The 57,671-nt window shown below is 70.0% G+C and carries 51 protein-coding genes (2 of these 51 running past the window's edge); 31 read left to right on the top strand and 20 right to left on the bottom strand.

Annotated features, from left to right (window positions below):
- The 3 genes from PSU4_RS01020 to PSU4_RS01010 all read left to right on the top strand — a co-directional run.
- Positions 1 to 322 carry the 3' portion of an SRPBCC family protein gene (locus PSU4_RS01020; protein WP_147101735.1) on the top strand. The gene continues 119 nt to the left of window position 1, outside the view, so 322 of the gene's 441 nt are visible here — the last part of the coding sequence; its start codon lies off the left edge, out of view; its stop codon occupies positions 320 to 322.
- A 32-nt stretch (positions 323 to 354) separates the two neighbouring features.
- A complete protein-coding gene (locus PSU4_RS01015; RefSeq protein WP_147101732.1) occupies positions 355 to 789 on the top strand; it encodes a DUF5709 domain-containing protein in 435 nt (144 codons plus the stop codon).
- 73 nt (positions 790 to 862) lie between these two features.
- Positions 863 to 1,552, top strand: coding sequence for an alpha/beta hydrolase (locus PSU4_RS01010; RefSeq protein ID WP_147101730.1), 690 nt, complete (start codon positions 863 to 865; stop codon positions 1,550 to 1,552).
- A gap of 20 nt (positions 1,553 to 1,572) precedes the next feature.
- On the opposite strand, the gene PSU4_RS01005 is transcribed toward PSU4_RS01010, so the two are convergent.
- Entirely contained in the window at positions 1,573 to 2,391 is an 819-nt protein-coding gene (locus PSU4_RS01005) for an IclR family transcriptional regulator domain-containing protein (RefSeq protein ID WP_186816679.1), read from the bottom strand.
- Between the two features lie 87 nt (positions 2,392 to 2,478).
- On the opposite strand from PSU4_RS01005, the gene PSU4_RS01000 reads away from it, so the two are divergent.
- Genes PSU4_RS01000 through PSU4_RS00990 form a run of 3 tightly spaced genes read left to right on the top strand, consistent with a single transcriptional unit; the run spans position 2,479 to position 6,141 of the window.
- Positions 2,479 to 3,804: an MFS transporter gene (locus PSU4_RS01000; protein WP_186816678.1), complete on the top strand. Its 1,326-nt coding sequence runs from the start codon at positions 2,479 to 2,481 to the stop codon at positions 3,802 to 3,804.
- Entirely contained in the window at positions 3,801 to 5,351 is a 1,551-nt protein-coding gene (locus PSU4_RS00995) for a class I adenylate-forming enzyme family protein (protein ID WP_186816677.1), read from the top strand. Before PSU4_RS01000 ends, PSU4_RS00995 begins: the two co-directional genes overlap by 4 nt.
- A complete protein-coding gene (locus tag PSU4_RS00990) occupies positions 5,344 to 6,141 on the top strand; it encodes a citryl-CoA lyase (RefSeq protein ID WP_147101723.1) in 798 nt (265 codons plus the stop codon). Before PSU4_RS00995 ends, PSU4_RS00990 begins: the two co-directional genes overlap by 8 nt.
- Before the next feature lie 10 nt (positions 6,142 to 6,151).
- Here the strand turns inward: PSU4_RS00990 and PSU4_RS00985 are convergent, their stop codons facing one another.
- Genes PSU4_RS00985 through PSU4_RS00965 form a run of 5 tightly spaced genes read right to left on the bottom strand, consistent with a single transcriptional unit; the run spans position 6,152 to position 11,710 of the window.
- Positions 6,152 to 6,916, bottom strand: a complete 765-nt coding sequence (locus PSU4_RS00985; RefSeq protein ID WP_147101720.1) for an alpha/beta fold hydrolase — start codon at positions 6,914 to 6,916, stop codon at positions 6,152 to 6,154.
- A gap of 20 nt (positions 6,917 to 6,936) precedes the next feature.
- Positions 6,937 to 8,166, bottom strand: coding sequence for an acyl-CoA dehydrogenase family protein (locus tag PSU4_RS00980; protein ID WP_147101718.1), 1,230 nt, complete (start codon positions 8,164 to 8,166; stop codon positions 6,937 to 6,939).
- 37 nt (positions 8,167 to 8,203) lie between these two features.
- The gene (locus tag PSU4_RS00975; protein ID WP_147101715.1) at positions 8,204 to 9,376 is read right to left on the bottom strand and encodes an alpha/beta fold hydrolase; all 1,173 of its coding nucleotides are present in this window, start codon (positions 9,374 to 9,376) and stop codon (positions 8,204 to 8,206) included.
- Positions 9,373 to 10,641, bottom strand: coding sequence for a homogentisate 1,2-dioxygenase (locus PSU4_RS00970; RefSeq protein WP_147101711.1), 1,269 nt, complete (start codon positions 10,639 to 10,641; stop codon positions 9,373 to 9,375). Before PSU4_RS00970 ends, PSU4_RS00975 begins: the two co-directional genes overlap by 4 nt.
- Before the next feature lie 10 nt (positions 10,642 to 10,651).
- Positions 10,652 to 11,710 carry a Rieske 2Fe-2S domain-containing protein gene (locus PSU4_RS00965; RefSeq protein WP_147101710.1) on the bottom strand — a complete coding sequence of 353 codons (1,059 nt, stop codon included), beginning with the start codon at positions 11,708 to 11,710 and terminating at the stop codon, positions 10,652 to 10,654.
- A gap of 233 nt (positions 11,711 to 11,943) precedes the next feature.
- Between PSU4_RS00965 and PSU4_RS00960 the strand changes: the two genes are divergently transcribed.
- Entirely contained in the window at positions 11,944 to 12,642 is a 699-nt protein-coding gene (locus PSU4_RS00960; protein ID WP_186816676.1) for an IclR family transcriptional regulator, read from the top strand.
- 74 nt (positions 12,643 to 12,716) lie between these two features.
- Here PSU4_RS00960 and PSU4_RS00955 read toward each other — a convergent pair whose 3' ends face one another.
- Positions 12,717 to 13,217: an enoyl-CoA hydratase/isomerase family protein gene (locus tag PSU4_RS00955; RefSeq protein ID WP_147101706.1), complete on the bottom strand. Its 501-nt coding sequence runs from the start codon at positions 13,215 to 13,217 to the stop codon at positions 12,717 to 12,719.
- A gap of 201 nt (positions 13,218 to 13,418) precedes the next feature.
- Between PSU4_RS00955 and PSU4_RS00950 the strand changes: the two genes are divergently transcribed.
- Positions 13,419 to 14,531 carry a PucR family transcriptional regulator gene (locus PSU4_RS00950; RefSeq protein ID WP_186816675.1) on the top strand — a complete coding sequence of 371 codons (1,113 nt, stop codon included), beginning with the start codon at positions 13,419 to 13,421 and terminating at the stop codon, positions 14,529 to 14,531.
- Positions 14,532 to 14,550: 19 nt separating this feature from the next.
- Here PSU4_RS00950 and PSU4_RS00945 read toward each other — a convergent pair whose 3' ends face one another.
- The 3 genes from PSU4_RS00945 to PSU4_RS00935 all read right to left on the bottom strand — a co-directional run bounded on the left by PSU4_RS00945 (position 14,551) and on the right by PSU4_RS00935 (position 21,070).
- A complete protein-coding gene (locus PSU4_RS00945; protein ID WP_147101700.1) occupies positions 14,551 to 16,887 on the bottom strand; it encodes a penicillin acylase family protein in 2,337 nt (778 codons plus the stop codon).
- 87 nt (positions 16,888 to 16,974) lie between these two features.
- The gene (locus tag PSU4_RS00940; protein WP_147101698.1) at positions 16,975 to 18,954 is read right to left on the bottom strand and encodes a hydantoinase B/oxoprolinase family protein; all 1,980 of its coding nucleotides are present in this window, start codon (positions 18,952 to 18,954) and stop codon (positions 16,975 to 16,977) included.
- Positions 18,955 to 18,979: 25 nt separating this feature from the next.
- A complete protein-coding gene (locus PSU4_RS00935) occupies positions 18,980 to 21,070 on the bottom strand; it encodes a hydantoinase/oxoprolinase family protein (protein WP_147101696.1) in 2,091 nt (696 codons plus the stop codon).
- A 355-nt stretch (positions 21,071 to 21,425) separates the two neighbouring features.
- On the opposite strand from PSU4_RS00935, the gene PSU4_RS00930 reads away from it, so the two are divergent.
- A complete protein-coding gene (locus tag PSU4_RS00930) occupies positions 21,426 to 22,904 on the top strand; it encodes an amidase (protein WP_147101694.1) in 1,479 nt (492 codons plus the stop codon).
- A 180-nt stretch (positions 22,905 to 23,084) separates the two neighbouring features.
- Positions 23,085 to 24,446, top strand: a complete 1,362-nt coding sequence (locus PSU4_RS00925; RefSeq protein ID WP_246114877.1) for an MBL fold metallo-hydrolase — start codon at positions 23,085 to 23,087, stop codon at positions 24,444 to 24,446.
- Between the two features lie 333 nt (positions 24,447 to 24,779).
- Here PSU4_RS00925 and PSU4_RS00915 read toward each other — a convergent pair whose 3' ends face one another.
- Complete coding sequence (locus tag PSU4_RS00915) at positions 24,780 to 25,991, bottom strand: cytochrome P450 (protein WP_147101690.1); 1,212 nt, start codon at positions 25,989 to 25,991, stop codon at positions 24,780 to 24,782.
- A gap of 176 nt (positions 25,992 to 26,167) precedes the next feature.
- Entirely contained in the window at positions 26,168 to 26,938 is a 771-nt protein-coding gene (locus PSU4_RS00910; protein WP_147101688.1) for a FadR/GntR family transcriptional regulator, read from the bottom strand.
- Between the two features lie 266 nt (positions 26,939 to 27,204).
- Between PSU4_RS00910 and PSU4_RS00905 the strand changes: the two genes are divergently transcribed.
- Genes PSU4_RS00905 through PSU4_RS00890 form a run of 4 tightly spaced genes read left to right on the top strand, consistent with a single transcriptional unit; the run spans position 27,205 to position 30,563 of the window.
- Complete coding sequence (locus PSU4_RS00905; protein ID WP_147101686.1) at positions 27,205 to 28,080, top strand: branched-chain amino acid ABC transporter permease; 876 nt, start codon at positions 27,205 to 27,207, stop codon at positions 28,078 to 28,080.
- Positions 28,077 to 29,030, top strand: coding sequence for a branched-chain amino acid ABC transporter permease (locus PSU4_RS00900; protein WP_147101684.1), 954 nt, complete (start codon positions 28,077 to 28,079; stop codon positions 29,028 to 29,030). Before PSU4_RS00905 ends, PSU4_RS00900 begins: the two co-directional genes overlap by 4 nt.
- Positions 29,027 to 29,833: an ABC transporter ATP-binding protein gene (locus PSU4_RS00895; RefSeq protein WP_222596123.1), complete on the top strand. Its 807-nt coding sequence runs from the start codon at positions 29,027 to 29,029 to the stop codon at positions 29,831 to 29,833. The genes PSU4_RS00900 and PSU4_RS00895 overlap by 4 nt, the downstream gene beginning before the upstream one ends.
- Positions 29,817 to 30,563, top strand: a complete 747-nt coding sequence (locus PSU4_RS00890; RefSeq protein ID WP_147101681.1) for an ABC transporter ATP-binding protein — start codon at positions 29,817 to 29,819, stop codon at positions 30,561 to 30,563. Before PSU4_RS00895 ends, PSU4_RS00890 begins: the two co-directional genes overlap by 17 nt.
- A gap of 11 nt (positions 30,564 to 30,574) precedes the next feature.
- Here PSU4_RS00890 and PSU4_RS00885 read toward each other — a convergent pair whose 3' ends face one another.
- Entirely contained in the window at positions 30,575 to 31,525 is a 951-nt protein-coding gene (locus PSU4_RS00885) for a D-2-hydroxyacid dehydrogenase family protein (RefSeq protein ID WP_147101679.1), read from the bottom strand.
- An 84-nt stretch (positions 31,526 to 31,609) separates the two neighbouring features.
- Here PSU4_RS00885 and PSU4_RS00880 point away from each other — a divergent pair, with 84 nt between their 5' ends.
- The 14 genes from PSU4_RS00880 (at position 31,610) to PSU4_RS00815 (ending at position 46,566) form a co-directional block, all read left to right on the top strand.
- Complete coding sequence (locus PSU4_RS00880; RefSeq protein ID WP_147101677.1) at positions 31,610 to 32,905, top strand: ABC transporter substrate-binding protein; 1,296 nt, start codon at positions 31,610 to 31,612, stop codon at positions 32,903 to 32,905.
- 118 nt (positions 32,906 to 33,023) lie between these two features.
- Entirely contained in the window at positions 33,024 to 34,031 is a 1,008-nt protein-coding gene (locus tag PSU4_RS00875; protein WP_186816674.1) for an amidohydrolase family protein, read from the top strand.
- Positions 34,032 to 34,181: 150 nt separating this feature from the next.
- Positions 34,182 to 35,744 (top strand): class I adenylate-forming enzyme family protein, encoded by a 1,563-nt coding sequence (locus PSU4_RS00870; RefSeq protein ID WP_147101673.1) that lies wholly within the window; start codon positions 34,182 to 34,184, stop codon positions 35,742 to 35,744.
- Positions 35,741 to 36,052: a hypothetical protein gene (locus PSU4_RS00865; RefSeq protein ID WP_147101670.1), complete on the top strand. Its 312-nt coding sequence runs from the start codon at positions 35,741 to 35,743 to the stop codon at positions 36,050 to 36,052. The genes PSU4_RS00870 and PSU4_RS00865 overlap by 4 nt, the downstream gene beginning before the upstream one ends.
- A gap of 64 nt (positions 36,053 to 36,116) precedes the next feature.
- Positions 36,117 to 37,250, top strand: coding sequence for an acyl-CoA dehydrogenase family protein (locus tag PSU4_RS00860; protein ID WP_147101668.1), 1,134 nt, complete (start codon positions 36,117 to 36,119; stop codon positions 37,248 to 37,250).
- 1 nt (position 37,251) lies between these two features.
- Complete coding sequence (locus PSU4_RS00855) at positions 37,252 to 38,526, top strand: acyl-CoA dehydrogenase family protein (protein ID WP_147101666.1); 1,275 nt, start codon at positions 37,252 to 37,254, stop codon at positions 38,524 to 38,526.
- Positions 38,523 to 39,299, top strand: a complete 777-nt coding sequence (locus PSU4_RS00850) for an enoyl-CoA hydratase/isomerase family protein (RefSeq protein WP_147101664.1) — start codon at positions 38,523 to 38,525, stop codon at positions 39,297 to 39,299. The genes PSU4_RS00855 and PSU4_RS00850 overlap by 4 nt, the downstream gene beginning before the upstream one ends.
- Before the next feature lie 53 nt (positions 39,300 to 39,352).
- On the top strand, positions 39,353 to 40,546 hold the full coding sequence (locus tag PSU4_RS00845) for a CaiB/BaiF CoA transferase family protein (protein ID WP_186816673.1): 1,194 nt from the start codon (positions 39,353 to 39,355) through the stop codon (positions 40,544 to 40,546).
- Positions 40,547 to 40,554: 8 nt separating this feature from the next.
- Positions 40,555 to 41,817, top strand: coding sequence for a CoA transferase (locus PSU4_RS00840; RefSeq protein ID WP_147101659.1), 1,263 nt, complete (start codon positions 40,555 to 40,557; stop codon positions 41,815 to 41,817).
- Between the two features lie 20 nt (positions 41,818 to 41,837).
- Positions 41,838 to 42,914, top strand: a complete 1,077-nt coding sequence (locus tag PSU4_RS00835) for an LLM class flavin-dependent oxidoreductase (RefSeq protein ID WP_147101657.1) — start codon at positions 41,838 to 41,840, stop codon at positions 42,912 to 42,914.
- Between the two features lie 18 nt (positions 42,915 to 42,932).
- Entirely contained in the window at positions 42,933 to 44,087 is a 1,155-nt protein-coding gene (locus PSU4_RS00830; protein WP_147101656.1) for an acyl-CoA dehydrogenase family protein, read from the top strand.
- 2 nt (positions 44,088 to 44,089) lie between these two features.
- A complete protein-coding gene (locus tag PSU4_RS00825; RefSeq protein ID WP_186816672.1) occupies positions 44,090 to 45,040 on the top strand; it encodes an acyl-CoA dehydrogenase family protein in 951 nt (316 codons plus the stop codon).
- Positions 45,040 to 45,840 (top strand): enoyl-CoA hydratase/isomerase family protein, encoded by an 801-nt coding sequence (locus PSU4_RS00820; protein ID WP_147101651.1) that lies wholly within the window; start codon positions 45,040 to 45,042, stop codon positions 45,838 to 45,840. The genes PSU4_RS00825 and PSU4_RS00820 overlap by 1 nt, the downstream gene beginning before the upstream one ends.
- Positions 45,841 to 45,942: 102 nt before the next feature.
- Positions 45,943 to 46,566 (top strand): TetR/AcrR family transcriptional regulator, encoded by a 624-nt coding sequence (locus tag PSU4_RS00815; protein WP_186816671.1) that lies wholly within the window; start codon positions 45,943 to 45,945, stop codon positions 46,564 to 46,566.
- A 122-nt stretch (positions 46,567 to 46,688) separates the two neighbouring features.
- Here the strand turns inward: PSU4_RS00815 and PSU4_RS32125 are convergent, their stop codons facing one another.
- From PSU4_RS32125 to PSU4_RS00785, 6 genes are all read right to left on the bottom strand, one after another.
- Positions 46,689 to 47,720 carry an ABC transporter ATP-binding protein gene (locus PSU4_RS32125; protein ID WP_147101648.1) on the bottom strand — a complete coding sequence of 344 codons (1,032 nt, stop codon included), beginning with the start codon at positions 47,718 to 47,720 and terminating at the stop codon, positions 46,689 to 46,691.
- Positions 47,717 to 48,772, bottom strand: a complete 1,056-nt coding sequence (locus PSU4_RS32120) for an ABC transporter ATP-binding protein (RefSeq protein WP_246114876.1) — start codon at positions 48,770 to 48,772, stop codon at positions 47,717 to 47,719. Before PSU4_RS32120 ends, PSU4_RS32125 begins: the two co-directional genes overlap by 4 nt.
- Positions 48,769 to 49,656: an ABC transporter permease gene (locus tag PSU4_RS00800; RefSeq protein WP_222596122.1), complete on the bottom strand. Its 888-nt coding sequence runs from the start codon at positions 49,654 to 49,656 to the stop codon at positions 48,769 to 48,771. The genes PSU4_RS32120 and PSU4_RS00800 overlap by 4 nt, the downstream gene beginning before the upstream one ends.
- Positions 49,653 to 50,600 carry an ABC transporter permease gene (locus PSU4_RS00795; RefSeq protein WP_186816670.1) on the bottom strand — a complete coding sequence of 316 codons (948 nt, stop codon included), beginning with the start codon at positions 50,598 to 50,600 and terminating at the stop codon, positions 49,653 to 49,655. The genes PSU4_RS00800 and PSU4_RS00795 overlap by 4 nt, the downstream gene beginning before the upstream one ends.
- Before the next feature lie 80 nt (positions 50,601 to 50,680).
- Complete coding sequence (locus PSU4_RS00790) at positions 50,681 to 52,252, bottom strand: ABC transporter substrate-binding protein (RefSeq protein WP_186816669.1); 1,572 nt, start codon at positions 52,250 to 52,252, stop codon at positions 50,681 to 50,683.
- A gap of 266 nt (positions 52,253 to 52,518) precedes the next feature.
- A complete protein-coding gene (locus PSU4_RS00785; RefSeq protein ID WP_186816668.1) occupies positions 52,519 to 53,388 on the bottom strand; it encodes a LysR family transcriptional regulator in 870 nt (289 codons plus the stop codon).
- A gap of 86 nt (positions 53,389 to 53,474) precedes the next feature.
- On the opposite strand from PSU4_RS00785, the gene PSU4_RS00780 reads away from it, so the two are divergent.
- A complete protein-coding gene (locus PSU4_RS00780; protein ID WP_147101640.1) occupies positions 53,475 to 54,368 on the top strand; it encodes a TIGR03564 family F420-dependent LLM class oxidoreductase in 894 nt (297 codons plus the stop codon).
- 73 nt (positions 54,369 to 54,441) lie between these two features.
- On the opposite strand, the gene PSU4_RS00775 is transcribed toward PSU4_RS00780, so the two are convergent.
- Positions 54,442 to 55,545 (bottom strand): LLM class flavin-dependent oxidoreductase, encoded by a 1,104-nt coding sequence (locus PSU4_RS00775; RefSeq protein ID WP_147101637.1) that lies wholly within the window; start codon positions 55,543 to 55,545, stop codon positions 54,442 to 54,444.
- Positions 55,546 to 56,516: 971 nt separating this feature from the next.
- Here PSU4_RS00775 and PSU4_RS00770 point away from each other — a divergent pair.
- On the top strand, positions 56,517 to 57,518 hold the full coding sequence (locus PSU4_RS00770; RefSeq protein WP_147101633.1) for an ABC transporter permease: 1,002 nt from the start codon (positions 56,517 to 56,519) through the stop codon (positions 57,516 to 57,518).
- Positions 57,515 to 57,671, top strand: the start of a protein-coding gene (locus PSU4_RS00765; RefSeq protein WP_186816667.1) for an ABC transporter permease. The gene runs 764 nt beyond the window's last position; only the first 157 of its 921 coding nucleotides appear in the window; it begins with the start codon at positions 57,515 to 57,517; its stop codon lies beyond the right edge, outside the window. The genes PSU4_RS00770 and PSU4_RS00765 overlap by 4 nt, the downstream gene beginning before the upstream one ends.

Genomic DNA, 57,671 nt, shown 5'->3' with positions numbered 1-57,671 from the left:
CACCGGCGACTCCGGCGCCGAGGTCGGGGCCGTCCGCAAACTCGGCCTCGGCGGCGACGCGGTCGTGTCGGAGCGGCTCGTCGCGCTCGACGACGACGCCCGCACCTACACCTACACGTTCACCGACTCGGGCCCGTTCCCCGTGCGCCGCTACGTCTCCACCATCCGCGTCGCCCCCGTCACCGACACCGGGCACGCCTTCGTCGAGTGGTGGGCGGAGTTCGACGCCGACGCCGGCGACGAGGCCGAGCTGACCAAGACCTACGCCCGCGGCGTGTACGGCGGTGGAATCTCGGCCCTGCAGCAGCACTTCGGCGGCTGACTTCTGCCAGGGTGTCCGCATGGGTGTCTCGCATGGGTGACGAGGACGACGACCTCGACCAGTACGCGCAGCTCGAACCGGAGGACACGCTCGAGGACCGCGGTGTCGTCGACGTGCTCGACGAGGGCTACTCGCCCCCGGAGCGGCCGTGGGCGGCGGGTGACTACGGCGAGACGGCACGCGAGGCCGCCGAGCACGAGGACCTCGACCACCGCCTCGCCCGGGAGCTGCCCGACCCCGCCTTCTCCGACGCCGACGAGGGCGACGGCCTCGGCGACGCCTCCGACACCGACGGCGAGCTGCTCGCCACCGACGAGGTGGGCGGCCGTCGCGCCGGTCGGCTCGTGCAACGCGACGAGGACCCCCTCGTGACCGACGACGAGAACTGGGCCGTCGACGCCGGCATCGACGGTGCCGGCGCGTCGGCGGAGGAGGCGGCCGTGCACGTCATCGACGACGACCGCTGATGGCCTCCCGGGACGACGTCCGCCGGTTCGTCCGCGCCCCGAAACGCCTCGCCGCCACCTACCTGGAGACTCGATGACCGCCGCCCTCGTCCTCGTCCACGGCGCCTGGCACGGCGCGTGGGCGTGGGACTCGTTGCGCACCGAGCTGCCCGACGTCGAGACGATCGCCGTCGACCTGCCCTCCTCGGGCCCCGACCCGGCGTCCCTGGGGACTCTCGACGACGACGTCGCCGTGGTCCGCGCGGCCGTCGCCGCGGCGGGCCGGCCCGTCGTGGTGGTCGGGCACTCCTACGGTGGCGTCCCGATCACCGAAGGCCTGGACGGGGCCGACGGCGTCGCCCGCCTCGTGTACCTCACCGCGATGATGATGGACGTCGGGCACACGGTCGCCGGGAGCGTGCGCGGGCAGTGGCCGTCGTGGTGGGACGTCCACGAGGACCGGGGATATCTCGACGCCCGCCACCCGGAGCAGTTCCTCTTCGGCGACGTCGCCCCCGCCGTCTGCGAGGCCGCGGTCGCCCGGCTGCAGCACCAGTCGCTCGCGGCCTATACCGTCCCGCTCACCGCGGCGGCCTGGAAGAACGTCCCCAGCACCTACATCGTGTGCGAGAACGACGCCGCTCTCGCCCCGCGGGCCCAGGAACGGCTGGCGGAGCGCGCCGACCGGGTGGTGCGGATGGCGTCGGCGCACTCGCCGTTCCTGTCCCACCCGGAGGACCTCGCAGCGCTGCTGCGCGAGGAGCTGGCGTCGGTCGCGGGGTGACCGGGTCGACGCGCGACCCGTCAGCGGACGGGCTCGAGAGAGTGGACCAGCGCGGGGGAGCGTTCGATCTGCTTCTTCAGCAGGCCCGCCGCGTACTGGAGCAGCGGCAGTCGGGTGGCGGCGAACTCCTCGGGTGAGCGCGTGCCCGACGCCGCGGCGCAGCTGACCCCGGCGAGCGGCAGCCCGGCGATCAGGATCGGCACGCCGATGACGGTGATCCCCATGTCGAGCTCGTCGACGACCAGCGCGTAGCCCTTCCGGCGCACGTCGGCGAGCCGTTCGCGCAGCTCGTCCTTCGTCGTGACGGTGTAGGGCGTGCGCTGCTCGACGGCGAGCCCGGCGAGGTACTCGTCGAGCTGGTCCTGGGGCAGGAACGCGAGCATCGCCCGGCCACTGGCGGAGACGTAGGCGGAGACGTGCGTGCCCGGGGTGACGGCGAAGCGCAGCAACCGCTCCGTCTGCACGTGGGCGAGATGGATGATGTCGTCGCCGGACAGGGTCGTGAGCGAGACGCTGTCGCCCGTCTCGTCGCGCACCGACTGCAGGTACGGCTGCGCGACCTCTGCCAGGTTCATCGAGTCGGGGTAGCTCGCGCCGATCTCCATGACCTTCGGGGTGAGGACGAACTTCCGGTCGATCTGGCGGAGGTACCCGAGCTGCACCAGCGTGAGCAGGAACCGTCTGGCGACGGCGGGGCTCAGTTCGGTCGACGCCGCGACCTGGCTCAACGTCAGCTCCGGGGTGCCGGGCCCGAAGGCGCGGAGCACGGCGATCCCCCGCGCGAGCGCGCTGACGAACTGCTCCTTGTCGGGTGGCACGGCAGGACTCGGGGTTGACACTCGCGCCTCCTCGTCGCACGCTGCTGTTCGGCCAGCGAAATCTTCTTCGCTCAGCGAAACATTGTCAAGTCTCGACGAGGAGGCGCCGTGCAGGAGCATTCGAGCAGACCACCCGTCACCACACGCCGGATCACCATCGCCGTCTCGATCGGCACGGTGATCGAGTGGTACGACTTCTTCCTCTACGGCACCGCCGCAGCACTGATCTTCCCCACGCTGTTCTTCCCCGCGGACGATCCCGCCACCGCCACGTTGCTGTCGTTCGCGACGTTCGCGACCGGGTTCGCCGCCCGCCCCCTCGGGGGGTTCCTCTTCGGACACCTCGGTGACCGGTTCGGTCGCAAGACCGTCCTGATCTCGACGCTGGTCCTGATGGCCGTCGCGACCGTCGGTGTCGGCCTGCTGCCGACCTACTCCCAGATCGGCGTCGCCGCCCCCATCCTGCTGGTGGTCCTGCGGGTCCTGCAGGGCCTCGGCACCGGCGGCGAATGGGGCGGCGCGGCCCTGATGACCAAGGAGAACGGCAGCAGGCGCCCCGGCTTCTTCGGCGCGTTCCTGTCCAGCGCGGTGTTCGCGGGCCTCATCCTCGGCTCGTTCGTCTACACCGGACTCTCCGCCGTGCTGACCGACGACGCCCTGCTCGGCTGGGGCTGGCGTGTCCCGTTCCTCATCAGCATCGTGCTCATCGGCGTCGCACTCTGGATCCGGCGGGGCCTGACCGAGACCACGGAGTTCTCGCAGCTCACCGAGCGCGAGGGCCGGGAGAAAGCGCCCATCGTCGAGGCCCTGCGCCGCCCGCGCAACGTCGTCGCGATCTTCTTGATGCGCGTCGGCCAGAACGCGACGTTCAACATCGTCTCGGTCTTCGTCCTCACCTACGCGACGACGACCCTCGACCTGCCGCGCTCGTCCGTGCTGGCCGCGACCGTCGTCGGCGCCGCCGTCGCCTGCGTGCTCGCCCCGCTCTACGGCCACCTCGGCGACCGGCTCGGGTTCCGCCGGGTCATGATCGCGGCGTTGGTCGTGCAGGCCGTCTTCGCGTTCCCGTTCTTCCTGCTCGTCGACTCGCGCAGCATGGCGCTCGTCGTGATCGCCGTGACGGTCGGCATCGCCGGTGGCTCCGCGGCCTCCGACGCGATCCAGCCCGCCTACTTCACCGCCATGTTCGGCACGAAGAGCCGGATGAGTGCCGTGTCCATCGGACGCGAGGGTGGCACCGCGATCGGCGGCGGTCTCGCCCCGCTCATCGCCGCCGCGCTGCTGGGCTGGGCCGGGGGAGCGCCGTGGGGCATCGCGGGCTGGATGGTGTTCACCAGCCTGATCGGCCTCGTCGGGGTGTTCATGGCGCGCCCGCCCGCTGCCGGTTCCGGGAGCGTCGTGCACCCCGACGACGCCGCGGAGGTGGCCCGGTGACCGACGCGCAGTCGCTCGTCCGGGCCGCCGCGGGCAGTTCCGTGGTCGACCTCGTCGACGCCCGCGCCCGGACGCATCCCGACCGCGTCGCGCTGCAGTCCGGCTCCCGGCAGGTCACCTACCGGGCGCTGGGGGAGCGGACCCGCAGGCTCGCAACGGTTCTCGACCGCGCCGGGGTGCGCCACGGCGACCGGATCGGCCTGGTCTCGGAGAACCGCCCCGAGTACCTGGAGATCATCCTGGCCGCATCCCGCCTCGGCGCCGTCGTCGCCACCGCGAGCACCCGCGCCACGGCCGCGGAGATCGACGCCTGCCTGGACCTGGTCGCCCCCAGGGTGACGATCCGGTCGTCGCGGCACACGGTCGAGGGTCGTCCCGAACCGGTGCTCGTCCTGGGCCCGGCCTTCGAGGCTGACCTCACGGCTGCCACTGAACGGGAGGAGCCGAACGCGGCAGGGGCCGAGGACCTCGTCGTCATCCTCTACACGAGCGGCACCACGGGGACGCCCAAGGGCGCGTGCATCAGCCACCGCGCGGAGATCGCCCGCTCCATGGCCACCCGCGCCGAGCTGGGCATCGCCGCCGGCGACGCGTTCGTCGCCTGGTCGCCCCTGCACCACATGGGTGCGCTGGACAACTCGCTGTCCACGCTGATGTCTGGCGGGAAGGTCGTCGTCGTCGACGGGTTCGACGTCGACACCCTCCTCGACGTCATCGCCCACGAGCGCATCGGCTGGCTCCTCGTCATGCCCGGGACCGTCGGCCGGCTCGCCGACGCTCTGCGCGACAACGGGATCCGCCCCGCTGGTGTGACGGTGTGCGGCGTGATGCCCGACCTGGTGCGGCCCGTCGAGATCGCCGCGCTCACGACGCTGCTCGACGCCCCCTACGCCAACACCTTCGGCGCCACCGAGACCGGCTGCCCGCCCTGCTCGGCCGGCGTCATCCCGGTCGGGGTCGAACCGACCGGGTTCGCCAAGGAGCAGAGCGCCTACTGCGAGGTCCGGCTGGTCGCCCCCGACGGCCGCGACGTCCCCGACGGCGAACCGGGGGAGGTCGCGATGCGCGGCCCCACCCTGTTCAGCGGGTACTGGGACAACGAGGCGACCAACCTCGCCGACTTCCGCGACGGCTGGTTCCACCTGGGCGACGTCCTGCTGCGGCACCCCGATGGCACCCTCTCGTTCGTCGACCGCGTCAAGTACATGATCAAGAGTGGCGGCGAGAACGTCTACCCCGCCGAGATCGAACGTGTCCTGCTGCAGACGCCGGGCGTGCTCGAGGCCGGTGTCGTCCGCCGCCCCGACGACCGCTGGGGCGAGGTCCCCGTCGCCTTCGTCGTCCACACCGCCGGATCCGTGCCGCAGGCCGAGCTGATCGCGGCCTGCCGCGCGCAGCTCCCCGGCTTCAAGACCCCCAAGGAGATCCACTTCGTCACGACGGAGTCCATGCCCCGCAACGCCTTCGGCAAGATCCTGCGCCACGAGCTGGAGAAGCTCCTCACCGACGAGAAGCCCTCTCACGTAAAGGACAGCACCGATGACTGACGCCCCCGCCCCCGCCCTCGACGTCCGCAGCGACATCTGCTGGAGCGACGAGACCTCCGTGACCGTCCTCGGCCGCGACCTCTGCACCGACCTCATCGGCAAGGTCGACCTCGGCGCCTTCGCGTTCCTGCTGCTCACCGAGCGGATGCCGGCCGACGCCGAGGCGGCCCTGTTCAACGCCGCGCTCGTCAGCCTCGTCGAGCACGGCATCACCCCCAACGCCCTGGCGACGCGGCTCACCTACCTCGGCGCGCCCGAGTCCCTGCAGAGCGCCGTCGCCGCCGGGCTGCTCGGCCTGGGCAGCCGGTTCGTCGGCACCATCGAGGGTTCCGCGCAGTACCTAGCCGCCGGTGCGTCGTCGTTGGGCGCGGACGCCGACGACGACGCGATCGCCGCCGAGGCGGCACGAATCGTCGACGGCTTCCGGTCGCGCCGCGAACACGTCCCCGGCGTCGGGCACCCGATCCACAAGCCCGTCGACCCCCGCGCCGAGGCCCTCCTCGACCTCGCGACGTCCCTGGGCTTCCCGAGCGTCCCCGGTCGCCTCCTGCGTGCCGTGTCCGCCGCCGCCTCCGAGGCCTCGGGCCGGTCGCTGCCCCCCAACATCACCGGCGCGATCGGGGCGAGCGTCGTGCTGCTGGGGGTCGACTGGCGCATCGCCCGTGGCCTCGGCGTCATCGCCCGGACCGTCGGCCTCGTCGGGCACCTGCGCGAGGAGCTCGCCGAGCCGATGGCCAACACCATCTGGCGCACCACCGACGACTCCGCCACCCGCCACCTCCGCCCGTGACGGCCCGGTGTCAGACGCGCCGCAGGAAGAACTCCTCCACCGACGCGGCGAGCCAGGCCGGCGCCTCGTACATCGCGTAGTGACCGGTGTTCGGGATCGTCCCGATCTCGCAGTCGGGGAAGAACTCCAGCCAGGTCGCCCGCGAGACCTCCTCGGTGAGCGCCGGGTCGTACTCGCCGACGAGGGCCTTCACCGGGTGCTTCAGCCCGCGCACCTGCTCGGAGATGTCCGTGCCCCGGGCCCACGGCAGCAGGTGCCCGGCGAAGGCCTCGACGGTCGAGTTCGCCTGCGACTCGGTGGCGATGCGGGCGGCGAAGGAGTCGGGCAGCCGGGAGCCGGTGGCGAAGTGTGTCAGCCCGATGCGGGCCTCGAGGCTCTGCGGCGCCGCGCTGAACATGCCCAGTACCTGGTCGTCGAGCTGCCCGCCGGTGGCGGGGACGCCGCTGAGCGAGTACAGCTTCTGCACCCGTTCCGGGGCGGCGACGAGCAGGTGCTGCATCGCGAACGCGCCCATCGAGTGCCCGAGCAGGTGGAACGTGTCCCAGCCGAGCGCGTCGGCCGCGGCGAGGGCGTCGGCGCTGATCTCCTCCATCGTGTACTCGCCGGTGACGTCCTTGCGACGGCCGTACCCGCGGCAGTCCAGGAACGCGTAGCTGAACTGTTCCTGGTCCACGTACTCGGGAAAGTGCCCCCAGCCGGCCGACGACCCGAACCATCCGTGGAAGGCGAGCACCCGGTTCGGGCCGGTTCCGACAACGCGCGGTCCTGTACTCATCTGTGCATCTCCTGTCGGGGTCATCGGATCGGCGTCATCTGCTGCTCGTCGGCGCCCAGGAGAGCCCGACCGTAGAGCTCCTCCTTCACACCCGGGACGGACAGCCCGTGGCGCGACGCCACCGACATGTCACGCCACATGCGCTGCACCGGGTTGCCGGACGCGAACGAACCCGCGCCACCGACGTCGAGGACCAGGTCCATCGCGGTGCGGCACGAGCGGTGCGCCTTCGCGATCTGCATGATGTGCCGGGCCCGCTCGACCGGCTCGACCGGCACGCCGGCCTCCGCCCGGGCGTCGAGGTCGTCGGCGATCGCGCGTGTCTGTTCGAGCGCGGTGTCGATCAACCAACCCGCTTCGGCCATGGCAGCCTGGATGTTCGGTGCCTTCGTCGCGTCGGTGTACATCGTGTAGGTCAGCGGCCGGTTCTTCGTGGTGATCTTCTCGCGCGTGAGGTCGAACGCGGCCTTCGCGAGACCGAGCACGGGCGGAAGGGTCGCGACGTGGAACACCGTCGCCACGTCCTGACGGTAGAGCGGCTCCTCGGTGAACGGGGTCCGGAACTGTCCCGTGATCATCTCCGGCATCGTGATCAGGTGCTCGTCGGGAATGAACGTCTCCGGGACGACGATGGTGTTGCTGTTGGTCCCGGCCATGCCCGCGACGAACCAGGTGTCCTTGATCTCGGACACGACGTCCAGGGAGATCAGGCCGCACTCCATGTACGGGATCCCCTCGGGGGTGACCACGGGGTAGCCGATCAGGGCGAACTTCGCCCGCTCGCTGCCCGAGGAGTAGGGCCACTCGCCGCTGACGACGGTGCCGCCGTCGACCCGCCGCGCCTGCACGCCGGGGGCGGGTGAGAGCGGACCGAGGATCTTCGCGTCGAGCCCGTTGCCCCACACCGCTTCCTGGGCGGCGAGGCTCATCCCACCGAGCTGCCAGTCGGTGTGGTTGAGGATGAAGCACAGCCATCCCGACGACCCGCAGGCGCCGGCGACCTTGACGGTGACGTCGACGTAGGTCCGGTAGTTGGCCTCCTGGCCGCCGAACCGGCGGGGCTGCCAGATCCGCAGGGCGTCGGACTCGATCAGTGCGTTCCAGCTCTCGTCGGGGAGCTTGCGCTCGGTCTCCGTCCGGTCGGCGTTGCGGGCCAGGACCGGAAGGATCTTCTCGACGTTGTCGAGGATGTCCTGCCGGACGCCTCGGTGGGGGTGCGTGGTGGTCGGCTGCGAGTCGATGGTGGTCATTGCCCCTCGGTTCCTTTCCTCGGGCGGCGTCGCTCGGTCACTGGTCGGCAAGGTCGTGCCGGGTGCACCAGTCGGTGATCAGGTCCAGGCACCGGGTCAGGTGCTCGGGCTGGCCCTTGTAGTAGTGCGTCGCGCCCGCGATCTGCTCGTACTCCTTGTCGGGGGTCGCGAGCGCCGTCTGGACGATCCGGCCGTGGGTGGCGGGGACGGCGTCGTCGGCGGTGTTCTCGATCTGCAACACCGGGGTCCGGGCGACGCGGGACGCGTTCTCCGCGCCCTTCGCCCGTGACGCCTCCAGGCTCCACTGGCTCAGCCACGACCGCAGGGTGCTGAAGCGGGCCAGACCCAGCGGCCCGACGTTGGCCGCGCGCGGGTCGCCCAGGTAGCACCAGTCCGGTCTGCGGTCGTTGGGGTCGACGGCGGGGTCGAGCCAGCGCACGTCGCACATGGTGCGGTGCACCAGGAACGGCCGCTCGGCCTCGGGCCCGCCCGCGGCCTGCAGCGTCGCGAGCTGCTCGCGCACCCAGGCGGTGATGCGGTGGTTGCGATCCTGCTGCGCCGCGCGGAACTCCGCGACGAAACCCGCGTCGTAGGGCGGACGGTGGACGGGATCGGCGGCATAGATGTCGAGGTCGGGCCGACGGTTCCCGGGCTGCGCCTCGTCGAGTACCGAGGGGTCCATCCACTCGGTGAGCGTCTCGGCACGCGACAGGTGCGCCGCGACGAGGACGAGGCCGTCGGCGGGGACCAGGCCGGCATCGACGGTGCTGACGGGGTCGCCGGCGGGTGTCGACGTGACGGACGGTCGTTCGGCCTCGGCCTGGTAGAACAGTGCGAGGGAACCGCCGCCGGACCAGCCCATCAGCACGACTCTGCGGTAGCCGGCCTCCTCGCGTGCCCACCGTACCCAGCGCCCGAGGTCGAGGACGGCCTTCTCCATGATCAGCGTGGAGTCGTTCTTGGGGTATCGGCTGGCGGCGCAGAGCACGTGCCGTCCGGCAGCGGCCATGGCCTCCGGCAGCGGCAGCAGGTGCAGTGTCGTCGTGGGGTGCATGAAGACGTACACGGTGTCCGACGCGGTCTCGCCCCGCAGCAGCTGCCCCTCGATGACGACGCCCGCCGACCCGGCGAACCCGTAGGTCTCGGCAGGCCCGGTGTCGGTGCGTTCGGACCAGACGATCACCGGCGTGCGGGTGAACGCCCCACTCACCGCAGGCTCCCGTCGGTGGCCGGCGCCGCGGCGTGGTCCGCCGCCGCACCCCGCGGGCCGCGTCCGGCCCACGTCCACGCGTACTCGGGGGCGACGCACGCGCGGGCGCCCTCGCCCAGGCGCAGGGACCGGAAGGTGTCGACCATGAAGGCGACCTCGGTGTGCTCGCGCGCTCCGACCGAGTTCAGGTAGGCGTCCCGCATCGGTCCGTGGGTGTAGGCCGCGGGATGCAGCGACATGGAGGCGTTCCCGATCCCCGACCCCTTCCGGGCGGCGGTCTCGCCGGCGAAGTAGAACATCACCTCGTCCGAGTCCACATTGGAGTGGTAGTACGGCACGGTGATCGCGCCCGGGTGGTACTCGAGCATCCGCGGCACGAAGAGGCAGACGACGAAGTTGGCGCCCTCGAGCAGCTGGTAGGTGGGCGGGGGCTGCGCGACCTTGCCGGTCACGGGCATGAAGCTCCGGTAGTTCACCGCGTGCGGGTAGAGGCAGCCGTCCCAGCCGACGACGTCGAAGGGGTGGTGGTCGTAGACGACCACCGAGCCGAGCACCCGCGCGCCGTCCCCGTGCTTGACGTAGACCTCGGTGTCGCGGTCCGCGTCCTGCGGGGGAGCCAGGTGCGGGCCCTCGGGCCCACGGATGTCGCGCTCGGTGAGCGGCGAGCCCTCCAGGAACTGCCCGTGCCTGCTCAGGTACTTCCCGGGGAAGGACACGTGGCCGTTCGCCTCGACGACGTAGGCGCGCAGCGGTCCCGTCGTCGCGACGTCGGTCGGGACCCATCGGTGGAGCGTGACCCGCGGCACCACGACGACGTCGCCCTGACCGACGCGCAGGCGCCCGAAGACCGACTCCAGGACGGCCGAACCGCCCTCGATGTAGACGACCTCGTCGCCCATGCCGTTGCTGTAGATCGGGGACGCGACGTCGGCGACGACGTAGCTGATGCGGACGTCGTCGTTGCCGAGCACCAGGCGCCGGTCCCGCACCGCGTCGCGACCGGCGGGCGCGTCGGGCGGGAACAGCTCGGGCAACCGGAAGTGGCGCGGCAGCAGCGGATGGTTGACCTCGGTGCTCAGGTCACCGAGGTCCCACGACCGGGAGTCGACCAGGTTCGCGGGAACGCCGAGGTGGTAGAGCAGGGAACCCGAGCCGGAGAACCCTTCCTCGCCGATGAACTCCTCGAAACAGTCCGCACCCGTGGAGGTGCGGAAGAGTGTGTGACGGGTCGGGGGCAGCTCGCCCACGGAGCGATAGTGCGGCACGCGGCGGTTCCTAACGTTCCTCGGCGGATTCCTCGGCGACCATCCGGGCGATGATGCGGCGGGCGGCCAGTGGTCCTGCGTCGACCTTGATGTTGATCTCCGGCGGGTACTCGGGTTCGTAGGCCGCGAGAACCTCCTCGATCGCCTCCGACGCGACGATGTCCTGCTCCAGGACGCGCGGGATCGCCTGCAGCCACAGGTGGTCGATCTCGTCGTCGTCGATCCGGTACTGGCGGGTGAGCAGCCAGAAGTAGTGGGCGCTCTTGCCGCGCTCGGGCGTGATGCAGTGGATGGCCTTGTGGCGGAACGTCGCCGACTCGTCGGTGGCGCCGGCGGGCTTCACGTCGAGGTGGGAGACGTGGAACCCGGGCGGGAAGTACTCCGCGACCTGTTTGCGGTCGACGCGGCCCGACAGGCCCAGGACCTTCTCGAAGGCGGGCGGCGCCATGACGTCGTGCATGTCGCGGGTGACCCGGACGCGACGGTCCTCGATCTCGGTCTCGACGTCCGCCTCGGCGACGTCATCCGTGCCGATGCTGTCGGGATGCAGGTAGGAGACGTGCGAGAGGTCGAGCAGGTTCTCGTTCAACAGCTGCGCCCGGCAGTTCATGTGCAGCGTCCCACCCACCACTCGCCACTGCGGGCTGTCCAGCCACGGATGGCCGGGGATCGACGCCGCGTCGGCGCGGTCGGCGTCGCCCATCCAGATCCAGAGCAGCCCACCGCTCTCGACGACCGGGTACGCGCGCACGCGGCACCGGTCCGGGACGTGCTTCTGCGAGGGCACCTTCCGCGCGCGGCCGTCCGCGGCGAAGAGGATGCCGTGGTAGCCGCACTCGACGTCGTCGCCCTTGAGCCGGCCGAGCGTCAGCGGCATCTGGCGGTGGATGCAGCGGTCGGCCAGCGCGACGGGCGTGCCGTCCTCACGTCGGTAGAAGCACACCGGCTCGTCGAGCAGCCAGCGCTGCTGCAGCACCCGCCCGAAGTCGCGGGCGAGGCCGGCGACGTACCACTGGTTCCGCGGGAATTGCGTCGGATATCGGGACGCCGCGACTCCGTACTTCTCCATCGGCTCCGCTCCCGCCTGGACGATGTCCGCTCGGGCGACCTATTATCGGACGCCATAACCGTTTTTTGAGTGACGTGGGTCAAGGTAGAGGCATCCCTCCGGGGGCGTCAACACACCCTGCCGACGGCCATGGCGACCCCTCGTGGCGTTCCGGGATCGACGCTCACGATCACTACACTCGGTTCGACGACAGGAACCCGGACGACATGGGCGGCACAGGGGAGGTGAGGTCCGTGGCGGCGGACGACCCCGACCACCGTCCCGGCCAGATCGCCCAGACCCTCGAACGCGGGCTGAAGATCCTGGAGACCATGCAGTCGGCGCCGGACGGCATGACGATCAGCCAGATCGCCGGGGCGCAGGGGCTACCACGCACCGTCGCCACCCGACTGGTGGCGACGTTGGCCCGCAACGGCTTCGTCATCCGGGCCACCGACGGCCGCTACCACCTCGGCTACAAGCTGCTGACCCTGGCGCGCGCCGTCGCGCAGAGCTCGGGCCTGAGCACCGCGCCCCTGCTGGCCGAGGCGGCGCGCGACCTCGACGCCACGATCGTCGTGATGGTCGCCAACGGCGACGAGGCAGTGGTCATCAGCTCGGTCGAGCCCCCGTCCGGTGCGTTCCGCGTCGGCATGCGTCCGGGCTCGCGGCTGCCGATCCAGCAGGCCGCGCACGGCTGGGCGATCCTCGCCGGCCGAGACGCCGTGCCCGGTGAGCTCGCCGAGGTCACCGAGGCACGCAGGCGTGGCTACGCCGTCAGCGTGGGAGAGGTGCTGCCGCACTTCGCAGGCATCTGCGCGCCGATCACGGTTGCGGGCCACACCGACGGCAGCGTCGGCTTCATCATCCCGCGCGAGCGCAGCGACGAGTTCGAGAAGCTCGGGGCCGCCGTGATCGACCTCGCCGGCCACATCGCGCTGACCTCCTTCTGACCGCTCGCCGCGCGACCAGGGGCGATCCGTGTGGCGATCGGGTGGAACCTCACGGCCGAGTGCGCTGACCGAGGTCAACCGAGGGCTGGGGGCGACTCCTGGACAGGCGCATGCCGCTCCCGGGCACGCCGTGCGGACGTGCGCGGGTCCCGGTCGGGCGAGATCAGCGACGCGTAGTCGGCCGCGTCGGCGACCAGGTGCTCCTCCGAGTAGGCGGCTCCGGAGAGGCGGAACTGACGTTTCGTCACTGCGACCACTTCTGGTCTGAGCGCTGCAACGTGGGCGACCCGGTGTGCAACCTCGGCATCGAGGGCGTCGAGCCCGTCCGTGACGGCGTGCACGAGGCCGACGCTCGCGGCCGTGTCACCTCGGAGCTCGGTGCCGAAGAGGATCATTTCCCGCGCGGCGCTCGCGCCCACCTCCTCGACGAGCAGGGGAGTGCTGCCCCAGGTCAGCGGGATGCCGGACGCGACCTCGGGGACGCGGAACCGTGTGTCTCGTTCGGCGACCCTGATGTCGTTGGCAACTGCCAGGAGCAGACCCCCACCGATGGCGTGGCCGTGTATTCGGGCCACGGTGACGGACCTGGGGGGTCACGCGAATCGAACGGTGCGTCACGACCTGATCCTGTATGACCGCGGGGTCTCGGGGCACTCGACGATCAGCGCCGGTTGAGCATGTCGACGTGGGGTCTGCTCGCTTATCGTGACGATGTGGGTCACGCCGACGTGGACGAGTCCTCGAGACAGGTGCTCGCGGCTGTCGCCGTTCGCTGTTTGCCCCGGGTCGAGGACCAGTACCGTGCGTGGCTGTTGCTGCTCAAGCAGTCGGGCCTCTACGGCGACTCGTGGGTCGACCACGACGAGGTCCGGGCGAAGGCGCTCGAGGTGTTCGAGCTCATCTGGCGTCGGATCGCGGGGTTCGAGGTCGCCGACGACCTCGCCGAGGTGTCGCACCGGGTGGGTGTGCGCCGTGCCGAGCAGGGTGTGCCCATCAACGAGGTGCAGGCCGCGGCGAACCGCGACTTCCAGATCGTCTGGGAGGCGATGCTGGCGGCGGCCGACGAACATGAAGCCACGGTGCTGCTGCATCAGGCTCCGGCGGTCTGGGCGGTCGTCGACGACCACACCCAGCGCATCACGGAGGCGTACCGTCGCCGCTCGAACGAGCTCGACGACTTGTCCGACGACCGGCGACGAGAGTGGTTCCGTCGCCTCCTGAAGTGCAACGGCGAACGAGCCGACGTCGTCCAGAATGCCGCGGACGTGCTCGATCTTCCGGTTGACGGCCGGTTCCGGGTCGTGATCGCGACGCGTGAGCACGCAGGGCGGCTCCGCGACGCGCGCGACGCGCTGACAGCGTTGAGGTGGTCCTTCCACTACCAGGAGGTCGAAGGCGGTGACCTGCTCGTCATCCGAAGCACGCAGGAGCAGGACAAGCGCGTCCTGAACTGCCTCGCCGGAATCCGGTGCGCCGTCGCTCCGCCCGCCCACGGGCTCGACGAGGTTCCCCGCGCCACGAGGATCGCCTCCGACATCCTCGCTGCGCTCCCGGAGGACCGGGACTCGCCGGGCATGCTCGAGGATGCGTGGCTCTCCGTCGCCGCGACACAGGCCCCGCTGGTGACGCAGGCACTGGCCGACCGGATCCATCGTTGTCTGGAGAACGTTCAGGACGCCGACGTGCTCCTCGAGACCGCGCAGGTGTTCTGTGAGGGAGACGGTACGGTCTCCCGCGCCGCGAGTGAGCTCTTCTGCCATCGGAACACAGTGCTCAACCGGCTCGAGCGGCTGCGCAGCCTCACCGGTTTCGACGTGCGCCGACCGCGGGACGCGGCCGGCTTCCTCTTCGCGATGACGGCGGGGAAGCCGACCGGTAGGTCCCTGTAGTGCGACGGCAGGGGCAGGCTCACCCCGGCGGATGGAGCTCGAGCACGGACTCGGCGGCCGCGTCGACGGCGACGCGGCTGTAGAGCAGGGGGAAGTAGTGTCCTTGCGCCCACCCGTCCACCAGGTCGTCGAAGTGCGGTGAGGCGGGGTCGCCGGACTGTCCCGGATGGTTCAGTGCGAGCGACGCGTCCCAGTCGCCCACGTCGATCACCACGCGGAACGTCGATCCTCCGGTCTGCACGAACGCGGCGTCGTACGCGGTGTCGCACACCGTGTCCCCGCTGCCGCCACGAGGAACCGGGCCGACCCTCAGTTCCTCGCCGGTGCTGTCGTCGGTGAGCCGGAGGGGATGGCGCAACTCCGAGACGTGCAGGCGCCCCCACGCCCACGTCGAGGGGTCCTCACCCATCAGCGACCCGCATTCCGCGAACGCGGCCTTGAGCGACGACGTCATGACGTGGCGCAGTGTCGTGTCAGGGTCGGGTCCGAGGCGATCGCCAGGTTGCTCGAGCAGGTCGAGGAGGACCCGGGAGTCGGCGAGCAGCGACTCGTCGGGTACGAGCCGTGCGACTGCCGCGTCGACGTCCTGGGGCGACAGCAGGCGCTGCAGCGCCGCGGCGAGCACCGCCGGGCGCAGGTGCCGCCGATGCCACACCTCGAAGAGCGCGGCGGCGGCAGACGAGACGTCGAGGGCACCGTCCCACCCCCCGAGGATCGTCAGGCCGGGTGACCCACCACCATCGGTGAGTCTGCGGAGCACCCGGAGAATCCGTTGCGCGGGGAGGCTCGTCACGTCGGTCTGCAGTCGTGCGGCGTCGCTGACCGATCGCACCCTCCCGGCCGAGATCGTCGCGTCTATCCGCCGCTTCCGATCGGGGGCATACCAGTCGTGCGTGATCGTCTTGTCCACCGGATGCTCGGGCGGGAGGTTCATCTCGTTGGCGGAGGCGAACCAGCCCGCTTCGGGGTTCTCCGTCCCCGGCAGTTCGTCGGCGTCGTAGAAGCCGTCCCACTCGTAGCGACCGTCACCCGGAACCGGCAGCGTCCCGTCCCAGTTCGGCCGCCGCGGGGTGAGGCCCGCGGCCTTCCAGGCGATGTTTCCGTGGACGTCGGCGTAGATCTGGTTCTCCGCCGGTGCGCCCCACCGGTTCATGGCCGCGCCGAAGCTCTCGAAGTCCTTGGCCCGCATGTAGTCGACGCTGCCGAGATACGGGGCCATACCCGGCTCGAGCCAGGCGGCGCGGACGGCGAACGCGTGCGTCGCCGTCGTGCGGACGACCGGCCCGTGCCGCGTGTAGAGGAGCTCGACCTCGGCCTCCGTACCCCCGCGGACCGGGACAATGCTGCGCTCGGCCTGCATCCGTTCCCACCCGTCGAGATAGCGGTAGCGCATCGGGTCGTGAGGATCGAGCTCGTAGACGTACAGGTCCTCCTGGTCGACGCTGAACAGCGTCATCCCGAAGGCCAACGATCCATTGTGGCCGATCGACACCCCCGGCAGCGCCGGCTCTCCACCGCCGATCACGCTGAAATTCGGCGTGTGCAGATGGACGAGGTAGCGCAGCGACGGCAGCGACAACGCGCGGTGCGGGTCGTTGGCCACGATCGGGCGCCCGGTCGACGTGACGGTCCCGTCGAGGACCCAGTTGTTGCTGCCCTCCATCAGGACGGCGTCGGACGACGGGACGCGAGCCGGGTCGGCGAAGTCCGGGGCGCTCGTCGCGAGCTCGTACACGTCGAGGACGTCGTCGGGGATCGCATCGAGGTCCAGGCCCTCGGGCACCGTCAACGGGACGAACGGCTCCCTGACCTTCCGCAGCTCCTCGACAGGAATGCCGTAGTCCCTGATCGTCCGAGCTCTGGCCACCTCCTCCCGGACGTTCTGGAACAGGCCGTGACTTCGGATCCGGGCGACGTCCTCCGCCTTCCAACGCGCCGGGAGGTAGCCGTGCCGGCGGAACTCCGGCGGCAGCAGATCGGGGGAGGCGCACACCATGTCGACGTAGGCGTTCACGCCGGCCACGAACGCGGACGCGATTCGTTTGGTGTCGGAGCCGTACGCGAGCCATTCCTGGCGCATGTCACCGCGGAACATGAACAGCCGAGCGGCTCGGTCACGCTCGACGAATTGCTGTCCGAACACCTCGGACAGCAGTCCCAGGCCGCGACGTCGCCACGTGTCGATCTGCCACAGCCGATCGCGAGCCGCGTTGAAGCCTTGCGCGAAGAACACGTCGTGCGAGGACGAGGCGTAGATGTGGGTGACGCCCCACCGGTCGATCACCATCTCGACCGACGACTCGAGGCCGGGGACGACGTGGACCCGTCGGTCGGCAGGTGTGTCCTGCTGACTCATCGTGACTCCTAGAAGGTGTGCGCGGTTTGGACGGCAGGCGGCAACGCCGGGGGACGGCGCGAGCCGTCCCCCGGCGCTGCGGCGCGCTCAGCCGACCGGGTTGCCGTTCTCGTCGTAGGCGAGGTCGTCGAAGTCGCTGACCTCGATGAGGCCCTCCTCGACCATCTTGTTGAAGGCCTCTCCGCGCTCAATGAGCTTCAGCGGAGCCCGGTTGGCGGCGAGCTCCCGGCGGCGGCCCTCGGTCGCGTCGACGTCGACGGCGAGGGGGTGCCGCGGGTTGCCACTGTCGACGAGTACGACGCCGTAGTCGTCGCGCGCGCTCTCCGGCGACACCAGGTTCCGGTGGACGTCGAGGCACACGGCGTCCGGGTCGCGCTTGAGTGGATCGCCCCACCCGCCGCCACCGGGAGTCGTGATCCGCACGACGTCGCCCTTCTTCACCGGGACCATCTGCTGGCGGTGGACCAGCCTGACCTCGTCAGGCGTGCCCGGGTTGATCCAGCACACCCCCGGAAGCCCGGCTTTGCCGCCGTTGACGCCGAAGGGGCCGAAGACGGTGCGGTATGCCGTGATGGAGAGGAACCCGTCGGCGAGACACCGTACGTCCTTGAGGTATCCGAGGCCGCCACGGTAGAGCCCCGCGCCGCCGGAGTCCTTGTACAGGCCGACGCGCTCGACGACGATCGGGTAGCGCTGTTCGATGAACTCCGCCGGCAGATTCTTCGAATGGGGGACGAGGTCGACGGTGTCGGTCCCGTCGGCCCACGGCCGCGCACCCGACCCGGCGCCGAAGATCTCGCGGTAGAGGTACTCGTTGCCCTCGTCATCGTGGCCCCAGATGCCGTACAGCTGGATGTTCATCATCCCGGCGATGACGTTTCCCTTGTGCGCCTTGGCCAGCGCCGCAGTGTAGGCGTTGATCATCACCAGCATGCATTCCATGCGGTCGACGACGGGCGCGGGATGCCGGGCCGACAGCACCGTGTCGGGCGGGATCATCATCTGCATCACGCGGCCCATACCCTCGTTGACGAGAATCTCCTGGCCCGCTTCGCCTGCGAGGAAGGCTCCCAGCCACTTGATGTAGTGGCGGCCGTCCATTGCCCAGTTGACGGGGCCCTCCGCGGTCGGACCGGTGCCGCTGGCATCGATTACCATGCGGTCCTTGTCCTTGTGGATCGTGTATTTGATCTTGATGGGCTTCGTCGAGATGCCGTCTTCCTCGATGAAGTCCTCGCCGACGTAGGTCCCGTCGGGGATGTTCGGCAGCGCGTGCGCTCGCGCGTCGTTCTCGCAGCGGTCCATGATCGCGTAGAACGCCGCCTCGACGACGTCGGCGCCGTACTGGTCGATGAGCTCGAGGACCCGGCGTTCCATCAAACGCGCACACGCGATGAACCCGTCGATGTCGCCCTGCAGCTCGCCGGGGAAGCGGCTGTTGCGCAGGATGATCTTCTGCGCGTCAGCGTTGAGCTTGCCGGCGTCGAACAGCTTGATGACCGGGCAGATCGTGCCCTCCTCGTAGATGCTCGTCGACCGGATCGGCCAGCTCCCCGGCACGGCACCGCCGACGTCGGTGACGTGGCCGAACACCTGGGAGAAGCCGATGAGGCGGCCCTCCCCGAAGATCGGGATGACGATGCAGTAGTCGGGCAGGTGGCCGATCGTGGCGCACGACCCGTGGACGTCGTTGTAGATGTAGACGTCGCCGGGGGCGATCTCGTCGAGCGCGTACGTGTCCCGGATCGGGTCCGCGGTCGCGGCCCATGACACGGTGGTCACGTTGTCGCAGTCGATCGAGTTGATCGAGGCGCGGTAGTCGTGCTGCTCGCGGATGATGCTGCTGCGCGCCATCCGTTCGACGACGGCCTCGCCCTCCTCGACGGCCCACTGGAGCGCACCGCCGATGACGTCGACGGTGAGGGAGTCGAGCGTCGGCTTGAGCTTCTGGACCCGCTCCCACGCCGCGTCGTCTCGCGGCCAGCTCTTGAGCCGCATGGGCTCGTAGCGGGCGCGGTCCTCGTACGGGGTCATGTCGATCGTGAAGTGCGTGATTTCCTCGGTCATGTCCGTCTCCGTTCGAGGCGTCGAGTCAGTCGCGGGTGGCGAGGATCTGGCCGTTCTTGTCCACAGTCATCGACCAGCCCGGCTCCAACACGAACGTCGAGTCCTCCTGCACGACGATCGCCGGACCGGACGTCGACACCCCGACGGGCAGACCGTCTCGTGGATAGACGGGGGTGGAGACCCAGCCGCCCTCATGGCCGGCCTTCGACTCGAAGAAGACCTGTGTGTCGCCGATGTTCGCCTCGGCCCAGGTGGTGTTCGTCGGGATGATCTCGTTGATCGGCGGCCGGCGGAGCTCGCCGATGCCGGCCGCCGCGACCGCGACGATCTCGACCGGGTCCTGGCCCTTGTAGGAGTAGCCGTAGGTCCGCTCGTGGGCGTCGTGGAACTGCTCGATCGCCTTGTTCCAAGCCTCCTCGGACAGCTCCTGGGCGTCCCCGTCGAAATGGGAGTCGACCTGCACGCGGATCTCGTAGGCCTGGCTGCTGTAGCGGAAGTCGAGGAATGTCTCCACGCCGATCCGTTGCTGCTCGACGCCCTCACGGCGAGCGGCGGCCAGCGCTTCCTCGGCGATCTTGCGGTACGCCTGCTGGAGTTCGGGGAGATCGATCTCGTCCTCGCGTCGCACGTAGGTGTAGACGGCGTCGGTGCGCAGGTCGGTCATCAGCAGGCCCTCGGCACAGGCGAGACCGGGCGCGAGGGGGACCAGAACCTTGCCGGTCTGCATGATCTCGGCACACCTGCACGCATGCAGGCCGCCGGCGCCGCCGAACGGGAAGAGGGTGAACCTGCGCGGGTCGCGCCCGCGGGCCACGCTCGTCAGGCTGATGCCGCGGGCCATGTTCTCGCTTGCGAGCCGGAGGATGCCGAGCGCCGCCTCCTCGGGGCTCACCCCGAGCTTGTCGGCGATGTTCTCGGCCACGGCCTTTCGTGCCGCGTCGCGGTCGACCGTGATCGACCCGTCGCCGAGGGTGGCCTCCGGGATGCGACCGAGGACGACGTGGGCGTCGGTGACCGTGGCCTGGGTACCGCCCTTGCCGTAGGCGGCCGGGCCCGGGCTGGCGCCGGCACTCTGGGGGCCGACGCGGAGCGAGTCGTCACCGACGATCGTCGCGATCGAGCCGCCGCCGGCGCCGAGTGTCGTGATGTCGACCATCGGTGTCTTGATGTTGTAGTGCTCGATCTTGCCCTCGGCCAACATGTGCGGCCGGCCGTTCTCGATGAGGCAGATGTCCGTGCTGGTGCCACCCATGTCCAGGGTGATCAGGTCGGGCTCGTCGGACACCTGCCCGAACGCGCACGCGGCCAGCACACCGGCCGCGGGACCGGACAGGACGGCCTTGATCGGCTGTGTGGCGATATCGGCATCCCGGACGAGGCCGCCGTTGGACTGCATGACGAACAGTTCCGACTTGCCCCCGCTGTCGGCGATCGCGCCCGACAGCTGCTTGACGTACCGCGTCAGCGCGGGCATCAGCGCAGTGTTGAGGCAGGTGCTCAGGGTGCGCTCGTACTCGCGATACTCACGGCTGAGCTCGGACGACAGCGTGAGGTAGCACTCGGGGTAGACCTCTGCGAAGATCGCGCGAACGGCCTCCTCGTGGCCAGGGTTGCGGTAGCTGTTGAGCAGCGAGACCGCGACCGCCTCGATGCCCATGCTCTTGAACTCCTCGGCCAAGGCGCGTACCGAGCCCGAGTCGAGTGGCACCATCTCGTCACCGGTGTGGGCCATGCGGCCCTTCACCTCGCGGACGAGCTCGAGCGGCACCACCCGCGGTGGCTTCTCCCAGTAGGCGATGTTGCCAAATCCTCCGGGGACGGTCTGACGAGCGCACTCGAGCACCTCTCGGTGCCCCTGCGCGACGATCAGGCCGGCCTCGCTGTACTTGCTCTCGAGGATCGCGTTCGTCGCGACCGTCGTGCCGTGCATGACCATCGCGGTGTCGGTCGCGTCGACTCCATGCTCCGTGAGTCCGCCGAGCCCGTTCGCGAAACTCTCGGAGGGATCCCGGGGAGTCGAGGGAACCTTCTCGTACACCCGCCGTCCGGTCTCTTCCTCGATCGCGACGACATCGGTGAATGTCCCCCCGATGTCAATACCAACTCGCCACGTCATGTCGGGTGTCCCTCCGGTTGTTCGACTGCCGGTGAGTGGGTGGCCGGTGAGCCGGTCGGACGCAATGGTGACCTGGCGCACAACGACCGGAGCACCCAGTACAGACGCACGCCCGGCCGGTCACAAGCGGCAGGCTCACAGCCTTGACAGGGGTCGGTTGTGCAGTTGCTGTCCAACGACTGCCGGGCCTGGTCGGGTCCAGCGCGACCGTGGTTGAGCACTCGTCGAAGCCAGACGTGTCCTCGCGCGATGTCTGCCCATCGATCGCGCGAGGACTGGGGCCTAGCGTCCTGACAAGGTGCCGGTGCCGCCCCGTGGCTGCCGGCCGCAGGACGGGACCGGAGGTCATCTGGACATGTCGGCACTCATCGAGTTGGACGCGGTCGGGCAGGCGGAGCTCGTTCGTCGGGGGGACGTGACTCCTGAGGAGCTCGTCCGTTCAGCGATGTCGACCATCGAACGCCTGAACCCGCGTATCAACGCGGTCATCCACCGCATGTTCGACGAAGGCCTGGCAGCCGCGCGTACGGCGTCCACCGCGGGCGCGGCGGCAGGCCCACTCCACGGGGTCCCGTTCCTGCTGAAGGACCTGCTCGCCGAGTACGCCGGATCTCCCTACCGAGCGGGCAGCCGGTTCCTCGACGGCAACGTGTCGACGCAGGACGCGGAGCTGACGCGGCGGTACAAGGCAGCGGGGCTGATCATCCTGGGCAAGACGAACCTTCCCGAGCTGGCGGTCGGCCCGGCAACCGAGCCGAAGCTCTTCGGAGCAACTCGCAACCCGTGGAACCTGCACATCACGACCGGTGGCTCGAGCGGCGGTGCCGCTGCAGCCGTCGCTGCAGGACTCGTTCCACTCGCACATGCGAACGACGGTGGCGGGTCCATCCGGATCCCGGCGTCGTGCTGTGGGCTCGTGGGCCTCAAACCGAGCCGCGGTCGCAACCCCCTCGGCCCCCGCTACGGCCAGGTCTGGGGAGGACTCGTCTCTGAACACGTCGTCAGCCGGAGCGTCCGGGACAGCGCCGCCGCCCTCGACGCGACGCACGGGCCGGACGTGGGTGCGCCGTACTGGTTCGAGAACCCTCCGACGACTTATCTCGACGCCACCGCACGCCTGAAGCGACCGCTGAGCATCGCGTTCACCGAGCACACCTACGGAGGCAACGACATCCACGAGGAATGCCGCTCAGCTGTACGGCGAGCGGCGGCGCTGTGCGAATCGTTGGGACACAAGGTCGTCGAGGCTCGACCACCGATCGACGAGGACATGCTCTTCGACAACTTCACCCGCATGCTCGCCGTTGCGGTCGCTGCCGGACTACGCGACGTCGCGCGCATCAAGGGCCGGGAGCCCCGCGAGGACGAGATCGAGCCGCTGGTGTGGTTGATGGCTCGACGCGGCGAAAAGATCAGCGGCGGCGAGTACCTCACGGCAGCGCAAGACCTCCAGGCGATGAGCAGGCAGGTCGCGCAATTCCACGAGGAGTTCGACGTGATGCTCACGCCGACACTCGGACAACCGCCTGTCCCGATCGGCTCCTTCGTGACCCAACCCGACGCGGACCCTTTCGAGACTCGTCGCCGCATGTGGTCGTTCGCGCCGTTCCCCCAGCTGCAGAATGCGACCGGGCAGCCGGCAGTGTCGCTGCCGCTGCACTGGACGTCGGATGGTCTGCCCGTGGGGGTGCAGGCTGTTGCGCGACTCGGCGAGGAGCACGTGCTGTTCGGACTCGCAGGGCAGCTCGAGGCAGAGGCTCCCTGGTCTCACCGGTGGCCTCCGGTCTCTGCGGCGGCGGGCGATGATGACGCCCGCTGCGACGCCACGGCCTAGATGACCGATTCCTTGCCGCCGCCCGGGTCCTGCCGGACGTAGCCGGCCGTCGCCAGGACCGAAGGAAGGGTGGTCACGGGGGAGGGCGAGTTCTTCGAGGCGTGTGGAAGCCGCGACGATTCCAGACTGTGAATTACGTCTCGTTCAATGTACGGTCATTTCAGCATCGGAGGAGGCGCCGTGACCGTGTCCGTCGAAACGATCTCCACGCCGCAGCTCGGCGATCGCAGCTACGTGGTGCACGACGGGTCGACGGCGGTGGTCGTCGACCCGCAGCGGGACATCGACCGGGTCGACGCCGTCCTCGAGGCACGAGGCCTCGGCTGCGCCGCCGTCGTCGAGACCCATGTGCACAACGACTACGTGAGCGGCGGGCTGAACCTGGCTCGGCGAACGGGCGCCGACTACATCGTCGCCGGGGCCGAAGGCGCAGGCTTCCGGTGCCGGACCCTCGCCGACGGGGCCACGGTCGACCTGGGCGCAATGGTGCTGACCGCGATCGCGACCCCCGGCCACACCGACGGTCACATGGCCTATGTGGTCACGTCAGGCGAAGGCCCTGCGGCGGTCTTCACCGGCGGTTCGCTGCTGTACGGGTCGGTCGGGCGGACCGATCTCGTCGACCCGGGGCGCGCCGAGGAGTTGGGGAGGCTTCAGTTCCGGTCGGCCCGCCGCCTCGCCGAGACACTTCCACGCGATTCGCTGATGTTCCCGACGCACGGATTCGGCAGCTTCTGCTCGGCCACTCCGAGCTCGGGCGCCGCCGGGGGGACCCTCGGCGACGAACTGCTGTCCAACATCGTCTTCGACGACAGCGACGAGGTCGCGTTCGCGTCCCGGCTGGTCGCCGGATTCGTGCCCTACCCGCGGTACTACGCACACATGGGGGCGCTCAACCTCGCCGGACCCGGTCCGTTCGATCTGACCGCGCCACGCCCCGCCGACCGCAGCGGCGTGCGTCGGCACATCGAGAGCGGGCACTGGGTCGTCGACCTCCGGGACCGGGTGTCCTTCGCCGCGGAACACGTTGCGGGCACGGTCAACGTTCCGTTGGACGATCAGTTCGCGACCCGCGTCGGCTCCATGCTGCCCTGGGGGGCCCCACTCGTGCTGTTGGGCGAGTCGGCCGACCGGATTCGCGCAGCGCAGAGGCAGCTGATCCGCATCGGCATCGACAGGCCCGCCGCTGCCGCGATCGGGGCGCCGGCCGCCCTCGCCGAGGACGACGAACTCCGCTCCTACCCCCGTGCGACCTTCGCGCAGCTGGCCGAGGCGCGTCGAGCCGGTACGGCGCTCCATGTGCTCGACGTCCGGGAGGGACACGAGCGCGCGGCGGGAGCCATCTCGGACTCGACGCACCTGCGGTGGGCCGACATCCCCTCGGGGACGTCGAGCCTGCCGGTTCGCCCGCTCTGGGTGCACTGCGCAGCGGGGGCCCGGGCCGCGGTCGCGGCGAGCCTGCTCGAACGGGCGGGGCACGAGGTCGTGCTGGTCGACGACGACTACCGGAACGCGGTCGCGAACGGGCTGGCGACGGCATGATGTAGAGCCGAGACGCGGCAGTCCGGCCTCGGCACCACTACAGCTGTGCGGTCACGGCTCGGACCCGCTCACCGACCGTCGGACCGGCCGGCCCCTACCGACGCCGCAACATGTGCGCCGCAGCCTTCGTCGCGTCGGCGACATCGCCAGGGTCGATGCCGGCGCGGGCGACGAGTCGCAGCCGGGATACCCCGTCGGGGACGCTGGGAGGGCGGAAGCATCCGACCAGGACGCCCATCAGGTCGGCGATCGCTGCTCGACCTCGCGTCGTCCTGCATCGGGCCCGGGTCGGTCGTCGCGGGTCCGTGCAGGCGATCGCGACGCGACCGATTCTCAGACGACCGTCAGCGCCAGCCGAACCTCTTCCGGTCGCCTGATGTGCGCCAGCGGGGTCCACCGAACAGGCTCCGCGAGCTCGACACTCGAGCACGCGTGCACCATCTGGTCGACGACCTCCTGCATCTCGGCCCGGGCGAGCGCGGCGCCGAGACAGAAGTGGATGCCCACACCGAACACGGTGGAGTTCTCACGCCTGGTGATGTCGACCCGGTCCGGGTTCGAGTACCTGCGCGAGTCGCGGCACGCGGAGGGGAAGCAGGCGGCGAGGGGGGTGCCCGCGGAAACGTGGAGGTCGGCGATCTCGAGGTCTTCGGACGCCTCCCTGACGGTTGTGAAGATGATGTTCTCGTAGCGGAGTGCCTCGTCGACAGTTGCCGGGAGCAGGCTCCGGTCGGTACGCAGACGAGCGAACGCGTCCGCGTTCTCGGCCAGGACCTTCATGACGACGGCGATTCCGCTGCGGGTCGTGTCGTGCCCGGCGAACATCAGGTTCTCGACCAGGTCCACGAGTTCCTGACGCGAGAGCCTGTCCCCGGCGTCCTCGACTGCGAGCAGCGCTGAGAGCAGGTCGGGGCTCGGGTTCGACCGGCGGCGCTCCAGCAAGCCGTTGACGTAGGTGTCGAGTTCGGCGAGCGCGGTCTCCACACGCCGGCGGATGTCCGGGTCAACGGCGGCGCCGAACGCCAAGCCGATGTCGGACGTCCACTCGCGAAAGGTCAACCAGTCCTCGCGGGGAATCCCGATGAAGGCGGCCGTGACGTTGGATGCGAGCACGTGCGTCACGTCCGCGATCATCTCGACCTTTCCGCTAGCCAGGGCGGGTTCGAGCAGGTCGGTCACCTGGCTACGGATCTCGCCGCGAAAGCCGGCCACCCGCCTCGAGGTGAAGGCCTTGCCCACGAGTCGTCGCAGGCGGGTGTGGTCGGGTGGGTTGCGGCTGAACATCACCCGCATCCACCACTCCCACACCGGGCCGCTCCGGAGTCCCTGGAGCCCGAGCAGGTCGCTGGCGAGGAAACGCCCATCGCGCAGCATGGTCTCGACGTCGTCGGCCCGCAGCAGGTAGATGGCGCCGTCGGTGGTGCGCATCGCCGGGGACCGGTCGCGGGCTTCGGCGAGCGGCCGGTGGATGTCCTGCCAGAAGTCGGGTCGTGCGATGTCGACGATCGGCAGGTCGGCCGTGATGATCGATTCTCGCGACGTCATTGTCGTGTCCCGTCGTCGGTGTGACCGGCTCAACCAAAGCCGAGACTTGAGCCGTCGAAACTGACATTTGAGATACCTGTTGAGCTTGTGAGCAGACGTCAACGGCTGTCACAAGGGGTCCGACGCAAGTGCCACGTCGAAAAGAAGTGCCTGTTTAGGCGGCACGCGTCGAGCGGTCAGGTGTCCCGCCCGTGGCTGCCGTCCACCGACGTGCTCGTCGAGGGCTGGGTGCGTTCGTCGAGAGGCCGGCTCGCCCTGGTCCAGGTGAGGGCGTTCTCGAGGCCGCCGCGCATCAGTTCGCCGGCGCGGTCCGACTCCCCGGCCAGCACCGCCCGTCCGATGCGAGCGTGGTTCCGCGCAGTCTGCACGATCGTCGACCGGTCGTGGAAGGAGTCGATCGCGACCGGACGGGCCAGCTCGAGCAGGACGTCGACGAACAGGCGGAACGTGATGTTGTCCGTGAGTTCCGCGAGCAGGCGGTGGAAGCCGGCGCAGACCGAGAAGAAGCGTGGGCCGCTGATCCCGTCGGTGCCCTCGGGGAGGCGTTCGGCGTACCACGTGGCGGCGCGCCTTCGTTCTGCGACGTCGGGATTTGCCGCCGCGAGCTCCGCGCACGCGACGCTGATGGTGATCTGCGAGCGCATGAGATCGGCGTAGGTGGCCCCCTGGCTCCTCAGGAACAGCGAAGCCGTGTGCGTGACGACGTGGGACGTCGGGCGTCGCCCGAAGAAGCCGCCGCCGACCCCGCGCTTCACTGCGAGCATCTGTTCCTGCTCGAGGACGCGGGCAGCCTGACGCAGAGTCGGACGTCCGACACCGAGCCGGCTCATGAGGTCCTCCTCCGACCCCAGGAAGAACTCGGCCTGATGCTCGAGTGCCGCGAGAATCTCCTCGCGGAGGACATCGGCGACCTGCCGCGCAGCTGAGCTCAGAACGACCTGGTTCATCCTGCGGCTTCCCTTCGACGTGCGGCGTCAGCCGCCGGTATCGATACCGGTTTGACGAGACACCGTAGCAATGATCCTCGCCGGGGCGCTCGCGACACGTCCGTCTTGACGTGCACTAAATGCTGCCCTACGTTACATCAACGCTGACAAAGCGGTACCCCAATGCACGTTGCTTGAAGTCCATCGTGCCTGTCTGCGAGGTCCAATGCTCCGTTCGCGAGCTACCGAGTGTGTTGCGGCTTCCCGTGTGAAGGGCGGTTAGACACGTGCCCTTGGCCAACATCGCGGTGTCGGCGATCGAACTCGGGCTCTTCTACGCCCTGCTCGCCCTGGCTTTCCTCCTCGTCCTGGAGGGATCGGCGTTCTTCAACTTCGGCATCGGGCCGTGCGCGATGTTTGCGCCGCTCTTCGCGACCTGGTTGGTGCGAAGTGGGGACGTCCCGGTCATCCCTGCGATCCTCGCGGGAATCCTCGGGGCGGTGGTCCTCTCGGTCCTGACCGAGGTCCTGGTCATCCGGTCGGTCGAGCGCAAGTCCGGCACGGATCCGCTGCCGGCGCTCGTCGCCGTCGTCGCCGTGCTCTTCATCATCGAACAGCTCGCTGGGCTGATCTTCGGCAGGGCACTGACGCCCGGCCAGCATGTCTGGCGGCACGCTCCGTTCCGCTTCGCGGGCATCGTCGTCACCCCCGCACAGGTGCTCCTGACCGTCGTGACGCTGGCAACGTTCGTGCTGGTCGCGACGTGGGCGCGGCGGTCCTCGACGGGTCGGCTCCTGCGGGCCGTCGGCGACCACCAATCGGCGGCCCGACTGCTCGGTCTCCCGGTGGCGCGTGTCCGCCTGCTCGCGTTCGGGATCGCCGGACTGATCGCCGGGATCGCCGGGGTGCTGTTCGCGCCGAAGGCAGGCGTCCACTTCCAGACCGGTCTCACCTGGAGTCTCTGGGGTTTCCTCGCGCTCGTCGTCGGTGGGACCGGGTCGTTCTGGGGCCCGCTCGCCGGAGGGCTGCTCCTCGCGTTCGCCCAGACCTTCGCGTCGTACTGGTTCGGCAGCGCGGCGACCGACTACCTGACCCTGGCGGTGGCGCTGGCGTTCTTCGTCGCGCGGCCGACCGGGCTCTTCACACGGACGGTGCGGGTATGAGGGGACTTGTCGGCCCGGTCGTGGGCGCACTCGCCTGCGGGGCGGTGCTCGCCTGGAGCGCCGGGAGCGGCTATGCGGAGGGCCTCGTCGCGTTGGGGGCGACCTACAGCCTCCTGGCGCTCGGCATGTGGGTGCCGTTCGTACTCGGTGGCTCGCTCTCGATGGCATACAGCGTGTACCTGGCTGTCGGCGGATACGTCGTAGGATTCGGCATCCTCGAACTGGGCTGGCCCCTCCTCCCGTGCCTGCTCGTCGGCATCGTGATCGCCGTGCTCGTGGCGGTCGCGCTCGGCGCCGCGACACGGCGGCTGTCCGGCTTCTACCTCGCCGCCGTGACGTTGTTGGCTGCGGCAGCATTCGAGGCGTGGCTCCTCGATGCGACCGGACTCACCGGCGGGTCGACGGGTCTGCGCGGTATCCCCCTCACCGCGATCGGCTCACTCGAGATCACGCGCTGGGGGTTGCTTGTCACGGCCGTCGTCCTCACCTGGGTCGTCGCCGTGCTGTTCGACCGCCTGCGAAGTTCGAACTTCGGGGTGGCATTGCGGGCGCAAAGGCACGTCCCAGCGGCCGTCCAGGCATCGGGGATCGGCACGCAAGCCCTCAGCCTGGTGGGCCAGGGACTCGGCGCGGCGGTCGCCGCGCTCGGTGGCGCCTTCTTCGCGGCGATCAACTCCGGCGTGGGCCCGGAGACATTCACCCCCAACCTGGTGTTCCTCGCCATCTTCATGCCGCTCATCGGAGGGGTGCGCACAGCTTGGGGTGCCGTGCTCGGCGCCGCACTGGTCGTCGTCCTCACGGTCTACGTCCATTTGCCCGGTGACGCCGGCTCGCTCGTGCTCTCCCTGGCGGCGTTGGTCATCCTGCTCCTGTGGCCGAACGGGCTCCTCGGTCAGCTGCGCGCCGGGGTCGACCGCCTGTCGAACACCCTTCGTGGGGGGGCGTCGTGAACCCACCCGCAGATGTGCTGCTCGCGGCCGCCGACCTGACCAAGAGCTACGGCGGCGTGCAGGCGGTCCGAGGGGTGAACCTGGAGGTCCGCTCCGGTGAGGTCGTCGGGCTGGTCGGCCCCAACGGGGCGGGCAAGACGACGCTCGTGGACATCATCACCGGCACGCAGTCGGCCGACGGCGGCCGACTCACGTTGGCAGGCAGGCGGCTCAACGGATCGGCGGCCCGACGAGCCCGGGCCGGCCTGGGGCGGACCTTCCAGCATCCGCTGCTGGCGCTCGACCTGACCGTGACCGAGAACATCCTCGTCGGCGTCGCCGCGCGGAAGCTGGGCACACCGTGGGGGATGGTCGCCGCCGTCTTCGACGGCATGGTCCGCGGCGTCGTCGCGGCCGACGTGCACCGCGCGGTGGCAGCGGCTCACGTGATGGGTCTCGAACGGCTGGACCGACCGTGCGCGGATCTCACCCTCGGCGAGCAACGGCTCGTCGAGGTCGCCCGTGTCCTCGTGCAGGAGCCGCGGGTCGTCCTGTTCGACGAACCGTTCGCCGGGGCGGACGCCAACGGTGTCGCCGGCATCTCCGCCGTCGTCGAGAAGGTCCGGGACGAGGGCCGTGGTGCCATCCTGGTCGACCACAACGTGGACCTCGTGTCCTCGCTGGCCGATCGTGTCGTCGTGCTCGACCAGGGGAGCGTCGGCTTCTCGGGCACTCCGGACGAGTGCCTGGCGAGCGAGGAGATGCAACGGATCTACTTCGTCGGCGAAGTGTCACGGGAGGGTGTGTATGAGCAGCGCGGATGACCGGGCGGCGACGATCGCACCCGTGGGGGGCGCCACGGTCTTCTCCGTTGACGGGTTGCGCGTGGTGTACGGGAAGGCGACGGCCGTACGGGACGTGTCGCTGGAACTCACGGGTGGCGCGGTCACGGCCCTGGTCGGCCCCAACGGTGCCGGGAAGTCCAGCGCGCTGCTCGCGATGTACGGATCCGTGCCGGCTACCGGCCGTGTCCTGCTCGACGGCCGGCCGGTCGACGGGGCGCCGGTCCGTGCCCGGGCGCGAGCGGGTCTCGCACTGGTCCCCCAGGGGCGGCAGCTCTTCCCGCGGTTGACGGTCCGGGAGAACCTGCAGATCATGGCGGATCTGCTCGGGGTCGGGCCGGAACGCGTCGACGCGGAGATCGAGCGGTTCCCGATCCTCGCCACCCGGTCCCGGGCTCTCGCCGGCGTGCTGAGCGGAGGCGAACAGCAGATGCTCGCGGTCGCACGCGCGCTCCTCGGCCGGCCCCGGGTGTTGCTCCTCGACGAACTCGTGACGGGACTCGCCCCCGTCGTGGTGAACAGCCTCCTGGAGACCATGGTCGACCTGACGCGGGAGGGTGTCGCCGTGCTGCTCGCGATGCCCTCGCTGGGCGCCGCCGGGCCGGTGGTCGACCGCGGGTACGTGCTGGTGCGCGGCGAGCTCGCAGCTGCCGACGTCCGCGGTGGCGCGGCCCTCGACGACGCCTACCGGGCGGCGCTCGGCATGGGGTGACGGTCGTGGCCTCAACCGCTGGTCATGACGCGGATCGGCGCTCCCGCGCGGAACGCGCGGATGTCCTCGACGATGTCGTCGTAGAACACCTGCATCGTCTCGTCGGTCACGTAACCGATGTGGGGGGTCACGACGGTGTTCGGCAGGGAGCGGAAGACGTCCGCCGCCGGCAGCGGCTCGCGCTCGAAGACATCGAGGGCCGCACCCGCGATTCGTTCCTCCCGGAGGGCCTCCGCCAGTGCGTCCTGGTCGACCAGGGGGCCTCTGGAGGTGTTGACCAGCACGGCGTCGCGGCGCATCGACCCGATCTCGGTGCGTCCCACGAGTCCACGGGTGGCGGGCCCGAGCACCATGTGGACGGTCACGACGTGCGACGTGGCGAACAGCGCGGCCTTCGTCGCAGGCCGGACGCCGTGCTCTGCGCACTTCTCCGCCGTGAGGTTGGGGCTCCAGGCCTGTACGTCCATGTCGAATGCCTGCCCGACCCGCGCGACCGACGCCCCGAGCCTGCCGAGGCCGACGACACCGAGTGTTCTGCCGTTGAGCCCGGTGCCCAGGGTGTGCTGCCATCCGCCCGCCCGGACCGCGGCGTCCTCGGCCGGGATGTGCCGCAGCAGCCCGATGATCAGTCCCCACGTCAGCTCCGCGGTGGGAAGGACCAGGCCGCCGGTTCCGCAGACGGTCACACCGTGGTCGGCCGCGGCGACGAAGTCGATCACCTGGTTGACCATTCCCGTAGTGACGACGAGCCGGAGGCGAGGGAGCTGCTCGAAGAGCTGCCGGGTGATCGCGGTCCGCTCGCGCATCGCGACCACGACGTCGGCTCCACGGAGGACTGCGACGAGATCGGGACCCTCGACGTGCTCACCGATCGCCTCCACGGTCGTGTCCGGGCCGAGGCGGGACCACCGTCCCATCCGCGACGCGAGCCGCTGGTAGTCGTCCAGCACGACGATGTGCATGTCGATCCCTCCATTGGACGCAACTCGACGAGAAACAGATACATGTTTAACGCACCAGGTCTGTGACTGCCGCAGTGACCTCGCTTGACCGCGCGGGTGAGTCTAGCTAGGTTACGGCAACTCAGGGAATACAGGTGTCGGTTTAGATGCCACCTCGAAGCTTCGACCGGAGGGCACATGCGCCTACGACCAGCTGCACTTGCCATCGGCTGCGCCATGTTGGCGGTGGCCGCCTGCTCCAGCGGGGGTGCCCCGTCGGGAGCCGGATCGGCTCCACCCGGGGAGCCGATCGTCTTCGGGGTCCAGCAGGACGCGAACGGACCCTCGTCGAGCTACAGCGTGATCACCACCCAGGCGATCAAGGACGCGGCGACGCGAATCAACTCGCAGGGCGGAATCCTCGGGCGTCCCGTCGAGGTGAAGGTCGCCAGCGACGACAGCGACCCGACTCGCGCGCCTGCGGTCACCCGTCAGCTCCTCGAGGGTGGGGCGGACGTCATGTTCTTCACGACGAGTGCGGGCGCAGCGATCCAGTCGAAGCCGCTGGTGTACGAGGCGCACGTACCGTCGTTCGCGCCGACGACCTTCAGTACCAACCTGATCGCGGCTCCGCAGGGCGACTACTCCTTCCTGATCGCCAACGGCACGCCGGACGTCGCGAAGCTCTACGCGGACGCGTTCAAGGCGGCCGGCATCACGAGGATCGCGGTGTTCTCGGACGCGTCGCCGACGATCGCCGCCATCAACAAGGTCCTGATCCCGGGTATCACCGGCGCCGGGATCGAGGTCGTCTCGACCGAGCAGGCTCCCGCCGACGCGGGTGACGTCTCGGCCCAGGTGCAGCGCATCGCCTCTGCACGCCCCCAGGCGATCCTGCTCTCCACGCTCGGTGGACCGATCGAGGCGCTGTTCCACAACACCGCCTACCTCCAGACCCCTGAGATCCCACGGTTCTCGCTCGCGTCGATCGGCAACCAGCCCGATGTCTGGGACCAGGTTCAGCCCGACGCCCTCAACGGCGTCGTGTTCATCGCCTCGCTCACCGACAAGAACCCTCGGACGGCCGACCTGGGCGAGTATCTGAAGGGCGAGCGGTCCGACTTCACCCGCCTGACGGCGTACGACGCCCAGGGCTACGACGCGGCGTACCTCGCGAAGACGGCGATCGAGAAGGCCGGCTCGCCGGACGACGGTACCGCCGTTGCGAAGGCGATCGAGGGCATCACCGACTACCAGCCGCACTTCGGGCAGGCCGGCTACACCCTCCGTTTCGGGGCCGACGACCATGACGGTTCGAACGGGCCCTGCGGGATGATCCTCACCGAGTTCACGGGCAACGAACCCGGTGAGCCCTGGTCGCGCTACCAGCCGAGCTGCTGAGGCGCGGGGAGGAGCCCGGCCTGTCCGTGGCCCTGGTCCGCCGCGCGCGTGCGGCGGACCAGGGCCACGCCCGTCGATGCGACGGCCTGATCGAAGGGACGGACGTCGGCGGATGTCGATGCCTGAGCACGCACTGGAGCCGGATCTGCCCATCTGCGATCCGCACCATCATCTGTATCTCCCGGGGTCTCCGTTCCACGACGGGGCCTACGGCCTGGACGATCTTGCACGTGACGTCAGCGGGCACCGCGTCCTGCAGACCGTCTACGTCGAGACCCAGACCGCGTACCGGCCTCCGGGATCGTCGCCTCACCTGGCCCCCGTGGGCGAGACGGATTGGGTCGCCGGGCTGCTGTCGCCGGGCGGGCTCGTCAGGGGAGTCGTGGCGTTCGCCGACCTGATGCTGCCGGACCGCAGGCTGCGCGAGGTCCTCGACGCACATCGCGACGCGGCTGGGGACCGCCTGAAGGGCATCCGTTTCCGGGCGAGCAACGCGCAGCAGCCGCTGCCACCGGCCGACTGGTTGACGTGCCCGCAGATGATCGTCGGTGCCACGGAGCTCGGCCGCCGGGGGCTGGTGCTCGATCTGCACGTCATGTACGACGAGCTCGCTGCTGTCGCGACCCTGGCTCGGTCTGTCCCCGCGACGACGATCGTCGTCGACCACATGGGTGCGCCCGTGATCCCGTCCCGCAGTCGTCATCGTCACCGCGAGGCCGGGCGGGACGACGTGCTCACCGTCTGGCGGCGAGGGATCGCGGAGTTGGCTCGCATCGACAATGTGACGATCAAGATCGGCGGGATCGGCAGCTATGTCACCACCGATCCGGCTGAGCTGCGCGGCCCGGTGACGTCCGAGGTCATCGCCGGCCACTGGGGCGCGGACCTGCGGTTCGCGATTGATTCGTTCGGGCCTGAACGATCGATGATCGAGGGCAACTTCCCGATCGACGGGTACCTGTGCGAGTACACGATGCTGTGGAACGCCTACAAGCGGATGACGCGGGTGTTCGGTCCCGCCGAGCGGCGCCGCCTGTTCCACGACACCGCGGCCGAGGTGTACGGGCTCGCAAGGGTCCGTGAGCTGCTCGACGGGACCGTCGAGGGAGTGGGAAGTGGCGGTTGACGAGCGCGCGGGGATCGGCCAAAATCCGAGTTGGGCGAGTGACTAAGGCGATCGCCCAAATCTGCGGAGATCGTCCAGCGCCGACCGAGTGCAGAGCGGACCACGAGGAGTGTCGATGACGGCCCTGCGAGGCGTCGGAGCAGCCGGGTCATGAACATTCACCTGCTGCTCGAGCTGATGGCCGAACGTGACGGCACACGTGCTGCGCTCGGCCCCCGCGACGGTGACGCGACTTACGACGTGCTCGTTGCGGGTTCGCTCCGCATCGCGACCGCCATTCGCCGGAGTGGCGCCCGATCCGTCGCGTTCGTCGGGCTCAACGGGCCACCGGTACCTCAGTTGCTGTTCGGATCCGCCGCAGCCGGTGTGCCCTTCGTGCCCTTGAACTACCGCCTGCCCGGCGAGGTCCTCGCCGGGCTCCTCGGTCGGCTCGACCGACCGTTGGTCATCGCAGACGAAGGGTGCGCGCCGGCCCTCGCCCCCCACGTCGACGTCGTCCACAGGGAAGCGGTCTGGATCGCCGGGGCGATCGGCGACAACGAGCCGACGGAGGTCGCCGCCGCCCCCGACGGGCCTGCAGTCGTGCTGTTCACGAGCGGGACGACGGCGAGGCCCAAGGCCGTCGAGCTCGGGCACGACAACCTCACCAGCTACGTGCTCGGCACGGTCGACCTCGCGTCGGCGTCGCCCGACGACGCGACACTCGTGGCCGTACCGCCGTACCACGTCGCCGGTGTCGGCGCGACGCTGTCGAACGTCTACTCGGGTCGCAGGCTGGTGTACCTGCCTGATTTCGACCCGCAGGCATGGATCGACGCGGTGCAGCGGGAACGGGTCTCCCACGCCATGGTGGTCCCGACGATGCTGGCGCGGATCGTCGAGGCGACCGGTGGGGTCCCACCCCGGGTGCCCACCCTTCGGACGCTCGCCTACGGCGGGGCGCCGACGGCCATGCCGGTGCTCGACCAGGCCCTCGCCCTGTTCCCGGACGTCGGTTTCACGAATGCGTACGGCCTCACCGAGACCAGCGCGACCATCGCCGTCCTCGGCCCCGACGACCATCGCGCATCGAGGGCCGGCGGTCGGCCGGACAAGCTCGGGTCCGTCGGGCGCCCGGTCCCGGGCGTCGACGTGCAGATCCGAGACGACGACGGCGCCGAGACTCCTGCCGGAGAAATCGGCCAGCTCTGGGTCCGGGGGGCACAGGTCTCGGCCCGGTACACCGACGGCGGGTCCGCGCTCGATGCGGACGGATGGTTCGCGACCCGTGACCGGGCATTCGTCGACGACGACGGCTACCTGTTCCTCGGCGGCCGGGTCGACGACGTCATCATCCGGGGTGGCGAGAACATCCACCCGTCGGAGATCGAGGAGGTCCTGGTTCGCCACCCCCTCGTACGTGACGTCAGCGTCGTCGGTATCCCCGACGAGGAGTGGGGGCAACGGATCGCTGCCGTTGTGGTTCGAGCTGATGCCGGCGCCTCGGCCGAGCAATCCGAACTCGACGCCGATGCGGTCCGGGCCTTCGTACGCGATCGGCTCCGAGGCTCCCGGACACCCGACCTCGTCGTGTTCCGAGCCGACCTGCCGTACGGGCCGACCGGCAAGCTCGCCCGCCGCGATGTCGCCGCACTGGTGACCGAGCCGGACCCGCCGACTCCGCGGGGCTCGGCGCAGAAACAATCAGGAACCGTCACGGAGGTGGCCCGGTGAAGATCACGCCAGGGAGCAGGTTGCGCAGCACGGTGTCCTCGACGGAGGTGGTCGTCGTCCGCGCTCCTGCGGTCGACCTCGACCTCACGTGTGGCGGGGAGCCGTTCCTCGCGTTCGGACCCTCGGACACGTCGCCGGCGAAGCCGGGGGACACAGAGGCGGCAACGGCCAACGAGCTCGGCAAGCGGTACGCGGACCCGTCGGGTGCGATCGAACTCCTCGTGACCAAGGCCGGAAGCGGAGTGATGGCCGCCGACGGGGTCGAACTCGTCCGCAAGGAAGCGAAGCCACTTCCTGCCACCGACTGACGTGCTCCCGACCCCGTCGGCTGCGACATCCGACCGCTCTCCCGACCGCCCTGAGTAGGACGACATGACATATGCACTTCCGTGCCCACCGGAGCGAGCGCTGCTGGCGGAGGCCGCGTCTCGCTTCGCGCGTGACCACTCGCCCGTCGAGGCGCTGCGGACGTCCGACGTCGGCGCGCCGGCCCCGGGGGGCTACCACCGGGCAGCGGGCGAGCTCGGTTGGTTCGCGATGCTGGTACCTGCGGAGCTCGGCGGCGGCAGCGTCTCGGAGTCCCCGCTGGCGGACGTCGTCGCGATCGCGGTGGAGCGAGGCGCCAACCTGCAGCCGGGCCCGTTCACCGCGATGAACGTCGTCGCCGAAAGCCTGGGTCTCGCCGGTTCGGCGCTGCAGCGGGAGGAGGTCCTGCCCGCCCTGGTCGAAGGTCGGCGAACGGCGACGTGGGCGGTGACCGATGGGTGCGGCCGATGGGCTCCGGGTGCGGCCGTGAGCTACGCCGTCGATGGGGACGCATTCGTTCTCGACGGTTTCGCCGTCCTGGTGGAGGAGGCTGCCACGGCCGACTGGGTCCTGGTCCAGGCCGGGTCCCCGTCGGGTGTGACGATCTTCGTCGTCCCGACCGCGACGCCCGGCTTGGAGGTCGCGCCCCGTGAGGGTCTCGACGTCACGCGCCGGTTCGGCGCCGTCCGCTTCACCGGCGTGCGGGTGGGGCGGTCCGCGGTGGTGGGGGAGCCCGGCCGAGGCGGGGAGCTCGCCGTCCACCAACTGTGCGTCGCGGCGGTCCTGACCGCGGCGGACGCCGTCGGTGCCATGACTCGCGACTTCGGGACGACCCTCGAGTACGCACGTACCCGCGTCGCGTTCGGCCGGCCGATCGGCTCCTTCCAGGCGGTCAAGCATCTGCTCGCCGACACCAGCCTGGCCCTCGAGGCGTGCCAGGCGATCCTGGCTGCAGCCGCCGACGCGTACGGGACGCCGGGCTTCACGCGGTACGTCGCCGTGGCGAAGGCATACATCGGAGACGCCGCGATCACACTCGGCCAGAACTGTCTGCAGGTGCTCGGCGGCATCGGATACACCTGGGAGCACGAGCACCACCTCTACATGCGCCGGATGACCGCCGACGCCTTCCTGTTCGGTGATCCCGGGGCCCAGCGGGCGTCGCTGTGGCCGGCGTACGGCCTGGGGGAGGTGGCCTGAGATGTCGGACGCCGATCTCGACGCCTACCGCGCGCGGGCACGTAGCTGGCTCGAGGCCAACCTGGAACCCGTGGGCTCGCCAAGGCCGAGAGCCACCGATGTAGACCCGGGCTTCCTCGCCGAGGAGCGGCGTCGGCAACGGGAGCTGTGCAGTGCCGGGTACGCCGGCATCGCGTGGCCGTCGACCTATGGAGGGCAGGGACTGTCCAGCAGGCACGAGAGGGTGTTCAACGAGGAGGCCGAGGGTTTCCGGACCCCCGACTTCGGCGTGCTGGGACAGACCACGTTCGGAATCTGCGTCCCGACGATGCTTGCCCACGGATCGCCGGAGCTGTTGGCCCGCCACGTGCCACACGTCGTCGCCGGGAACAGCCTCTGGGTGCAGTTGTTCTCAGAGCCCGACGCCGGGTCCGATCTCGCCGGTGTGCGCACGCGCGCCACCCGCAGCGGTGACCGGTGGACCGTGTCCGGATCGAAGATCTGGTCGAGCGGTGCCTACTTCGCCGACCACGGCCTGTGCCTGGCACGCACGTCGTGGGACGTGCCGAAGCACCGGGGCCTGACGTGGTTCGCCGTTCCGATGGACGCCCCGGGTGTGACCATCCGCCGGTTGCGCCAGATCACCGGGGCGTCCGAGTTCTGCCAGGTCTTCCTCGACGGGGTCGAGCTCACGGACGCCGACGTCGTCGGAGAGGTCGACGCCGGCTGGTCGGTCGCGCGCACGATGCTCGCCACAGAACGCGGTGGCGGCAGCCGTGGTGCCGCCGACGCCGCGCACCCCGCCGACGCGCTCGCCCCGGACCTGGTCGCGTTGGCGGATGGCGTGGGCCGACGCGACGACCCGCAGGTGCGCGATCTCGTGGCGCGTGCCCACGTCGCGGACGTCGTGATGGCCGAGCTGCGATCCCGCGTCATCGCGTTGAGCAGGGCGGGCGTCGCCGATCCGGGGAGTCTCGCGGCCTACGTGAAGCTCGCGCACGGCACCGTGACGCCGGAGCGTGCCCGGATCGGGTTGCAGATCGCAGGCGCGGCGGCCTTGTCCTGGCCGGAGGGCTCGGCAGCGGAGGCCGCGACGGCACACGCGTTCCTTGCCGGCCGATCGCAGAGCATCGCCGGAGGAACGAACGAGATGATGCGCAACGTCATCGGCGAACGGTTGCTGGGCCTGCCGCGCGAGCACAGCGTCGACACCGACGTCCCCTTCGCAGAGGTGATCCGCCGTACTGGAGCGACCCCGGCCCCCGGACAGGGGCCGAGCGGGGAGTGCGCACGATGAGCCTCGTCGCCTACGACGTCGACGACGATGTCGCGCTCATTCGCCTCGATCGGCCCGACCGGCTCAACGCCATGTCGGAGCAGATGCGGTCCGACCTCGTCGAGGCGTTCCGGCGACTCGAGGAGGACGATGCGGTCCGGGCCGCGATCCTGACCGGCACCGGCCGGGCGTTCTGCGCCGGGCGTGACCTCAAGGCCCAGGCCGAGGGGATCTCCGCGGGCGACGGGAGGCTCCGCCCGAGGACGTACTCGAGCTCAGCGAACATGTTCGGCCTGCCCGACACCCACAAGCCCCTGGTGGCTGCGGTCAACGGATTCGCCATCGGCCAGGGCTGGTACATGGTGCTCGACTGCGACGTGCGGGTGGCCTCGTCGGATGCCGAGTTCGCGATGGCCGAGGTGCCGACCGGCACGCTGGGTCCCTACTGGCTCGCCGGGGTCGAGGGTCTGCCCTGGGCGGTCGCGACCGAGTTCTGCCTGCTCGGCGAGCGGATCACCGCCGACCGCCTCCTCTCGGTGGGAATGCTGAACGCCGTCGTGGCACCCGACGACCTCATGGGAGAGGCGCGCAGGTGGGCCGCGAAGCTGGCCGCGCTCCCACCCCGCCACGTGCAGACCACGAAGCGGCTCATGAGACTCGTCCGGCAGGGCCCCGACCGTGGGCTCCTGGATCTCGAGAAGGCCGTCCGCACCGAGCTGTCACAGCTGGCGGACAGCAGCGAAGCCGTCCTCGCCTGGCGTGACCGCCGGCCCGGCCGCTACCAGGGGCGGTGACCGTGTCGACCGGGCGAACCCGACCGGCAGGCCCGACGCTGCCGCTGTCGGGCGTGAGGGTCCTCGACTTCACGTGGGTGATCTCGGGTCCACAGTGCACCCAGGTGCTCGCCGACTTCGGCGCGGAGGTGATCCGCGTCGAGTGGCCGCACCATCCGGACGGGCTCCGGTACCGCGTCCAGCCACCCGGCGCGGACCCCACGTCGCCCGAGCAGAGCGGGCTGTGGAACAACCTGAACCGGAACAAGCGCTCCATCACCCTCAACATGCGTCACCCCGACGCGATGCCGCTGGCACTGTCCCTGATCGAGAAGAGCGACGTCGTCGTCGAGAACTTCTCTCCCGGAGTCCTGGCGTCCTGGGGGCTGTCCTGGGACGTCATGCGATCGGTCAACCCCCGGCTGGTGTACCTGAGCATGACCGGGTTCGGCTCGAGCGGCCCGGACGCAGGACACGTCGTCTTCGCCCCGATCATGCAGGCTGTCAGCGGCCTGCACGCGATGACGGGGCGGCCCGGTGCCGAACCTGCCGGGCTCGGCTACTCCTACGGCGACCACGTCGCGGGCTACTTCGGTGCGCTCGCCGTCCTCGCGGCGCTCCGGGAGCGCGACGTCACGGGCTCCGGCACCTCGATCGACCTCAGCCAGGTGGAAGCGTCCATCGCACTGACCTCGACAGCCCTGCTCGACCATCAGGTCGGCGATCGGTCCTTCGTCCCCTGGGGCAACGTGTCCTACGGCTCGCACGACGCCCCGGCCGGGCTCTACCGGTGTGCGGGAACCCGATCGTGGTGCGCGATCTCCGTCCAGGACGACGCGCAGTGGGCCCGCCTCGCCCAGGGCTGCGGCTTCTCCGACCTCGCTGCCGACCCGCGGCTCGCGTCGCCGACCGGCCGAGCCGCGCATCGCGGTCTGCTCGACAGCCGGCTCACGGAATGGACCCGTGCCCGGGAACGCGACGACGTGATCGGTCTGCTCGACGGATGGGGCATCCCGGTGTCTCCCCTGGCATCGGTCGACGAGGTCATGAACAGCGGTCCGCTTCGCAAACGCGGCTACTTCGAGTCGGCGACCCATGAGGCGCTCGGCACGCGGGAGTTCCAGATGGGGGCGATCAGCTCCGAGCACGGGCCGCGGCTGCGGACGGCGGCGCCGGTGATGGGCGAGGCGAACCATGACGTGTTCGCAGGAATTCTCGGGCTTTCCGGCGACGCCGTCCGCGCGTACCGCGACGATCAGGTGATCTAGGAGTGCCCATGCACAGAGCACCCTTCGAGTCGCTGACCGACGTCCGCGTCCTGGACCTGACCGACCGCTGGGGTCAGTTCGCCGGCCGGCTCCTGACCCAGCTCGGTGCCGACGTCGTCGTCGCCGAGCCGCCCGGCGGTCACGAGCTGCGGACGGCGTGGCCGATGGTCGTGGGCCCGGACGACACCCCGGTGAGCCTGTACTTCTGGCACTTCGCCATGGGTAAGAGCTCGACGACGTGGGAACTCGACCGGCGGCCTGCAGAAGCGGAAGCGTTGCTCCGGGCCGCAGACGTGGTCCTGGTCGGTCGCGGGTCCCACCGCGCACTTCGCGAGCGCATGCCCGATGCGGTGTCCGCGGCCCGGGTCGTTGCACTCAGTCCGTTCGGTCTGGACGCGGACGAGCGTCCGGGAGAGGACGACCTGCATGTCTCGGCGCAGTCCGGGGTGGCGGGCCTCTCCGCCTACAGCTCGGGTGAGACCGACCCCGACCCGATGCCGGTCATCCCGCCCGTCGAGCAGAGCATGCACGCCGCCGGCATCTACGGCGCCATCGCGGTCATGCTGGCGCTGCGCACACCTCGTTCGGACGGGGGTTCCCTTTTCGACGTCTCTGCGCAGGCCGCAGCGTTCCAGTCGACCGAGCAGCTCTTCGCACACTGGGTCTACCGCAAGGAGGAGCTGTATCCGCGAACGGGTGGATACGCCACCAGCAGGCCGTCGGGACGGTGGCAGATCAGCGCCTCGGACGGCATGCACACCTACGCCTTCGGGCTGCTGCCGCGCACGCAGCGCAGCTGGGACGCCCTTCGCGACTGGATTCGGCGCGAAGGTGCGATCGAGGACCTCGACGAGCCGAGGTTCGCCGCCCTCTCCGCTCTGCGTGGTGCGAACCCGTACGACGTCTCGGACGCCGGCAGGCACGCCGGAGAGGTGATCACCCGATTCCTGGGGGCCGTCCCGGCGGACCGTGCCTACCGCGAGGGGCAGGCGGCGGGGGTGCCGTGGGCCAAGGTGTTCCGACCAGAGGAGGTCCTCGACGAGGAGCAGTTCCGGGTCCGGGACCTGTGGCAGCCCACTGCGCTGAGCAGCGACGGCCCGGCCTTCTCGACCCAGGCCCTGCCGTGGCTGCGGTCGGGCCCGTCGTCCGCGGAGGCGGGCGAGACGTTCGTCCTTCCGCGGCCGGGGGAGCACACCGCGCAGGTGGCGGCGCGCTGGCTCAGCGCGGCTCGCACGGGCGGGCGTCCCGCCGGCACGTCGTCACAACAGTAGATCCTCAAGGAGGAGGAACGATGGAGTTCGGACTTTTCACCATCAGCGAGAAGTCGCCCGACATGTCGTACCGGCAGGTTGTGGAGGACACGCTCGAGCAGGCGCGGGTCGCCGACCGGACCGGTTACGACGTCGTCTTTCTCGGTGAACACCACTTCGCGCCCTATGGCACCTTGCCGGACACCATGGTGTTCGCCGGAGCGGTGAGCCAGGCCACCGAGCGGATCAAGATCGGCACGGCGGTGATCGTGCCTGCGTTCCAGCACCCCGTGCGCATCGCGGAGCAGGCCGCGATGCTCGACGTGATGTCCGGCGGCCGGTTCATCCTCGGGATCGGCCGCGGTTACCAGCAGCGCGAATTCGAGGGGTTCGGAGTCCCGCAGAGTGAGAGCACGGCCCGATTCCGCGAGGCGACCGAGATCATCGAGCGACTGCTCGCCGGCGAGACCCTGACCTATGAGGGCAGGTTCTGGTCCTGCAAGGACGTCTCGCTCTCGCCGAAGGTCGAGGGCGACGTCCCGATCTACGTCGCGGTGAGCCGCACACCTGAGAACTTCGCGTGGGCCGTGGAGAAGAGCTACGGCGTCATGGTGGGTAACCCGTACGCGATCGACGCGGGTTCCGGCGACGGCCAGCAGCTCTACGTCGACGCCCAGGCGCAGGCAGGTGCGGCCGCCGACACCTCGAACACGTGGGGGCTGATGAACAGCGTCTTCGTGGACAAGGACTCGTCGAGGGCGCGTGACGTCTTCCGCAAGACGTGGGAGACCGGCAACGAGTTCCTGTGGAAGTACGCCAAGGTCGTCGAGGACGGCGGCGACATCCCTGACGACTACAAGCACTACGCGGGTTGGTACGACTGGATCCAGCACGCCGAGTACGACAAGATCTTCGGCAACCCGTGGACGCTCGTGGGTTCTCCCGCGGAGATCGTCGAGCGTCTGCATGCGATCAGCGAGATGCAGAGCAAGTACGGGCCGCCGATGCGCAACTACATCCTGTGGATGAACCGTGCCGGATGCCTGAGCCAGAAGGACGTGCTGAGCTCGATCGAGCTGTTCGCCTCGGACGTCATGCCGCACGTCCGCGATCTCTGAGCGCCCGGAACCGACGACATGGACCTCGATTTCAGCGCGGAGCAGGACGCCTTCCGTTCGGAGATTCGCGCGTTCCTCGACGAGGAGCTTCCCGACGGATGGGTCGGGCTGTGGCACGGAGCAGATGCGCCGGCGCACAGCGATGCGGTCATGGAGAAGCTCGCCGCACGCGGTTGGCACACCTACAGCTGGCCGCAGGAGTACGGCGGCCGCGACGGCGGGGTGTGGGAGCAGACGGTCATCCAGGAGGAGCTGTTCGCCCACCACGAACCGCGTGGCGGGCACTACATGGGCCTGAACTGGATCGGACCCGTGATCATGAAGTTCGGGAGCCCCGAGCAGCAGGCCACGCTGCTCCCCGAGATCGCGCGTGGTGAGGTGCAGTGGGCGCAGCTGTTCAGCGAGCCCGACGCCGGATCCGATCTCGCGTCCCTTCGGACACGGGCGTTGCCGGCCGAGGACGGCGACGGGTTCGTCGTCAACGGAGAGAAGATCTGGACGAGCTACGCCAACCTGGCCAGGCGTGGGTTCCTCCTGGCCCGTACCGAGCGCGGCGAGTCGCGTCATGCCGGCATCTCGGTCTTCGTGATCGACATGGACACTCCCGGGATCGAGGTGCGCGAGGTTCCGTCCGCGGTGGGCAACCACCGCTTCCACTCGGTCAGCTTCACCGACGTCCGGGTGCCGGCGTCCGCGCTGCTCGGCCCACTCAACGGCGGCTGGTCGGTCGCGATGTCCGCGCTGCCGTACGAACGGACGGGCAACGCGCGCTATGCGCGATCGACGCGCGTGCTCGGCTTCTTCGAGCAGTCCGCCTCGCTGGACGCATCGGCGGAGAAGGGCATCGCCGAAGTCCTGGCATACGGACGGATGACGGAGCTGCTCAACCATCGCCTGGTCTGGATGCGCGAACGCGAGGACCAGCCGACATGGGAGCCGTCGGCCACCTTCGCTGCCACTGCGGAGTACGAGACGTTGGTCGGTGACCTCGTCGAGGAGCACATGGGCTACCTGCCGTTCGTGTCGGTCCCGGACCCGAACGCCGTGTGCGGCGGAGAGGTGGAGAGCTTCACCGTGTGCCAGGCGCCGACGGTGAAGCTGCAGGCGGGGACCTACGAGATCCAGCTGTCGATCGTGGGACAGCAGGCGCTGAACCTGCCGAGGGGACGATGACGATGGACTTCGCTCTGCCGGACACGACCGAGGACTTCCGCAGGGAGCTCGCCCGTTGGACCGACCGTCGTCCGGTCCGTCCGGGGTTCGACAGGCAGGAATGGGAGCAGTTCGCAGAGCGGGGACTGCTGCGTACCCAGGAGGGCGAGACCGTCCTCGACACCGTCGTGGGGTTCATGGAGGTCGCGCGCAAGGGCCTCCCGGGACCGCTGTTCGAGGCGCGGCTGGCCGAGAGCGCCGCCGGCCCCGGACTCTCGTCCGAACTCGAGAAGGGCTCGGTGGTGACAGGCTGCGTCGAGCGGGCGGGTGCCGGACCGGTGCCGGTCGGCTGGGGTGCGGTCGCCGATGTGGTCGTCGACCTCGCGGGTGGGGGCGAGTTGGGTCGGGGTGGACTGCCGCATCTACACACCTCATATCTGCATCCCCACGGATGGTGGACCGGCGCCCGACCGGCTGCCCTGCCTACTCCCGAGCAGCGGGCGCTGCGATGGACTCTCGGCGGGGCACTGCTGACCGGACTCGCGCTCGGAGCCGTCGATCTCACCAGGGACTATGTCGCGCAGCGTGTCCAGTTCGGCAGGGCCATCGGGACCTTCCAGGCCGTGCAGTTCCCGCTGGCGGAGGCGAAGGTGTCGGCCGAGGGTCTGCGTCTGATGGTCCTCGACGCGGCGTGGCGGATCACGGGGGAACGACCGGATGCGACGGTCGCCGCAGCGCTCCTGGCGGTGAACGCCGCACGTCTCACCAAGCAGGTGGGCGACATCTGTCATCACGCCTTCGGCGCGAACGGCCACACCAACGAAGCCTTCCTCAACGAGCTGACCTGGGGGATGCGCTGGCTCCGGGGCCTGCTCGGGGTCGACGCCGCCCGTGCGGCGATCCTGGAGCGCCGAGTCACCCACAGCTCGCCGCCCTCGCTCGTTCTCGCGGGCTTCCGCCACGAGGACGTCTGATGGCGGTGGACGTCCGAACCTCCGACGGGGTCGCCCGCGTGACGCTGGCCTGGCGGAGCCGTCGGAACGCCCTCGGGCCCTCCGACGTGGAAGAACTCGTCGCAGCGCTCTCCGACGTCGCGCGGCGTCCCGACGTCAAGGTCATGGTGCTCACCGGGGACGGTGCCTTCTGCGCCGGCGGTGACCTCGCGGCGATCCGCGAGGTCGCGCGGCGCGGGGCGGCCGTGGTCCGCGACCTCCTCTACTCGACCTTCCAGGAGCTTCCCCGGGCAATGCTCCGGCTTCCGGTGCCGACCATCGCCGCTGTCGACGGTGCTGCCGTCGGGCTGGGTATGGACCTCGCTCTCATGTGCGACATCCGGTTCGTCGGACCGTCCGGATGGCTCCGACAAGGCTGGGCGGCACTGGGCATCATTCCCGGCACCGGGGGCGAGCTGCTGCTACGAAGACTCGCCCCCGCGGCCCTGTGGCATCTCCTGGCCACGGACCCGAAGATCGACGCGGAAGCTGCTCATCGACTCGGTCTCACCGACCGGGCCGCGTCGGACGACACCGGGCCCGCGCCGTCCGGGCGGACAGCCGTGGCACAGGCCGAGGAACGTGCGGCCGAGCTCGCCCGCCTACCGAGTGCGACGCTCGAGGCGTACACGTATCTGAACCGGGCCGACACGGTGGCTGCACTCGACGAGCACCTCTCCATGTGTCTCGAGTGGCAGACCCGTCTGTTGACCTCTCCGATGTTCCTCGAGCGCGCGGACGCCGTACTGATGCGAACATCGAACGGTGGGCGGCACCGATGACCGGTCGTTCCGATCGCCGGAAATGGCGGATCGATTCGTATTCGGGTTCGAACTGTAGACTGAACGCGCTCAGGCGGAACTGCGATCCCCGGCGAGGATACATTGACCTCTGAAAGACGAGAGAAGCCAGATCCCAAGGAAAGCATTCTGAGGGCGGCCGAGGAAATTCTGGAGAAGGACGGATACGCCGCCATCAGCACGCGACGGCTGGCGAGCGAGGCCGGGATCAACCAGGCCACCGTCCACTACCACTTCGGCTCGGTCGGCCACGTCATGATGCGCGTGGTCGACAGGATCGGGGCGCAGTCCGACGAGCAGGCCCGCGTCGCGTTCGCGGCCGGTACGGGCACCTCCGACGCGCAGCGGTGGCACGACTACCTCGCCTCGATCGGGACGACCAACGTCGACTCGGGACTGGCGAAGCGATGGCTCGAGACCGTCGCCATGGGTGCGAATGACGAGGAGATGCGGGCTCATGTCGGACCGCGACTCGACGGCATTCTGTCGACGTACGAGAAACACCTCGACAGCGCGGTCGCGAGACTCGGATTCGAAGGCGACGAATCCCGCAGGCTGGGACTCGCCGCCCTCATCCAGGCGGCGGTCTACGGCTCGTTGCTCGAAATCCTTCTCGGCCATCGTCGGGGACACACGGAAATGCTCGATCTGCTGGATCATCTACTCGGATACGAGGCCCGTCCCGACCAGGAGCGGCAGAATCCCTAGCCGGCGTGCCTACCTGCCGAGATCAGGTCGGCCCGGCCCACGCGCGAGTCGTCCCGCTCGAAGGCGTCCGTAGGTGCAGCAGATTCACGATGTCCGCGTCCTTGCTCGATGGGGCCGGAGTCCTATCTCTGGCGTTCTCGCGTCACCCCGCTCATGTGACAAGCGACCGCGTACCCGCCGCCGTCGGGTTCCAGCACCGGATCGACCTCGTGACATACCGGGGCGGCGTGCGGGCACCGGGTGACGAAGTTGCAGCCCTGCGGCGGATGGGCGGGGTCAGGGACGTCGCCGGTCAACACGATCCGCGGGCGCGTCCGCTGGACCAGGGGGTCGGGCACCGGGATCGCCGACAGCAGGGCGCGCGTGTAGGGGTGCCGGGGCTCGAGATGGACCTGGTCGGCTGGGCCGATCTCCACGATCCGGCCGAGATACATCACCGCGATCCGGTCGCTCATGTGCCGGACGACGCTGAGGTTGTGGGAGATGAACAGGTAGGTGAGGTCGAGCTCGCGTTGCAGGCGGCGCATGAGGTTGAGCACGTCCGACTGCGTCGATACGTCCAGGGCGGACACGGCCTCGTCGGCTACCAGGAGGCGTGGCGCCACGGACAGTGCCCGGGCGATGGCGACGCGCTGGCGTTGCCCGCCGGACATCTCGGACGGGTAGCGGCTGAGGTGGTCCGGGCGCAGGCCGACCAGGCCGAGCAGCTCGCGGACGCGGTTGTCGCGTTCGCGGCGAGCCAGTTTGTCGAAGATTCGCAGGGGTTCACCGACCGACGTCCCGATGGTCTTGGTGGGGTCGAGGGAGGCGTAGGGGTCCTGGAAGATCATCTGCAGGTCGCGGCGGCGGTGGCGGAACGCCGAGCGTGACTCGGCGAGCAGGTCCCGGCCGTCGAAGTGCAGTCGCCCGGAGTCGGGTTCGAGCAGGCGCAGCAGGAGCCGGCCGGTGGTGGACTTACCGGAGCCGGACTCGCCGACGATGCCGAGGGTCTCGCCGGCCCGAATGGTGAAGCTGACGCCGTCGACGGCGCGGACGGCGGTGCCTCGCCTGCCCAGCAGGCCTCCGCCCCGGGGGAAGGACTTCCGCAGGTCCTCGACCTCGAGGAGCGGGGCCGGCTCGGTGGGTGCCGAGACCGCCTCGGCCGGCTGTCTCACGAGCTCCTCCGGTCCAGGTCGGCGCGGGCCGCCACGACGCGGTCGTCGACGATCCGCGACAGCTCGTCGAGCTCGCCGCGCTGGATGCGCAGGCAGCGGCTGGCGCGGGTGCCGTCGAGGGGGAGGAGGTCCGGTTCGACGATGTCGCAGAGCCCTTCCTGCGCGTGGCTGCAGCGGGGGTGGAAGCGGCAGCCGGGGGGCATACGGTCGGCGCGGGGCACGACGCCGGGGATGGAACTCAGGTCCAGGCCGGGGTGCGCGGACTGGGGCATGGCCCGCAGCAGCCCAGAGGTGTAGGGGTGCCGGGGCGAGGCGAAGAGCTCGACGGTGTCGGCCTCCTCGACCGGCTGCCCGGCGTACATCACGGTGACGTCGTCGCAGAAGTCGGCGACGACCCCGAGATCGTGGGTGACCAGCAGCACCGCCATCGACGTGGTTTCCTGCAGCTCGCGGAGCAGCGCGAGGATGGCGGCCTGGACGGTGACGTCGAGGGCGGTGGTGGGCTCGTCGGCGATGAGGAGCTTCGGACGGCACGAGATCGCCATCGCGATCATGACGCGCTGGCGCATTCCGCCGCTGAAGGTGTGCGGGTACTCGGCGGCGCGTCGTGCAGCGGCCGGGATACCGACCTCGCCGAGGACCTCGACGGCCCGCCGCCATGCGTCCTTGCGTGACGCGCCGGTGTGCACCCGGACCGTCTCGGCGATCTGCTCGCCGACGGTGTAGGCGGGGTTGAGGCTGGTCATGGGTTCTTGGAAGATCATGGCGAGCTCGGTGCCGCGGATCGGGCGCAGCTGCCTCTCGGTGAGGTCGAGCAGGTTCTGGCCGGCGAGCTCGATCCGGCCGGTGGGGATGCGGCTGTGCCGGCGCGGCAGCAGCCCCATCACGGCCAGGGCGGTGACGGTCTTCCCGGACCCTGACTCGCCCACGAGCGCGCGGGCCCCGCCCGGTCGGACGTCGAGGTGGGCGCCGTCGACGACTCGCTGCCAGCCGTCGTCGTCGGCGAACTCGATGCGCAGGTCGCGGATCCGCAGCAGCGGCTCCGGGCTCACCGGGTGCCCCGCTCGCGGCCGATGGCGTCGCGGATGCCGTCGCCGAGCAGGTTGAACGAAAGGACCGTGCACATGATCAGCAGGCCGGGGACGACCACCAGCCAGGGTCCGAGGAACTGCTGCTCGAACGCGGTGCGCAGCATCGCTCCCCAGCTGGGTTCGGGGGGCTGGATACCGAGTCCCAGGAAGCTCAGCGAGGCCTCGGCGAGTAGCGCGAACGACATCAGCAGGCTGGTCTGCACGAGCAGCGGCGAGCGGACGTTCGGCAGCACGTGCACGGCGACTGTGCGCAGGCTCGAGCAACCGACGACGGTGGCCGCCTCGATGTAGGTCTCCTCGCGCACGGCGAGCGTGGCCCCGCGCACGACCCGGAACAGTCGCGGCGCCGAGGCGAGGCCGACGGCGAGCATGGCGTTGACCAGCCCCGGGCCCAGCACCGCGATCACCGCGAGGGCGAGGACGAGCGCGGGGATCGCGTTGACCGCGTCGGCCAGCCGGCTGAGCACGGAGTCGACCCAGCCACCGACATAGCCGGCGGCGAGCCCGAACGAGACGCCGAGTGTGAGGGCCACACCGACCGAGATCAGCGGCGCGACCACCGAGACCCGGCTGGCGAGGAGGGCGCGGCTGAGCACGTCGCGCCCGAGGTCGTCGGTGCCGAACACGTACGGCCCGCTGAACGGGGGCAGGTAGCGGCTGTCGAGGTGCTGCAGGTTCGGGTCGAACGGGGCGAGCAGCGGCGCGAACACCGCACACACCACGACGAGCCCCAGGAACACCAGACACGCCAGGTTGACCTTGCTGCGCAGCACCCGCCGCGTGAACACCTGCATCGGCGAGCGGGCCCGGGCCGATGCGGGCTCGGGCGCGTCCACGACCGTCACGACTGCCTCACCTTCGGGTTGAAGTACAGGTAGGAGGTGTCGACCAGGAGGCTGACGAGCAGCACGAACAGCGTGATCATCAGGACGAGCCCCTGCACGACCGGGAAGTCCTGGTTGAGCACGGAGTCGATCGCGAGGGTCCCCAGCCCGGGCAGCCCGAAGATCCGTTCGATCACGATGGCGCCGCCGACGAGCCCGCCGAACTGCAGGCCCAGCACCGTCACGACGGGGATCGCGGCGTTCTTCAGCGTGTGCTTGACGACGACCAGCCGGGTCGGCAGGCCTTTGGCCACCGCCGTGCGGATGTAGTCCTGCTCGCTCACGTCGACGACGCCCGCGCGAGTCTGCCGGGTCAGCTCGGCCGCGGTGATCGTGCCGAGGGCGACGGCCGGGAGCAGCAGGTGCTGGAACCATCCGGTGAGACCGCCCTCGGCGATCGAGGTGTACCCGGCGACGGGGGCGAGGCCGAGCTGGAGGGCCACGACGTTGACCAGGATCAGGGCGAGCCAGAAGCTGGGCATCGAGATCCCCAGCGAGGCCACCGTCGTCGCGATGCGGTCGAGGGCACTGCCCGGGCGCAGGCCGGCAACGATCCCGAGGAGCAACCCGGCGGCGATCGCGAACAGCATTGCCAGCAGGGTCAGCGACAACGTCACCGGCAGCGCCTCGGTCAGCGAGGTGAGCACCGAGCGGCTGCTGAGCAACGAGGTGCCCAGCCCGCCCTGCACGACGTGCCACAGCCAGCTCGCGTACTGGGCGAGGAACGGCCGGTCGAGCCCGAGCTGGCGGCGGACGAGCTCGATCTGCTCGGCGGAGGCGTTGTCGCCGGCGGCGATCGAGGCAGCGTCGCCGGGGACGAGGTAGGTCAGCGAGAACGTCAGGAAGCTCACGATGAGCAGCACCGGGACGATCGCGACGATGCGCCGACCGACGATCGTGACCATCGGCAGTCCTCCTCTGCAGGCGCGGGGGCCGGTAAGGACGGTGGGTGGGGGCCGCCGGGTGCGCCGGCGACCCCACCCGGTCAGGTGGTCCTGACCTTCGCGGCACCGCGCAGCACATCGCTGCCTGCGGCGCCGTCGAACCTGTCCAGACCGACGACGTCGTTCTGGTAGCCCAGCGGCAGCGCGTGGTGGCAGAGATAGACGTGGACCGGGCCGAGCTCGAACGCGCGGGCGAACACGTGGTCGTAGAGCGCGGTGCGAGCGTTGATGTCGAGCGGGCCCGCGGCCTGGTCGATCAAAGCTGTCAGTTCGGGGTCGGTGAGGTTGCCCGGGTTGGACGACCCGCCCGTGAGGTAGTGCTGGGCGGCGAAGACGGACGGGTCGGTGTAGGAGGCACCGTCGCCGGCGTAGGAGTCACCCTCGCCCTGTCCGAACAGGACTCGGGCCTGGATCACGTCGACGACCCGCAGGTTCACCGTGATCCCGATCTCGGCGAGGTTCTGCTGGAAGAGGACGGCGCGGGTCTGGGTCGTGGGGACCCCGGGCACGAGCATGTCCATCTCGAAGCCCTCGGGCAGCCCGGCCCGGGCGAGCAGCTCCTTGGCCTTTGCGACGTTGCGCGTGTAGCCCCACTCCTCGCGTTCGGCATCGACGGTGGCGGAGTGGGCGAAGTAGCCCTCGGGGAACGGCTGCACGGTCTTGACGCAGTCGCCGTTGAAGGCGACCTGGGAGGTGGCGTCGCGGTCGATGGCCAGGCTGATCGCCTGCCGGACCTCCTTGGAGCCGAGCTTGCTGCGCGTGGGGTTGAGCAGGATCCGGGCGCCCGAGATGCTGTGCGCGCGGTAGAGGCGGATTCCCGCCGCCTCGGCCTCGAGTGCGGCGGGCCCCGCCAGCCGGGCGTAGTCGAGCGCGTCGGTGCGCAGCAGGTTGACCACACTGGACCCGTCGTTCACGGAGAAGACGAGCGTCTTGTAGCGGAAGGCCTCGGGATCCCAGTAGTCGGCGCGCCGGGTGAAGACGTACTCCGTCTTGGGCCGGACGCCGGTGAGGACCATGGCGCCGGCGCCCACCGGCTTCTGGTCGAGGTCGGGGTTCGCGAAGGCCGCCGGTGACACCATCATCCCGACCCGGGACGCCAGCACGTTCAGCAGTGCGCCGCCCGAGCCCGTCACGCGGATCGTCACGGTCGACGCGTCGGCGACGTCGACACCGGTGATCATCAGGATGTCGTTCTTGAGCCGGGACTTCTCGCTGGTCCGGTAGCGGTCGAGGTTCGCCTTCACCGACGCTGCATCGAAGGGCGTCCCGTCGGAGTAGGTGACCCCCTGGCGCAGCTGAAGTGTCAGCGCCTTGCCGTCGGGGGAGAGCTCCCAGCGGGTCGCCAGCTGCGGCACGGGTGCGCCGGCCTCATCGACAGCGGTCAGCCGGTCGTACGCCGGGGCGAGCCAGGGCATGTCCAGTTCGGACTGACTGGTCATCGGGTCGAAGGAGGTCGGCGGCGCCGTGCCGGCGTATCGGATCGTCGCGTCGCGGTCGATCTCGCCGGTGGCGAAGCCTGCGTCGGCACCGCCGCCGGTGTCCTGCTGCGACCGCGTCCCACCGCCGCACGCGGCGAGCAGGGTCGCGACGAGGGCCACCAGCACGGGCGCCACGATCCGCACACGTCGGGGCGAGGGGACGCGCCGATGGCGTCTCCGCCGGTCCGAAGCCGACCTAGCCATGGACTCTCCTATCGCCGGGTGACGGGCCGAAATCGGGAAGCCGCAGGCGGCGACCGACAATGGCCGTGAGTGGGATCCAAGATTTACGGAAGAGTATCCGCAAACTGATCATCTGGCTACCATCTGCCAGGCGCGCGCCCGTCCCTGGCGCGTGGCCCCGCACGTACGCCGCGGCACGAGTTCCACGCCGCGGCGGACTACCGGTTGTCGCCTCGGCGCGGGCGGAAGGCCTCGACGACGACGTCGGTGCAGCGTGCGTCGGGTGGCAGCAGGAGCCGGATCGGCACGGTCAGAGCCGGGTCGGCGGGACGGAGCACGACCGAGCAGGTGGCCGGGTGCCAGGTGTCGCCGTGCACCGCGGTCCACTCGCGACCCCCGGTGCCGATCTCGAGGGCGGCGTCGTCGACGGACACCACGTCGCGTCCACGGCGAGGGACCACACCGGTTGCGGCACACCAGCCGAGTACGGCGTCGTGGAGGACGGGATCGGCGCGCCGAGCCGGCAGCCGCAGCCGTAGATCGGAGAGGGCGGCGAAGGGGACCGCGCCCATCCGTGCCGTGTCGTGGGCGGCGGGGACGATCAGCGAGATCGGGTCGTGCCCCACGACCACGCCGCCGGGACCGGTCCCGCGCACGAGCGCGGCGTCGAGCGCCCCCGAGGCGACCCCGGCGGTGTTCGCCACGGCGTCGCCCTCGACGAGCACGAGCTCGCTCCCCGGCGCCGACTCGTACAGGGCGGTCACCCCGTCGGCGAGTCGCTTGTCGAGCCCGGGGGTCGTGCCGATCCGGATCGTGTGTCCGAGCCGTCGGCCGATCGTGTCGGCGACGTCGCGGACCCGGTCGATTGCCGCCAGTGCCGCGCGCACCTCCGCGAGTAGCTGCCGGCCCGCGGCAGTGAGCGCGACACGATGTGGCGAACGTTCCAGCAGACGCAGGCCGAGCTCGCGTTCGAGGCGACCGAGGTGTTGGCTCACGGCCGGCTGGACGAGCCCCAGCCTGGTGGCAGCCCGGCCGAAATGGAGCTCCTCGGCGACAGCGACGAACGAACGCAGCTCTCGCAACTCCACGTGACCTCCCACGATCATGTTGCGTGATCGAGCACAGCGTAGTTCGCCATTGCCGGGCAGCGGTGATCCGCGATCGGCTGGCCGCCATGAAGATCGGATTGTCGGTACGGGTGGACGGCCCGCTACCTACTGTGCTGCAGGAGATCGAGGACGCGGCGACCGCCGGGTTCGCCGGTGTGTGGATCGGTGAGATCAACCTGTGGGACCCGCTGACCGTGTTCGCGGCCCTCGGCGGGCGGGCGCCCGGTATCGAGCTCGGAACAGCGGTGGTGGCCGTGCCGCCGCGACACCCGCTCACCCTCGCCTCCCAGGTGCTCACGACTCAAGCCGCCACCGGCGGGCGGCTGGCGCTCGGCCTCGGGATGAGCCACCGGTTCGTGGTGCAGGAGCGCTACGGACTCCCGTTCGACCGGCCTGCTCGCCGGGTGCGGGAGTTTCTCGACGTCCTCGAGCCGGTCCTCGACGGCGCGGAGGCCCGGGCGGTGGGCGCGACCGTTGTCGGGTTCGGCGGGGTCGGGGCGCCCGGCGCGACCCGCCCGCCGGTCCTGCTGGCCGCACACGGGCCTCGCATGCTTGCGTTGGCGGGGGAGCGTGCCGACGGGGTCATCACGCTGTGGAGCCGGCCGGACTACGTGGCCGAGCACGTCGTGCCGGCGGTGACCGCGGCCGGGCGGGCGCCGCGGATCGTCCTGGGGGTCAACGCGTGCGTGACGTCGGATCCGGACGCAGCCCGTCGCGACGTGGCCGAACGACTGGCGGTCGCATCGACGCTGCCCAGCTATCGCGAGACGCTGGACAGGCAGGGCGCCGCTGGGATCGAGGACACGATCCTGGCCGGTGACGAGAGCGTCGTGGCCGAGGAGGTCCGCCGCTTCGCCGAGGCCGGGGTCACCGATCTCGTCCTCTTCCCGTCCGGTCCGACTGCCGACCACGACCGCACCACCGCCTTCTTCGCCGAACTGGCCCGCTCGGCACGGTGACTCGTCCGAGGTAGGCGCCACAGCGGCGACGCCCTCGACCGGTTCGAACCGCACACGGCGTCCGAAAGGACCATCAGAGATCGACGGCGCTGCGATGAGCACTCGGGTGACGGGGTTCGCGTGACGCGGGCTCACGCAGCATCGGGAGGAGGTTGTCGCCGATGCGGGCGACCTCGCGCAAGTACGGCGTGTCGGAGAGGATGAAGTGTGTGATCCCCAGGTCGGCATAGCGTTCGAGTGCCGCCGCCACCTCGGTGTACGAGCCCACGAGCCAGGTCGAACCGGCGCCACCGCCGCCGTAGTGGCCTGGTGCGGTGTACAGGCAGGAGTCGAGGACCTCGCCGCGCTCCGCCAGGGCCAGCAGCCGATCCTGACCCACGGATCCGCGGTGACCGTCGATGCCGATCGTGGGGTCTGCCGCCATGCGCGCCACGCGTTCCTCCGCGGCTCGCCAGGCGTCCTCCGAACTGTCGCGTACGACGACGGTGATCCTGAGCCCGAACTCCAGGGGTGGTAGCTCCCGCCCCAGCTGTGCGGCCAGGTGTCGCAGTCGGGCGATCCGCGCCTCGATGCCGTCGAGGGGCTCGCCCCAGAACAGTTGGACGTCGGCCTGGGTGGCCGACACCTTCTCGGCGGCGGCCGAGGCGCCGCCGAAGTACAGCCGGGGTGGCTGCCCCCCGGGGGGTCTGGGGACGACGGTGGAGTGTTCGACGCGGAAGAACTCGCCGGTGAAGGTGACGTCCTCCTCGGTCCACAGACGACGGACGAGGCGGAGGAACTCGTCGGTGCGGTCGTAGCGGCGGTCGTAGTCGGCCTCGCCGTCGCCGTAGGCGGCGAGGGCGTCGCGGCCGGTGACGACGTTGACCCATACTCGACCGCCGGTCAGCAGGCTCAGGGTAGCCGTCGCGGTGGCGAACTGTGCCGGTTGCCAGTAGCCGGGCCGGGCGGCGACGAGCGGCACGAACGACGAGGTGCGCGCCGCGATCGCGGTGGCGACGACGAAGCTGTCCGGTCGCCCCCAGCCGGTCCCGATCAGGGCCCCGGCCCAGCCGTGCCGTTCTGCGGCACCGGCGAGTTCGACGGAGTAGTCGAGGGAGCCCCAGCCGTCGACGGTGTCGTCGCCCCGGTGACCGGACTCGATCATGTTCGGTAGGTACCAGAGGAAATGCCGGCTCATACGACTGCTCCGATCTGCGGATCGTGGACGACGTGTCGATCGCGAGGGGCGACTATGGGTCGCCGTTGTGAGCGGAGACGCGACACTGTGGTGTCGGGCAGCGCACACGGCTCAGGTCGATCCTGGGCGGTGCGTAGCGGTCCGCTGATCCGAGTCCGGCCGAAGGGAACCCACTCGGTCGAGGTGGGTGGCCGCTCTCGGAGGGACGCACCTTCCGACGATCGGACCCTACCCCGCCCTTGCGGCCGACGACTCATGGTGAGCCGAGCTCCTCACCCGCACAGGTGATCGAGGTGCGAGGGCATGGTTCGGCCCTGGCGCTGTCTATGCCGGGGTGGGGCCCGTCGACGTCGAACTCGAGGTCCACGCGGCGAAAATGCAGCTCGGGATGCTGCGGCCGCACTGATCGTGACCTCTTATCGATTCCGATCAGCATTCGTCGTTGGACGAGCGCCCACTGGTGGGTTTTACTCCTTGTGTGGCGACGACACTGCTCATTCCCGCGACCGGACGCCGGTGGTGTGGGGCAGCGTCACTCTGCGCGATCGTCTCTGGTTGGGGCGGGAACCTGACGCAGCGTCGTTTCATCGACCACGGCACGGTGAACTCCGCGAGTTGTCGTACGCGTTGACCGTCTGAGCGTGGGCTCGACGTGGGCGCCGTCGGTCGCGGCGTCCACAGCCGTGCCGCAACCTCCCGCCCGGCCGGTGGTCGAGCGCTGCGCATACTGGTCGTGAGCGAGCGCAGGCGCTGAACGCTGCACGCGTCCGGAGCGCATCCAAGCGCGCCCGGTCGCCCGACGTCGCGCGGGTGACGTCGGTGTCGACCTCCGCGGTCGTCCGTTTGCGGGCGCGCGTCCGTCGTGTCCGCCCGGCCACGCGGCAGGGGGCCGATGCGTCTCTCGCGCATGAGCCGAACGCAGCCACACCCCCTGTCGGGGCTCCCGACTTCCTCTGTCTCGAGGTCTCATCGTGTCCGTATCCCAAGACGCCTCCGCCGGCCCGGCACCGGCACCGGCACCGTGGAGCGTGCCCCGCCGTCGTGTACGAGCCCCGGTCAGCTGGCGCTACATCGGCGGGCGGCTCGCCACCGGTCTCGTCGCCGTGTGGGGCGCCGTGACGCTCGTCTTCTTCGCGCTCTACGCGACCGGCAATCCGGCGATCCTACTGGTCCCGCCCGACGCGCCGCCCGACGAGATCCTGCGACTGACCCATCTGATGGGCTTCGACCGGCCGCTTCCCGTGCAGTACTGGAACTTCCTCACGAGCGTGGCGACGGGCACCTTCCCGGACTCGATCCGCTACGGCGCGGACCCGTTGCCGATCGCGCTGGCGAAGATCCCGGCCAGCCTCGCGCTCGGACTCACGGGCCTGCTGGTCGGTGTGCTTCTCGGCGGGGTGATCGGCTACGTGTCGGCAACCGCGCGTTCCGGCTGGTTGAGCAGGGTGCCGCTCGGGATCGCGACCGGTATCGAGTCCGTCCCGACCTTCTTCATCGGCATCGTTCTCATCATCGTCTTCGCCGTGCGGCTGGGCTGGTTCCCGGTGACCAGTACCGGCGACGCGGCCAGCATGGTGCTGCCGGCGTTGACGCTCGCCTTCGCGTTCATCCCGGCCATCGCCAGGGTGTTCCGGACCGCGCTGCTCGACGTGCTGCAGGCCGAACACATCCGCACGGCCCGCGCGAAGGGCCTGCCGCGGCACGTCCTCGTGTCGCGGCACGTCGTGGCGAACTCGTTGGGAACAACGCTCAACGTCGTCGGGATCCAGGCGGGTGTCCTGCTCGGTGGGGCTGTTGTCACCGAGTCGGTGTTCGGCTGGCCCGGGATCGGGCAGCTGTCGATCAACGCGGTCCAGAACCGCGATTACCCGCTGGTCATCGTGTGCGTGCTGGCGATCGCCGTCGGGTTCGTCCTCATCAATCTGGTCGTGGACGTCGTCGCGGCCGTCGTCGAACCGAGGTTGCGATCGTGAGTCTTGTACAGGTGACCGAGGCCGACGGCGGGTCCGCGGTCCCGACCGACGTCGGTGTGGAGGCCGAAGCCGGTCGCCGGCGCCTGCAGCGGCGCACGATCGGTGCCGGTGGCTGGGTGGGTGCGGGGGTCCTCGTGGCCGTACTCGCCACCA

The sequence above is a fragment of the Pseudonocardia sulfidoxydans NBRC 16205 genome (assembly GCF_007989085.1).
Taxonomy (GTDB): Bacteria; Actinomycetota; Actinomycetes; order Mycobacteriales; family Pseudonocardiaceae; genus Pseudonocardia; species Pseudonocardia sulfidoxydans.
Note: the sequence above shows the minus strand (reverse complement) of the source record. Positions and strands in the feature narration are given on the sequence as shown.

What these genes read in the sequence shown, in the direction of transcription:
- PSU4_RS01015 (WP_147101732.1), top strand. Translation starts at nt 355, where the DNA reads ATGGGTGACGAGGACGACGACCTCGACCAGTACGCGCAGCTCGAACCG.
- PSU4_RS01010 (WP_147101730.1), top strand. Translation starts at nt 863, where the DNA reads ATGACCGCCGCCCTCGTCCTCGTCCACGGCGCCTGGCACGGCGCGTGG.
- PSU4_RS00990 (WP_147101723.1), top strand. Translation starts at nt 5,344, where the DNA reads ATGACTGACGCCCCCGCCCCCGCCCTCGACGTCCGCAGCGACATCTGC.
- PSU4_RS00985 (WP_147101720.1), bottom strand. Translation starts at nt 6,916, where the DNA reads ATGAGTACAGGACCGCGCGTTGTCGGAACCGGCCCGAACCGGGTGCTC.
- PSU4_RS00980 (WP_147101718.1), bottom strand. Translation starts at nt 8,166, where the DNA reads ATGACCACCATCGACTCGCAGCCGACCACCACGCACCCCCACCGAGGC.
- PSU4_RS00965 (WP_147101710.1), bottom strand. Translation starts at nt 11,710, where the DNA reads ATGGAGAAGTACGGAGTCGCGGCGTCCCGATATCCGACGCAATTCCCG.
- PSU4_RS00945 (WP_147101700.1), bottom strand. Translation starts at nt 16,887, where the DNA reads ATGAGTCAGCAGGACACACCTGCCGACCGACGGGTCCACGTCGTCCCC.
- PSU4_RS00940 (WP_147101698.1), bottom strand. Translation starts at nt 18,954, where the DNA reads ATGACCGAGGAAATCACGCACTTCACGATCGACATGACCCCGTACGAG.
- PSU4_RS00935 (WP_147101696.1), bottom strand. Translation starts at nt 21,070, where the DNA reads ATGACGTGGCGAGTTGGTATTGACATCGGGGGGACATTCACCGATGTC.
- PSU4_RS00930 (WP_147101694.1), top strand. Translation starts at nt 21,426, where the DNA reads ATGTCGGCACTCATCGAGTTGGACGCGGTCGGGCAGGCGGAGCTCGTT.
- PSU4_RS00915 (WP_147101690.1), bottom strand. Translation starts at nt 25,991, where the DNA reads ATGACGTCGCGAGAATCGATCATCACGGCCGACCTGCCGATCGTCGAC.
- PSU4_RS00910 (WP_147101688.1), bottom strand. Translation starts at nt 26,938, where the DNA reads ATGAACCAGGTCGTTCTGAGCTCAGCTGCGCGGCAGGTCGCCGATGTC.
- PSU4_RS00900 (WP_147101684.1), top strand. Translation starts at nt 28,077, where the DNA reads ATGAGGGGACTTGTCGGCCCGGTCGTGGGCGCACTCGCCTGCGGGGCG.
- PSU4_RS00890 (WP_147101681.1), top strand. Translation starts at nt 29,817, where the DNA reads ATGAGCAGCGCGGATGACCGGGCGGCGACGATCGCACCCGTGGGGGGC.
- PSU4_RS00885 (WP_147101679.1), bottom strand. Translation starts at nt 31,525, where the DNA reads ATGCACATCGTCGTGCTGGACGACTACCAGCGGCTCGCGTCGCGGATG.
- PSU4_RS00875 (WP_186816674.1), top strand. Translation starts at nt 33,024, where the DNA reads ATGCCTGAGCACGCACTGGAGCCGGATCTGCCCATCTGCGATCCGCAC.
- PSU4_RS00870 (WP_147101673.1), top strand. Translation starts at nt 34,182, where the DNA reads ATGAACATTCACCTGCTGCTCGAGCTGATGGCCGAACGTGACGGCACA.
- PSU4_RS00860 (WP_147101668.1), top strand. Translation starts at nt 36,117, where the DNA reads ATGACATATGCACTTCCGTGCCCACCGGAGCGAGCGCTGCTGGCGGAG.
- PSU4_RS00855 (WP_147101666.1), top strand. Translation starts at nt 37,252, where the DNA reads ATGTCGGACGCCGATCTCGACGCCTACCGCGCGCGGGCACGTAGCTGG.
- PSU4_RS00850 (WP_147101664.1), top strand. Translation starts at nt 38,523, where the DNA reads ATGAGCCTCGTCGCCTACGACGTCGACGACGATGTCGCGCTCATTCGC.
- PSU4_RS00840 (WP_147101659.1), top strand. Translation starts at nt 40,555, where the DNA reads ATGCACAGAGCACCCTTCGAGTCGCTGACCGACGTCCGCGTCCTGGAC.
- PSU4_RS00835 (WP_147101657.1), top strand. Translation starts at nt 41,838, where the DNA reads ATGGAGTTCGGACTTTTCACCATCAGCGAGAAGTCGCCCGACATGTCG.
- PSU4_RS00830 (WP_147101656.1), top strand. Translation starts at nt 42,933, where the DNA reads ATGGACCTCGATTTCAGCGCGGAGCAGGACGCCTTCCGTTCGGAGATT.
- PSU4_RS00825 (WP_186816672.1), top strand. Translation starts at nt 44,090, where the DNA reads ATGGACTTCGCTCTGCCGGACACGACCGAGGACTTCCGCAGGGAGCTC.
- PSU4_RS00820 (WP_147101651.1), top strand. Translation starts at nt 45,040, where the DNA reads ATGGCGGTGGACGTCCGAACCTCCGACGGGGTCGCCCGCGTGACGCTG.
- PSU4_RS00795 (WP_186816670.1), bottom strand. Translation starts at nt 50,600, where the DNA reads ATGGTCACGATCGTCGGTCGGCGCATCGTCGCGATCGTCCCGGTGCTG.
- PSU4_RS00780 (WP_147101640.1), top strand. Translation starts at nt 53,475, where the DNA reads ATGAAGATCGGATTGTCGGTACGGGTGGACGGCCCGCTACCTACTGTG.
- PSU4_RS00775 (WP_147101637.1), bottom strand. Translation starts at nt 55,545, where the DNA reads ATGAGCCGGCATTTCCTCTGGTACCTACCGAACATGATCGAGTCCGGT.